The following is a 55,650-nucleotide window of genomic DNA, read 5'->3' as shown; positions in this document are numbered from 1 at the left end:
ACCATAAATATTGTGAATAACTTCATTAGGAAGTTTTGCGCGTAACCTTTTCATAAGAGAGGTAACTGCGTGAACTGAAAATTCTTTGTCATTTTTTGTTTCATGTAGATAATCAAAAATCTCTTTTGTGGAAAAAATCTCATTTGGTCTTGAAAATAGGAGTTTTAAAAGCATACTCTCCATTTTTCTTAGTTTTATCTCTTTTGAATTTCCCCAAAGTGTGTTTGTCTCATGTTCCCAATAGATGTTTTCTGTAACATAAGTGCGGCGAGATTTCTCTCTAAGGTGTTTTACAATATCGAGTAAAATAGTCTTCAAAGCTTCTGTTTTTATGGGCTTAATAAGATATGACTCAAGATTTAGCTTAATAGCAAGAAGAAGCCTCTCTTGCTCAGAGTGCGCACTCATGACTATAATTTTTGTCTCTTTGTCGCTCTCTCTTATCTTGCTTATCATCTCTAAACCATCAAGGTTAGGCATACTTATGTCTGTGATTATAATATCTGGCTTTTTTTGTTTGTAGATATCATACGCCTGATCTCCTGAGGTAGCGGCATAAACTCTGCCAAAAAACAGTTGCAAATACTCATGTAAAAGTTCACGAAGTTCACTCTCATCTTCGGCTAGCAAAATGGATATATCTCTAATTTTTTCAATCTTCATTTTTTACCTTTATAGTAAATTCTGCACCAATTTTTTCATTTTTTTCATTATATAGATTTTTTGCACTTAAATAACCTTGCATATTATCTTCAACAATCATTTTTGCTATATGCAGTCCAAGACCAGTCCCTATTGATTTGTGTTTTGTAGTAAAGTAAGGGTCAAATATTTTCTTTAGGTTAATATCTTCTATGCCACCGCAATTATCAGCGATTGAGATGACTATATAATTATCATCTTTATATATAGAAATAGTAATTTTCACATCTGTTAAATTTTTTATTTTAATTATGTCATTTATGTTAGAGATTATGGAGACTAATACCTGTACAAGCTCATTTATTAATCCAAAAATTTTATATTCATTTGTAATAAGCAGATTTACTTTAACATGAGTGTTTGATTTTTGTAAATTTGTTATATCAAGACTTCTCTCTATTGCATCACAAATTTTAAACCAAGATTTCTCTTTGTCTGGACTATAGTAACTCATAAAATCTTCTATTGTTTCTGACATGTATATAATGCGTTTTTCAATTTTTTCTAGTTTTTCAAAGAGCTCTTCTTTGCTAAGAGAGGAGGCTCTGTTTTTTTCTTGGAGTATTGCTATTGAAGTATTTACTATTGCTAATGGTTGGCGCCACTGATGTGCAATGTTACCAATCATCTCGCCTATTTCTGCTCTTTTTGATTGCTCAAAAATTAGTAAATCGCGCTCTTTTAGCGCTATCTCTTTTTGTTGAAGCTCTTTTATTGTATCTATTAATTCACGATTATATTTCTCTTCAATATACAATCCACAATCAAGCTCCCTCATATCTTGAATCAGCTTATTTATGTACTTTTTCTCTATTATAGAGCCGTGTTGCGGGGCGATAAGCTCAATGTCGAGTTTTTCTATCTTAGCGAGTGCATAGTTGAAAATATCTTTGCTGGGCATATACTCTTGATGAAAAAGTTTAGCTTTTAAAAAGTATGTTTCATCTGCATAAAAATCCCAAGACTCTTCAATTCCTCCAAAAATATCTCCTGAGAATAGAGTTTTTGAGGTTGGCTCATAACTTACAAATGCTCCAGGAGAGTGGCAGTATGGAGTGGTAAGAAAATCAAGTCTAAAACCACTCGATGTTACTAGTTTATGATCCATCTTATCTATCTCATAATAGTTGGATTTTATAAGGTAGTGTTTGACTAAAAGAGACATTCTTGAGTGGGTTACTATTAGCAGGTCATCTCTGTTTATAAGTTTTTCTATCTCAGGAACAGCAGCTGCTAAATCGGGGTCTTGATGATGAAGGATAATATATTTTATATCTTTCATATCCATTAGAGTTTTTACTTTTCTAACAGTTTCATCAAATTCAATCATGGAGCCTGGATCTATTAAGATAGATTCATCTCCATTTTTGATTAGATAAGGGTGGCATTGAAAAGGGTCATTTTTTAAGTGCATTCCAACCCAATAGATATTTGGTGCAATTAGTATAGCCTCGGATGTGTCTAAAAGCTTACTCATTTCCCTCAAACCATTGTAGCTGTTCTCTAAGTTCAACAACTCTACCAACAACTATAAGCGCAGGAGTTGGAACATCTTTCGTTTTTGCAACTATATCCTCTAAAGTACCTACAACAACACTTTGCTCTTTTGTAGTCCCTTTTGAAATAACAGCACATGGATAATTTTTTGGTTTGCCAATCTCCATAAGTTTTTTACTAATTTTTGGAAGATTGTGCAAGCCCATTAAAAAGACTATCGTATCATCTGTTTTAAATGTCTCCCAAGGAATCTGAGACTCTTTTTTGTTTGGAGATTCATGCCCAGTTACAACCCTAAAGCTTACAGAAACGCCACGATGAGTTACAGGAATACCAGCATAAGCAGGTGCGCTTATTGCTGAAGTTATCCCTGGAATTACATCAAAAGAGATGCCTCTGTCTCTTAGGTATAGTGCCTCTTCTCCGCCACGCCCAAACACAAAAGGGTCACCGCCTTTTAAACGTACAACATTTTCATGTTTTAGTGCATTTTGATAGATAACTTCATTAATATCATCTTGAGGAACGATGTGTCTGCCATCCTCTTTGCCAACATAAACGAATTCGCATCCGTTTTTTGCCTCTTGCAAAATATCTGGATTTGCAAGACGATCGTAAATAATAACATCAGCCTCTTTAATCACTCTTAGTGCTTTAATTGTAAGCAGCTCTATATCTCCAGGACCAGCTCCTGTTAGATGAACTTTACCCATTACTTTGCCTCTTTATATAAAAATATGCCTGATGGCTTGTTAATACCAAACATCTCACGAGCCAAATACCACTCTTTAGTGTTTATCACTGCCACTTTATTTGTGTCATTTACAGATACGTAGAGATTAGGACGTACATCAGACCATCTTACATGTAGAACCTTGCCATCAAATTCAAATCTCTTAATAACTTCAAGAGTTTTTGTATCTATAATTTGAAGAACTGGAAATTTGTCTCCGCTAAAAGTAACTGCCATATACTTTTGATCAGGACTTAAAGCCGTGAAAACTGGTAAACCTTCTACTTCAATATTTTTAACAAATTTAAAGTCAGATGTATATACTAAAACCTTATTGTTTCCAACCGCTGGAATAAAAACATTTCCTTCACTTATACTCCAAAAACCAAAGTGGGGAACTTTCAGTACAGGCTTTCTATCTTCTAGCAAAATGTCTATTTTTGAGTACTCCATAGTGTCAAGATTTACAACACCAAAGAAGTTACTTTTAAAGAATCCAGTTATGAAGTTATTGTTCTTTATCATTGCATCAAATGGCATAACACCGACGTTTTCAAACTCTTTGAATATTTCAAAGTCTGGAAGACCTTTGCCCTCATTTTTATCTTTTAATACAGTTATTTTGTCATTATTCATTTGAGAAAAAACAAGATAATTCTTATATTTTTTGATTCCAACATTTTTAGAATCCGTTTCAAAAGATTTTATTGGATTTAAATCTCTATCAAGTATATCAACGCTTTTTTTAGCGTAGTTTGCTACTGCAATGTAGTTCTCTTCAACCGTAAAGCCAATTGCACTGTCACTTGTTTTGTACGCTTTTAAAATTTTCTCACTCTGTGGGTCGAATTTTATTATATATCCATCACGAGATATTACATAACCATCATTGTCATAAAATTTTACAACTCCATGATTCATGTCGTGCATGCCTTCTATATGACCTTTTGTCATGCCTTGTTCGATTACTCCAAGAGAGTTGTTCTCTCTCTCAACTACAAAAATTTTCTCTTCATCTTTAATTGATGCAAGCACAGGATTCACACCTTTTGCTTGGACAATCCCAGCAACAGAAGCCACTAAAAAAATACTTACTAAAAATTTGCTAATATACATTAACTTCTCCTTCTTTCTTGCTCAGTTAAATAACATGATGGATCTTCACTCCATAAATCACCCGTTATAGCATATGCTCTTGATCTTGAACCACCATTACAGATATCTATCTGCTCACAAGAAGCACAAATACCGCTTATCTGCGCTCTTGGGTGGATACGAAGCTGATTAAGTAGCTCACCGCTTTGCCAAATATCGCCAAAATTTTCCTCTATGATATTTCCAACAGTAAGTGGAAAAAACGGATCTGGGCGTACGTCACCTTCACTGTTTATGTTCAATAGTTTGCGTCCAGCACTGTTCCCGCCCCACGAAACAAGGCGCTCTCTCATCTTCTCTTTTAGATGTGGATATTTTAAAGTAAATCTATTTAAAAAGAGTATTGCATCTTGCTCCATATTTCCAGTTACTATCTCTATCTCTCTGCCTGTTTCATAATACTCAAAGGCTTTATCTAGAATAAACTCTACACTTTTTCTTCTCTGCTCTTTTGATAAATCCATCTTCAAGTTATCAAGTCCACGTCCAGAATAGACTAGATGAGAGATATAGATTTTAGATATATTCTCTTTTTCTGCTAAATCAAAAATATACTCCAAAGAGCCAAGCGTATCTTTTGTTATTGTAAAACGAATACCGACTTTGCCTCCATGCTCATTAGCAATACGAACAGCCTTAAGCGTTTCAGTAAATGCGCCTTTTAAGCCACGAAAATAATCATGTGTCGGCGCATCACCATCTATGCTTATACCTACATAGTTAAAAGTATCAACTATACGTTTTACGTTACCCTTTGTAAAATATAAGCCATTGCTTGAAAGATAAGTTATGATTGAGTTATCTTTGCAAAAATCTGCTATTTCAAAGAGATCTTTTCTAGTAAGAGGTTCTCCTCCAGAAAAAATAATGAATTTTACACCATTTTCTTTCATCTCTAAAATCGTTTTTTTTATCTGAGCAGTTGTGAGCGTATCTACTTCATCAAGTGTTGATTTTGAGTAGCAGTGCAGACAAGACAAGTTGCAACGGTTTGTAAAATTCCATATAGCAATAGAACCATTAAGAACTCTCTCTGGTTTGTTTTCTATGACTGAATGGAGAAGATTTGATAATCTAAACATCTATTTGCCTTTATATGAGAGAATGTACGCAGCTATATCTTCTCTCTCTTTATCAGTTAATTTTAGCTTTGTCATAACAGTTCTTTTATATCCAAATGCTTTATACATAGATTCTGGATCAATTATGTAAGCTTTTATCTCCTCTAGAGATCTGTTTTGTGCGATTTCTTTGAATGGAGGACCAAATGCTTCTGAAATTTGATGATGACAACCCCAGCAATATGTTTCAAAAACTCTCTTACCTTCTGAGTTCTGTGCAGATAAAAATGAAGCAAGTAATAGCATGACTAGTAATTTTATATTCATATTTTCTCTTTCTATTTTCTTTTTATTTTAACCAAATTAAGCTTGAATTATGGCTTATAAATGTCAAAAAAGAGTGATTTTATCGTTTATTATAAAGTTATGAGTATATAAAGAAAATTTATTTATTTAAAATAATAAGAAGTAGATAGAAGAGGGTTCTCTCCCTAAAATAGGGAGAGAAAGTGCTAATTATGCACCTGGAATAGTTTGTCTGTGCTCGATAGAGTAAGTAAACGTAGGAGTTGTTAAACCAGTGATGTATTTAACAAATTTACCTGTTTTAGCTTCATAAATACCGATACGTCCAGCATTCCACTCAGAAATCATAGTCCAGTGACCGTGATTTGCTGGCTCAGCGTGAAGAATACGAGGAGTTATAGCAGCACCTTTATCATCTTTAACAGTTGGAACTTCCCATTTGTAAAGTACTTTGTGAGTTACAGGATCTGTAACAGTGCCCTCAGATGTTCCAACAGTAATGATTCTGTCTAGTTCAAGAGTTTGCTTGTTAATCAAGTGAACTTGATTCCAAACATCTGAACCACCAAGAACGTTATCTGCCCAAATAAATGGAGTATGCTCAGATGTTCCAACGAACAATCCACCACCACCTGTTGGAATTTGACGGATAACATCGAAGTGATCATCCCAAATTGTAACTTGACCTAAGTTCATGTTAACTGTTGCTCCAAGTTGTTGTCCAAGAGTTTCGTTATACCAAGAAGAACCTTGACCTGGGTGTGGCTTAGATGCTGGACCTGTATAGATTTTAGTTACTAAAGATTTAGTTTTAAAGTCTACAACACCAACAACGTCACTTCCTTGAGAAGCGATAAATAGGTAACGACCAATCTCTTTACCTTCATTTAAGAAACCATCATGAAGAATATCTCCAATATTTGGAATATCTCCAACGATTGGGAAAGTTGGCTTAGAGTAATCTACGATATAAACGTGACCACCATCTTTAAGTGCAAATGCAAAATAAGGACCATATGGAGTATCAAAAATACCAGCTACACGAGATGAATCAATATCACCATTTGGTTTGATAACGCTTGATGTTGGATAAACTTTTAAAGGCTCAAGAGTCATAGCATCTAGAAGAATAGCACCGCCTGGAACATAGTTTCCAGCCATTAGGTATTTTCCATCTGGAGAAACTGCAAGACCACGAGAGTCTGATCCAACTTGAACTTCAGCAATTTTTTGTTGACCTGGAGTATTTAAGTCAAACATTGTTACTAAACCTGAACGAGAGATTGAGTAAGCATAACGAGGTTGACGTTTGTTTGTAACAGTTACGTGAACCGCAAAACCTGCAGGGTGCTTAGATAGTATTTTACCACTTGTTCCATCAACGAATGCAACACGCTCAGCATCACGCTCAGTTACGAAACAGATATCTGTATTTTTCTTAACATCAACAGCATTTGGATACTTTGTAAAGAATGCCATTCTGTCATTTAAAGGTTTCCATGCAGCTTTAACTGTATCAAGAGTTAATTGCTTAATTACTCTACCTTTAAAGTGTTGAATATAATCAACCATTTTATCAGCATCATCTTTAGAAATCTTATCTTTAAATGAAGGCATTGCTGTACCAGCTTTACCATTCAAAATTGTTTCAGCTAACTCATAAGAGTTTTTCTTAGCAGTAACAGCAGGACGTAAATCAGAACCAACACCACCCTCTAGGTTAGGACCATGACACCCTTGGCACTCTTTCTCAAAAACACTCTCAGCATCAAAACCAGCTGCTTGTACAAGCATGCCTGAACCAACAACTGCAGTAGCAGCTACCGATAATACTAATTTATTTAATCTCATTTTATTTCTCCTTCTAAAATAGACAAATTACAGGTCCTATTGGACCCGAAACATAATTGAAACTCAAGGCCCTATTGGGCCCTGATGACGCTTCAAATACTTAGTTACCCTCTTGCTCTAAACGAGCTTTTTCTTGCTTATAAATCCAAAACATTGGAAGAATAATTACAGTGTGCAAGAAAATAGTTAGAGTCAATGGACCTTGAGACAATGTACCAAAAAAACTTGGTACTACATCTACGAATGGTTCAAACATTGCATTCATCTTATCTCTCCTTATCTTACGTGGTGAGTAGCTTTACCGATACTCAATAAATCTTTAGCTAGGAATAGGAAACCTACAAATGTAACAACACCCATTAGTAGTCTCCATACCATTCCTTGTACCAACCAAGTTGTTCCCTGCGCATCAAAGTAACCAGCCCAAGTAGCACCCATTTGTGCACGAGATATAATAACATCTGAGTAACCAGCAATTGTAAGTGCAACAGTCATACCAACAACACCACCAACAATCATGCTAGTAGCCCAGACAGTTGATTTTGTATTGTTAAGTACTTTAATACCGTTTTTACCTTGAACAGCTAAATACATCATACCAACAAGAATAGTTGCATAAGCTCCAAAGAACGCTAAGTGTCCGTGAGCAGATGTAAACTGTGTTCCGTGCGTATAAAGGTTTACTTGTGGTAATGTGTGGAAGAATCCCCAGATACCAGCACCTAAGAAGTTACCAAATGCATTAAGAACGAACCATGTAAATGCTGGTTTGTTTGTAATAACAGAAATTTCCTGTCCTTTTGCATCTTCTTCGCCCTGCATTTTTCCCCAGTCATAAAGAACGTGGATAAACATAGCAACAAGTGGAAGTGGCTCTAACGCAGAGAAAAGAGCACCAATTTCCCACCAGTACTCAGGTGTACCGATCCAGAAGTAGTGGTGACCAAGACCAAGGATACCAGAACCAAATAACATTGATACTTCGATCCATAACCACATTTCAACAACTTTACGGTGTGCACCAATCATAGTAATTAAACCATAAGCAGCAATTGCACCAACAAAAACTTCCCATGTAGCTTCAACCCAAAGGTGAATAACCCACCACCACCAGAATTGATCAACTGAAATGTTGTCAGTATAGAACATACCTGTTAAGTAAAGACCAGCAAAAGCAATCATGTCTGCCATAAGAACAGTTACGATACCAGAGCGGTTTCCTTTCATACCTGTCATGAAAAGGTTTGCAACGAAACCAAGTGCAACAACAGTAATACCTAAGTCAGCCCAACGTGGTGCTTCAATATACTCACGACCTTCATGAATAAACCAGATTGATGTTTCATCAGCAGGTCCAACTTGAATGAATAGATATACAAGAACAACAACAGTTACGGCTGCAGTAAATACCCAGAAAAGGAGTTTACCCATACCGATACCAACCGTTTCAATACCAGTTTCATCAGGTAATAACCAATAAACAGAACCAAACATTGCAAAAACCATCCATACAACAAGTGCATTGATGTGTAACATTCTAGCTACAGAGAAATCTAGTATTTCAAATAAGAAACCTGGCATAACATACTGGATAGCTGCTACAAGACCAAAAAGTAACTGTGCTCCAAAAAGAGTTGCAGCAACTGTAAAGTACCATGTTGCTAACTTTTTAGATTCAGATTTTAAATAACTATTTGCCATTTACTGCTCCTTGAATTTTTCCAAAGTTTCTTGGGAAACCATTTGTATCTATTGTTGCCATATGTTTTAAGAAAGCAACTAGACCCTTAGCCTCTTCAGCAGTAATACCAAGGTTTGGCATCATACGAGCATGTGTCGGGTATTGAGACGGGTTTTGTAAGAATTCAGCCATTGCTTCTTCTTTTGTCTCTTTACTCGTCATTCCCATCATTGAACCCTCAGGTCCCCATGCTGGATCTAACCAAGCTTTTGTTAAATCTGGAGCATAATATGCACCATTTCCAAGTAAAGTATGGCAATTCATACAGTTTTTAGTTTGAGAAGCTAATTTACCAAGGTGAAGTAATTCGCCAGCCTCTTGTTCAGACCAGTCATCTCTACCAAAGAATTTCTCTTTTTCTTGGAAAGCTGAAGTTCCTTCTGCGTTCATTCCACCAATTACTGGAATTTCATGCTGACGTTTCTTATTCATCTCATAAGTGATTTTATAATTAATAACAGTAGGTCCTGGAACCCTTTTTGTTACACCATTTTGTATGTCTGCATCAGTACCCATCGATATTTGCGCACTTGTATCAAATGTCAACCAAATAAGTAAAACTGAAGCAAAACCTGTAATCCAAGCTGCTGTGCGTTGCCAGAAGCGATTATCACTCCATACGGATCTTTTAGCCACTATACCCTCCTATAAATTATGGGTTAATATATATAAAAATTAATGTTCATTTTCTTGATGAACATGATCTTGCATGTAATAGACTGCATGTGGCAGTAGTAACAAACCAATAGCAGCAACAACTAAAGCTTTAGCTGTAAGTTCATTTACATGCATCAAACTTCCCATCAAATACAAACAATAAGCAGTCAAAATCCAAAAAAAGTAGCCAAGAGGCATCATCCATTTTTTTAGAAGGTTAACTTTTATAGCCGTATATATACCAACATAGAATCCTCCAAATATCAATACAAGAGTAGAAGAGACAAAGATTGTCAAAAAATCATCTACAAGAATATCTTGCGACATTAAAACTCCATCAACCATTTTATTTCTCCTAAGTTTGTATAATTTTTCAGAATCAAGAGAAGTTTAGTCTGAATTACTTTAAAAGTAGTTGATTTATATCAATTTTTTTATGTAATTAAAAAATTAAGGTTTGTTTTATAATTTATGTAACTTAATGAAACATTAATGAAAAAAACATATAAATTTAGTTTGTTAGTTATATATATTTTTATTATATTTCAGATGAAGTGTAGAAGAGTTGATATAGTAAAGGCAAAGAGCATAGTTGTGGCAATTAGTGCTGCGCGTTTTTGTCTCTCTTGGAACTCATATTTTTCTTCAAGATAGTCACTAACCCAAATACCTGGAAAAATTGAGAACATTAACATAGGAACACTCATTACACCAATTATTACTAAATCCTGAATCGTCATTTTCGTAAACTCTTAATATTAAATTTAAATTTCATTTTATCTCTATTATTATATCATTGATTAATTAATTTTTTAATGATAGAATTAATTTTATAAAAAATCATCTGAAAGAATAAGGGGAGTGGTATGAAAAAAATTGTATCAATTGCTGTTGTAACTATTGCAGCACTAACATTAATGAGTGGTTGTAGCGCAACAAGAGGATCTTCGAGTCATAATGGTATGGAAGCTAATATGGAGAGTGGTGATGCAACGGTTTGTAAAACAGCTATATATATAGGAAATCTTAATCATAAAAGCGTTTTAGACTCAATAGAGCGTGCTGGAAAGAAAGAGGGATGGAGAATGACTGAGTTTAAAGCAAATGCTATTATTGCTGAGAAAATGATTGGTTCAGAAACATACGCTACTACAATAACAGTTGCAAAAGAGCACATTATGTGTAATAAAAACAAGTTGCCACAAAGTGATTTAGATGCATTGAGATCTGCAATTGTAGATGAGTTACAAAAAGATTCTAAAAAGCATTAATCCTTAATCTTCTATAATTTTTGTCTAGCACTCAGCTAGGCAGAAAATCTTCTTAAAATTAAAAATTTACAATTAAATCTTCTTTTGAAAAAATAGAGCAGTTTTGTTATCTCATTTTAATAAAATCATTATATTATACGAACTAAAATATTATAAAAGTAAAGAGAAAAGATGGATTTTTTTAAGTATATACATGCGGTTGGAACAGGCGAAAAAGGCAATAGAAATTTGACTCAAGCAGAGGCAAAGGATATGATGGAGCAAATATTAAAGCAAGAGGTTCATCCAGAACAAGCAGCTGCTTTTTTGCTAGGGTGGCGACTTAAGCCAGAGACAACTGATGAGTTTAGAGGGGTTGTTGATGCTTGTGATGGTTTTATAAAAAGAGCTCCTGTTGCAAACTCTATAGAACTTGGATATCCATTCGATGGAAAAGCAAACAATCCTTTTATTTTCCCTCTTGTAGCAAAAGTGCTTAAAGAGTCTGCGCTGGAGCTTGTTGTAGTTGGCGATGATTTGGCACCTGCTAAAGCTGGAATTACGCTTAAAGAGGTAGCAACAAGTATTGAGTTAAATAAAAATATTCACTATTTTGATAGAGCCAATTTTTTTAAAGAGATGCATGATTTAACGCAGATGCGCATGCGTTTAGGGCTTCGTACAGGTATTAACACTATTGAAAAATTAACAAGAGTTGCTTCTAGCGAATTTGCAATTACTGGGGTTTTTCATAAGCCTTATGTAAAAAAATATGTAGAAGTTTTTTCAGACAAATATAAAAGATTTGCGCTTATTCAAGGCAATGAAGGAACGCCAGAACTCTTTAGTAAGGGTAGATTATGGCTTGTAAATGGAGAAGATGTCCAAGAGATGATAATAGATCCTGAATATTTTGGTATAAATTATACAAAATCTTGGGAGAAGATAACTCTTGAGGAGTCAATAGAGCAAGTTAACAATCCATCTGATGAGTTTTTAAAATTAGCACGTCTAAATGCTGCTGTTTTCATGTTTGTTGCACAAAAAGCAAATACAATTGAAGAAGCTTACGAAAAATTAAATGGATAAATTCTCAAGCCATGTAAAAAACATTCTACATGGTTTCTTTTTAGCAATTGGAACAACAATCGCCGAACCATCCACAATCCTGCCTCTTATTGTAAACTATTTTGGGGGAAGCTCCATGCTCGTTGGATTTTTCGCCTCTCTTCTTAGAGGTGGAGCAGTTATGGTTCAGCTCTTTGCCGCTTTTCACGCTCAGAGCTACAAGCTGATGATGCCATACCTTCGCAGAATCTTTTTTGTAAGATTTTTTTCATGGTTTTTCATAGGGGTATCAATTATCATTTTTGGTGAGAATTACCCTAATATAACTCTTTTTTCAATAGGACTGGGGCTTTTCATCTTCTCTTTTAGCGCAGGCTTTGCTGCTATATATTTTAGAGAAATTATGGCAAAAATATTTACTCATAAGTTTCGTGGCAAGACTATGGCGTATCGCCAGTTCTTTAGTGCGCTAGGTGGGCTATTAAGTGGAGCGTTAGCTGCTTGGATATTAGAGTCATTTGAAGCTCCACAAAGCTATGGATATCTTTTTGTAATTAGCTCTTTTATCATGGCACTCGGATATATATCTTTCTCTTTAGTCGAGGAGCCTATCAAAGAGGAAGTCTCAAAAAAAGAGAGTAGTTTTGGCAAATTTTTGAAAAACTCTTATGTTATTTTAAAGGCAGATAAAAACTTTCAAATTCAAGTCACTACTTTTCTTTTAGCTTACGGATACTTAATAGCTCTGCCTTTTATTATCCTTGATGCACAGCAAAAGATAGATTTAGATGGTGTGGCAATTGGTTGGCTTATAACAACACAGATGGTTGGAGCGATGCTTAGTAATTTTTTATGGGGCAATCTCAGCGGACGTGGAAAGAATGTGCTTACCGCAAAAGTTGCAATTCTTGCTCAAATTCTTGCAATAACTTTAGCTTTTAGTGCATCTTCGCTTTATGAGTACATGTTAATTTTCTTTTTAGTTGGGGCATCAATGGATGGAAACCGCATAGCTTCTAGCAATCTAATACTTAAAATTGCACCAGCAGACAAAAGACCTGTCTATATAGCTCTTCAGATGAATATTGTATCTTTAGGGATGTTTTTCTCAATTTTAGGAGGGGTAATTTTACACTTTTTTAACTATACGCTACTCTACTCATTATCACTTGGAGTCTTATTTATGGCGTTACTTTTCTCGCTTAAGCTCAAAGAGACTGCTTTGGAAGTTTAAATTCCAAAAAACTTCTTAAGAAAAGCTCTCTCTTTTTCATTTTCGATCATAATTCTAGCTTTGCTTTGGTTGTTCTCACCCATTATTATAAGCTCATTGTTCTCTACAATTAAGTGTGTTTTACCCCACGCTTTTTCCAGTTCATCAAGTCTATGATAAAAGTCACTTGAGTCAGGTTTCTCTTTTATTTTATCGTCTCTTTTATCTAAAATAGTGAGTCCGCCAATTCTTTTTTCAACAATATAGGGACTATACTCTTTTATAGCAAGGTATATGCGATCTTCTTTAGAATCTGGCATGGCACGCTGCATTGAGACAACTCCTAGTATTAAAAAGGCTGTGAAAAACCCAAATATTAAAGCTTTTTTTATGTTCATCTAATTACTCCATTTTTTCATATAATCTTCTGCTCTTCTTTGGAGCATTTGCATTCTCTCCTTGCCTTTTGGCAAAGTCTCTCTTAATATTTTCATCTCTTGCAAAAAAATACCTATATCAGAGGGAATCAACTTCAAAAAATATTTTTTTAACTGCTTTGCGAGCGCAGGAGATGATCCAGATGTTGATATTGCGATGGTTAAATCATCTTTTTTTATATAAGAACCAAATATAAAATGAGTATATTTTGTAGAATCAACACAACTGCATAAACAATTATAACGTTTTGACTCCTCAAAAATCTCTGCTTGTAGAGAAATGTTATCAACCGCAACAATCACAATATCAAAATTTGCTATATCGCCCTTGCTATAAGCTCTTTGCATCACATGTAGATTTTTCTTTTTTGATAGCGCTCTAATTTCACTAGATAAATCCAGCGAAATTATAGAGATATTTGAGGTAAAGTCCAAAAGATGAGAGAGTTTTGTGTAGGCAACCACTCCGCCGCCAACAAGTAGGACTCTTTTATCTTCAAGGTTTAAAAAGGCGGGAAAATAGCTCAAATCATCTCTTTTTTTGTCTCTTTAGTTGAGCGATATAATATCATAGTTTTTTAAAATCTCTTGTTGATAGAAATCAACTAAGATTAATTGAAATTAGATTACAATCGAATAAATTTATTAAAGAAATGGATAGTACTATATATGAAAGATGAAATATTATCGCGTATTCAAAAGAAATTTCCTTTGGTTGATAGACCATTTAAGGTTATAGCAGATGAATTAGGCATGAGTGAAGATGAAGTCCTTGCTATATTACAAGAGCAAAAAAAAGCTAATATCATACGTCAAACATCAGCTATCTTTGATACTAAAAGACTTGGCTATGTATCTTCTTTGGTGGCATTTAAAATTCCAGCAGATAAAATAAGTGATGCTGTAAAAATCATCAATTCTCATCCTGGAATTTCACACAACTATGAGAGAAATCACGATTTCAATATCTGGTTTACGCTGGCAGTTGCTCCAAATTCTAAGCTTGGGTTAGAAAGAACAGTTGAAGTATTGGCTGAAGCAACAGGAGCTGAGGATTATATTATGCTTCCAACGCTTAAACTATTTAAGATAAATGTTAAACTAAATACGACAGGAAAAGATGAGAAGAAAGAGGAAGTTAAAAAGGTAAAACATACAGAAATTGAACTTACTCCGCTTCATCATGCAATAATTAGAGCGGCTCAATATGATATAGAGATGATACAAGAGCCATTTAAGGCGATAATAGAAGAGTTAAATATTGATTATGATACTTTTTTCAAAATTTTAGACGAGCTTCAAGAAGCTGGAGTTATGAGAAGATTTGCTTCAATCCTAAACCATAGAAAAGCAGGATTTAGTGCAAATGCTATGGTTGTCTGGGATGTAGATGAAGAAAAAGGTGAAGCAATTGGAGAGAGAGCTGCAGCATTTAGCGCAGTGTCTCACTGCTATCTTCGCCCAAAATATTCAAATTGGCCATATAACCTTTTCACTATGGTTCATGGCAAAAGTGAGCAAGAGACAAACTCGATTATAGAAGAGATGGCTTCTGAGATTGACTCAAAATCTCACATGCCACTCTACAGCTCAAGAGAGTTTAAAAAAGTAAGAATAGAGTATTTTACTCCTGAGTTTGAAGCTTGGGAAAGTAAATATAGCAATTAATAATATTAAGGAATAGATATGGGACTTTTTTTAGAGTTAGAAGCGGTTTATTTAGTTATAGGAGTTTTTTTCTTGGTTATTACTGTAGTTGTAACGACAAGAGATTTTATGCCAAAGGGTGCTTTTAAGAAGGGTATGCTAGGTGTTTTGATTGCTATTTCTATATTAATTGGGCTTCACTATACAATTACAATTAAGAGAATAAATGGAGTTGAAGAGATTTTTAACAATGGAGAGACTGTTATTTGTGAGAACAAAATGCACAGAACAATCTCAAAATCAGTACTCCTATCTCAAAGCTTAGGCTGGAGACTTGAAGATCACCTATTTAAACATGATGAGTATGAGAGAGATTTTCATAGCTCAAGATGTGTAGATTGGATAGGTAGTGAAGATGTTTATGTTGATGAGAACAAAAGCAAATGAAAGCGACCTTTAAAAGATACGCATTAGCGCTATTTTTTCTTCTGGCTATATCTTTGTTGATGCTTCTTGGAACGTTGGGTGTAGAAAAATTAAGTAGCAAAATGTTTGAGGGAACTGGAGTTGACATTAAACCAAGAGGAGAGAGTTTAGTAAAATGAGTTTGAGTATTATTTTAATTATAGCTGTGCTTTTAAGTGTGGCATTTCATTTTGTTGGTGTTTATACAGGGTCTAAAAAAACGATTTGGCTAATGCTGCTTATTTTTTGGGCAGGAAGTTTTGGTTTGGCGACAAGCGAAGTAAAGCCTGCTGGATATAAGGAGATAGAGAAGATGAAAGGTGCTTTTAGTGATACTGATAAGCTAATTGAAGAATCGATGCCTGAAGTTTCTATATATGAGATGGTTGTAATTAAAAAGAGCTACAACGTAAATAAATCTAAAAATGAGCAAAAGTAAAAGTGTAGGTATCCTTGGCTGTGGCTGGCTTGGAAAACCTCTCTCTATAGAGCTACAAAAGAGTTTTAGTGTAGAGTGTTTTTCACGAGAAAACACTCTTGATAACTCCTCTTTTTGGCAAAGCGATATTGTAATTATCGCTATTCACACAAAAGAGAACTATTTAGATACAGTTCAAAAAATAGCAACATTAACAAATTCAGCTTCTGATATTATCTTAATGAGTTCAATCTCGGTTTATAGAGAGTTTGATGAAGATGTGGATGAGAGCGCTCTTATCACAAAAGGCTCATTGATGAAAGAGGCAGAGGATTTGCTCTTGGCTCAAAGGAAGAGAGTTCTTATTTTGAGACTCGGTGGTTTGATGGGAAGCGATAGAGTTGCCGGAGTATGGAAGAGCGCTACTGCTTTTAGTGATGGATTTGTAAACTATATCCACAGAGATGATGTCATAGCAATCATAAATAAAATATTACATGTAGAAGTAAATAGCGGGATTTACAATCTTGTTGCACCAAATCACCCTACACGCTTAGAAATTCATCAAAAAAATAGTAAGAAACACAACAAAGAAATAGGAGCTTTTGAAGGATTTTCAAAACGCAGAGTCTTGGCTAAAAAAATTATAGACGAGTTGGGATATGATTTTTCATATCCTAACCCACTTGAGTTTTGGGATTAGTTACTCCTAGCTAATGCACAGAAGTCTATCTCCTCTTTAGGCTCTTTTGCCTCTTGTGCTTTTTTGTCCTCTTCATAAGAGCCTGTGCTAAAGATGTACTCGCTACTCTTTAGAATGCAACCCTTCATGCCAGGAACGCATGGTTTTTTGATAAGTTTACAGTAACCATTATAATCATGTTGACATGTCCATCCCATAAATAGCCCCTTAACTGATAAATGTCGTCTCTAATTATGCTACAATTTTTCTAAAATGTAAAATATTTTATATGAAAATTTTTGATTACAAGAGGGATTATGAACTATAAAAAATTAGATAAGTTAACTGTTTTAGAGTATATCTTAGATGTAAATAGTGTTATGAGTTACTTTGGTGAAGATGAGCTGCAAGCCGATGAAATAGGTGATGGGAACTTAAATTTTGTATATAAAATAAGTTCGCTCAAAGATACACAAAAAGCTCTTATTTTAAAACAGGCTGTTCCATATCTGCGTTGCGTTGGTGAAGAGTTTGCTCTTAGTAGAGAGAGAATGAACTATGAGATACGGGCGTTGCAAAAATTTTATTCCATATTTCCTAGTTTTATTCCAAAAGTGTATCACTCAAGTGAAAGTATGAGTTTGGTAGTCATGGAGTATTTGGACTCACATGTAATTATGAGAAAAGGTCTTTTGGATAAAGTAGAGTATAAAAAATTTAGTGAGCAGATATCTACTTTTATGGCTGCAACACTTTTTTATACTTCATCTTTGCACTTAAGCAGCTCTGAGAAGAGAGCGCTTATTGATAGATTTAACTCTAATGTTGAGTTATGCAAACTAAGTGAAGATTTGGTTTTTAGCTTTGCTTTTATGGAGCATGAGACTAATATCAACATGGAAGATGACGAAAATGCAAAAAGACTTTTTTTGGATATGGAGCTTAAAGAGAGGATTTTAGAGTTAAAATATAAGTTTATGACTCAAAATGATGCACTTCTACATGGAGATTTACATACTGGTTCAATTATGATTAATGAGAAAGAAGCGTGTGTCATTGACCCTGAATTTGCTTTTGTTGGACCTTTTGGTTTCGATTTAGGTGTACTGTTGGCAAACTTTGTTAGCAGTTATGTTTATCACTCAGTTGTAAGCAGAGATGATGAGTATAGAGAGTGGATTCTTTTAAGCATAAAAGAGTTTTTGGCAAAGTTTCAAGCTAAGTTTTTAGATTTTTGGAGTGAGTCCAAAAATTCTGCACTCTTAGTAGATGGATATATGGATAAGGCTGCACTTGAAGCGTATAAAAAGAAATTTATAAGAGATGTATTTCGTGATAGTGTCGGTTTTGCTGGATGTGAAGCAGCACGAAGAGTGTATGGCGTTGCTGGGGTAGAAGAGATAAGAGGGATAAGCGATAAACTCTTAAGAGCTGAGGCTGAGGCTTTGGTGCTGAAGATAGCAAGGGAGTTTTTGATGAATTATAAAACTATACAAAATTGTGATGAGATATTGGAGATATTAAGAGATGCAAGGTAACTACAAAGCGCTGTGGCTAAATGATGATCTTTTTGATGAGTGTTTAGAGGTAATTGACCAAAGATTGCTTCCTTTTATCTATGATACAAGGCATCTAACTACAACTGAGGAAGTTGTAACTGCTATAAAAAATATGACAGTTCGCGGGGCTGGAGTTATAGGAAGTGTTGCGGCTTTTGGAATCTATATAGCAGCGATGGAGGTTGAGGGAGACTATGAGCTACTTAAAGAAAAAGCCTTGCTTATTAGAGAGTCTCGTCCAACTGCTATAAACCTTATGTGGGCTGTGGATAAGATGATGGAGCTTTTAAGCGCCTCTGCAAACTTAATTGAAGATGCAAGATCTTTTGCGATAGAACTAAATGATGCTGAAGCGCTTGAGAGCCAAAAAATAGCTGAGTTTGGCTGTGAGATTATAGAAGAGATACTAAAGCAAAAAAATAAAACTCGCATAAACATCTTAACCCACTGTAATGCAGGTTGGTTGGCAGTAATAGATGAGGGAACAGCACTAGCCCCAATCTATGAAGCAAAAAGAAGAGGAATTGATGTTCATGTTTGGGTTGATGAGACACGCCCTAGGAATCAAGGCGCTTCACTTACTGCATGGGAACTATCCAAAGAGGGGATAGAGCATACTATCATAGCTGATAATATGGGCGGACTTTTGATGCAAAGAGGCGAGGTGGATATGGTAATCGTTGGGGCTGATAGAGTAAGTGCAAATGGAGATGTGGCGAACAAGATAGGAACTTATCTAAAAGCACTCGCAGCTCATGATAACGGAGTTCCTTTTTATGTGGCAATCCCCGCTTCTACTTTTGATTTTGAGATAAAAGATGGCGTAAAAGAGATACCAATTGAAGAGAGAAGTGGCGATGAGGTTAAGTTTATAAGAGGAGTGGATGAAGATGGAGTTTTGCGCAGAGTGCGAATTACACCAGAGGACTCCCCTACCAAAAACTATGGTTTTGATGTAACTCCAGCAAGGCTAATAAGCGCTCTTATAACAAACAAAGGTGTTTGCAGAGCAAATTTTGATGAAATAAAAGAAAAGTTTAGAGGATAAGATATTGAAAAGTTTATGGGATAACAAAGAAGCGCAAAATTATAAAACAGACTTGGATTTGAGGGTTTATACCTCAAGACTGCTTGGGCGAGATAGCTCTTTGGTTCTGCATGGTGGCGGAAATACTTCTGTAAAATCAACTGCAACAAACCTTTTTGGTGAGGTAGAGGAGATTTTGTATGTAAAAGGAAGCGGATGGGATTTGGCAACCATTGAAGCTGAGGGTTTTGCTCCTGTAAAAATGGAGATGCTTCTTAAAATGGCAGAGTTAAAAGAGTTAAGCGATACAGATATGGTAAAGTACCAACGACTCTCCATGACAAATCCATCCGCACCAAACCCATCAGTTGAAGCGATACTGCATGCGATTATCCCTTTTAAGTTTGTTGACCACACTCACACTGATGCAGTTGTAACCATTACAAATACAGAGGGTGGTGAAGATAAAATCAGGGAGATTTATGGAGATAGTGTTTTGGTTATCCCATACATTATGCCTGGATTTGTTCTTGCAAAACTGGTTTATGAGATGACAAAAGAAGTTGACTGGAGCAAATTAGAGGGAATGGTTCTTATGAATCATGGGCTATTTACATTTAGTAATGAGGCAAAAGAGTCGTATGAGAAAACCATAGAGCTTGTGGATATGGCAGAGAAGTATCTAAAAGACAATGGAGCACAGCTACATGTAGAAAAAAGCAGTGCTAACATTGAGACTCTTACTCTTGCAAAAATTCGCAAGGAAGTCTCTAGTTTAAAGGGAAAAGCAACTATCTCAATCTTTAACGATAGTGATTTAGCACTTCACTTCTCAAAACAAAATATCGATAAAATTGCCACTCAAGGACCTCTAACGCCAGACCATGTTATACGAACAAAGAGAATTCCATCTATTTTGGGAGATGATTTTAAGAGTGATTTGGCAAACTATGTAAAAGCGTATAGAGACTATTTTGAAGCAAATAAAACAGATGAGACGATGTTAAATCCTGCGCCAAATTATGCGATTTTAAGAGGCAGAGGAGCACTTAGTTTTGGGGAAAATGCAAAAGATGCAAATATTATCAAAGATATAAATGAGCACACTTATGAAGCAATACTAAGGGCTGAGAAACTTGGCGGATATAGAGCACTAAGCCCTGCTAAAATCTTTGAAGTAGGGTACTGGTCTCTTGAACAAGCAAAACTAAAAAGCGGAGCAAAAGCATCTGAGTTTAGTGGAAAAATAGCTCTTGTAACTGGAGGGGCAAGTGGTATAGGTCTAGCAATTGCTAAGATGTTAAATGCGAGAGGTGCGGCAGTTGTTGCTCTTGATATAAATCCAGATGTTGAGAGAATCTTTAACAGAGCCGATGCGATAGGTATTAGATGTGACCTTACATGCAGTGATGACATCCAAAGCGCAATCTCAAAAACTGTTAAAAGTTTTGGCGGAATAGACATAGTTGTAAGTAACGCTGGAATTTTCACACCGAGCCAAAATCTTGATGAGTTAAGTGATGAAAATTGGCAAAGAAGTATGGATATAAATCTTACCTCACACCAAAAGCTTCTAAAATATAGCGCACCATTTTTAAAGTTAGGAGTTGAGCCTTGTATAGTTATGGTGGCTTCTAAGAATTTTCCAGCTCCTGGTAAAGGTGCGGCTGCTTACTCAGTTGCAAAAGCAGGACAGACTCAACTCGCACGTATTGCTGCGTTAGAGCTTGGAGAGTTTGGAGTAAGAGTAAATACACTCCATCCACATGCAGTTTTTGATACAGCTATCTGGAGTGATGAGGTTTTGGCAAATCGTGCAAAAGCTTACAAAATGAGTGTTGAAGAGTATAAAACAAACAATGTTTTAAAGACTGAAATTTGCTCAAACGATGTAGCAGAACTTGTCTGCGCAATGGCAGGAAAACCTTTTGCAAAAACAACAGGTGCTCAAGTTGCAATAGATGGCGGAAGTGATAGGATAATATAATCCTATCTACTTCATGTAGAGCATTCTTTTGATATTATCAGGCATATTCTCAAGAGCAAAATATTTTTGACTTTTTATATAGGTTGGGTATTTAAAATCTTTTGATGTTACAAGAGAGTAGAGTTTTTTTAGATGTTCGTTTTCTATGACTTTATATTTTATCTCCATCTCTTTGGCAATGCGTAGAAAAAATGTAAGTAAAACGGCTTGGGCTTTCTCATTTATTGCATCATTTTTGATAACTTCATCAAACTCTCCTCTCATTGTCAAAACATTGTACTCACAAAGTTCATCAAGTTTATCACCATCTTCTGTACCTAAATAGTCCAAAATATCCAAAATAAGATTTAAAAAAAGAAGATTTGTTTTATCTATAACCATATTGTTTTTTTGAAGTTTTTCTCTGTATGCCAAAATATCACTCTGCGCATCTTTAAAATAAGCCACCATTTTAAAACCTTTTTATAATAAATTTTTATAAAAATATTTTAGCGCTAAAAGGCTAAGATACGCCTTTGTAAGTCGCTTTAAAGTAGAAATTTTATAGAATAAGAAATATTATAAAAGGGCACAAAAGATGAAAATAGCGATAGCAGGAACAGGATATGTGGGCTTAAGTAATGGGATTCTTTTATCTCAACACAATGAAGTCGTTGCTCTTGATATCATCCCTCAAAAAGTTGAAATGCTAAATAAAAAAATCTCTCCCATTGAAGATAAAGAGATAGAAGAGTATCTAGTGCGTGATGATTTAAATTTTAGAGCGACACTAGATAAACAAGAAGCATACATTGGCGCTACTTATGTCATCATCGCAACGCCTACCGATTATGATACGCAGACAAATTACTTTAACACAAAATCTATTGAGTATGTAATTGCTGATGTTTTGAGTATAAATCCAGATGCTGTTATGGTCATAAAATCAACCGTTCCAGTTGGATATGTAAATAGCCTAAAGGAGAAATTTAAAACCCAAAATATCATCTTTTCTCCTGAGTTTTTAAGAGAAGGATTAGCCCTCCATGATAATCTTTATCCTAGCCGCATCATAGTTGGCGAACAGAGCCAGAGAGCTAAAATTTTTGCAGAACTCTTAGCGCAAGGTGCAATCAAAAAAGATATACCTATTCTCTTTACGGACTCAACAGAAGCTGAGGCGATAAAACTATTTGCAAACACCTATCTCGCCATGAGAGTAGCCTATTTTAATGAGCTTGACTCTTATGCACAATCACATGGTCTTGATACCAAACAGATTATAGAGGGCGTTGGACTAGACCCTAGAATCGGTACGCACTACAACAATCCCTCTTTTGGATATGGCGGGTATTGTCTTCCAAAAGATACAAAACAGCTCTTGGCAAACTACTCAAACGTACCCTCAAATATGATAGAGGCAATTGTAAAATCAAACAGCACAAGAAAAGATTTTATAGCAGATAGCATTTTGGCGAAAAAACCTAAGATAGTGGGTGTATATAGACTTGTGATGAAGAGCGGAAGCGATAATTTTAGAAGCAGTGCTATTCAAGGGATTATGAAGCGTATAAAGGCCAAAGGTATAGAGGTTGTTATATATGAACCAGTGCTTGAAGAGAGTGAGTTTTTCAACTCAAGAGTTATCAAAGATTTAGATGAGTTTAAGGCAATAAGTGATGTTGTGGTGGCAAACAGATTAAACGAAAACATCATGGATATAAAAGAGAAAGTTTATACAAGAGATATTTTCAATAGTGACTCATAGAGATATTATCCTGACATGGAGCCGCTTTAATGGCAAAGAAAAATAAGAAAAACTCTAAAATAAACCAAAAAATCAAGAAATATTTTGATGATGACCCTTTTGATGTTGGTGTTGCAAGAGTAAGTACGCAAACACTAAGCGAACTTTTTAACTATCTTGGAATTTATGATATAGAAAAAAGTCAAGATATGCTTCTAAAGATGGCAAGAGTGCTCTGGAGTGAAGCAGATAGTGATATTAGAGTAGATATTTTTAACTTCTTTGCGCACAATGGCACAGTCTATAAAGCAACAAGCAGAGTCGAGCCGAGTTTAGAGAGAAATGAGAAGATAGAGTCTCTTATATCTGAGTTAAATGTTATTGAGCAAGAGGCCAAAGCCCTCCATGAAGCCTTTAGTGATGTTAGAAGCAAAAAAATAACAATCGAGAAGATGGAGTCAAAGCTCTCTCATATTCGCTTTAGTTTTAAAAAAGAGCGCCTCCAAAAGAGAGTTGATGGCGTTTTTGATATAGATGACTCCATAGAGTTTAACGCCTCTTTAAAGTACGCACTCTTTGGGCAAAATTTTCATAAAATATTAACTCTCAACACAAAAACATTTGAGTATGAGCATCTAAGAGATGGCGATGAAGATGAGTTATCAAACGAGATAGAAAAAGCAAAAGAGCTCTCAACGCTTAAAAAACAGCAAGAGATAGATAGTTTCATAAAAAACCTCAAAGACCCGCATCCACATCTAAGCCAAAAAGAGATTTTACATGCGCTAAGAGTTGTACCGCCAAAGAGCAAACTCTCTTATCCTATGCTAAAAGAGAGCGTTATTCATAGTGTTGTTAATGGAGCGCTTGGGGAAGTAGAGATAGATATAAGTGATGAAGAGTTGCTTGTTTTGCTACCTCAAAGCGTAAAACTGCCACACTCAAATAGGGAACAACTATACACTCTTGAAGTACATATAGAGTTAAACTCTCTGCTAGAAGATATTTGGAAGGGCGAAAATGTAGATTTTAGCGCCACAATAGAGGAGTTTAAAAAAGAGCATGAAGAGCATTTTTTAAATGACTTAACCTCTTTGGTTGATGAGTGCAGATCTTACGCCACGCTTTTACACCTTAGTAATGAAGTGCTTTATGACAAGGTTTATGATGTACTCTTAGAGCTTCTAAGTGCTTCACTCAATCTATCGCCAAAGATAGCTAGAAAAAGTGTAAAGAGATTTATCTACTCAATTTCAGAAGAGATAGCCAAAAAGCAGAGATATGAGCTCTTAGCGAGAACTATAAGAGAGTTTAAAAATCTTTTTCCACTTGCAAGAGATATGCGAAGAAAATTGACTCTTCACATAGGACCTACAAACAGCGGTAAAACATATCAAGCTATGCAGAAACTAAAGAGCGCAGATACTGGCTACTACCTTGCTCCGCTTAGACTCTTAGCACTAGAGGGTTATGAGGATTTGAGAGATGATGGTATAAGCGCATCTTTGATAACTGGAGAAGAGCAGATAGTTGATGAAGATGCAACGCACATAAGCTCAACTATTGAGATGGTAAATTTTGATGTTGATGTGGACGTTTGTGTAATCGATGAGGTGCAGATGCTAGATGATAGAGACCGTGGCTGGGCATGGGCAAATGCTATCATTGGCGCACCAGCAAAAGAGATTATCATGACAGGTTCCATAAACGCAAAAGAGGCAATTATAGCACTAGCAGAGTATCTAGGGGAAGAGCTTGAAATCATAGAGTTTGAGAGAAAAAATCCTCTTATTCTCTTAGACTCTCCAACGCATGAGAAAGATGTAGAAGCAAATACAGCGATAATAGCTTTTAGCAGAAAAGATGTCTTAAAACTCAAGCAAGTTTTTTCAAAACACTTTAGCGTAAGCGTTGTTTATGGCAACCTCTCCCCAGAGGTTAGACGTGAGGAAGCAAGAAGATTTCGCTCAGGCGAGACACAGGTTCTTGTCGCAACGGACGCTATTGCAATGGGTATGAATCTACCTATAAAAACCATACTTTTTTCAAAAGCAGAGAAGTTTGATGGAGTAAATGACAGAACGCTTATACCAAGTGAAATACATCAGATTTCTGGTCGTGCGGGAAGATATGGGCTCCATGAAAAGGGCTATGTTGGGGCGCTTAGCGGCGACGTCTTAAACATCATAAAGAAAAACTTTAACAAAGAGGCAAAGAGTATAACCATACCTTTTAGAGTGATGGCAAACTTAGACCACATCAAACTTGTCGGAACTATTCTAGAAGAGAAATCACTGCATGAGATTTTAAAGTTTTTTGTAAAAAATATGGAGTTTGACGGTCCATTCGTGGCAACAAATTTGGATGACATGTTAGAAATCTCAACTCTTGTAGATACCTATAATTTGGATTTAGTTACAAAATACCACCTTGCTTGTGCGCCTATGACCTTAAAATCGCCATATATAGTAAGCGCTTTTGAGAGTTATCTAAACACACTAGAAAAAAATATGCCTGTTGCTTATGTCGCACCAGTGCTAAGCGGTGCGTATGCGCAAACAACAGATGAGTTACTCCGCGCTGAGGATATGGTAAAAGAAATTTCACTCTATCTCTGGCTGAGTTACAGATTTAGCGACTTTTTTATCGATGCCAACAGAGCAAGAGCTTCAAGAGGAGTGCTAAATAAGTTTATAGAAAATACTCTCCAACAGAGCCAACTCGCCACCAAGTGCAGAATGTGTAGCGCACCTCTTCCGCCAAACTCCCCTTATGGAATCTGTCAGGCATGTTTTAAGAAAAACTATGCAGGACAAGGAGTGAGTAACAGAGGGTATAGAAAAAAATGATTTCAGTAAAATATCTTCATCAGGTTCAATCCCTTTTGCTCTCGGGGTTTATGAGTTTTATCATGTCGGGAGCGGTAAAAGAAATAATGACTTTAGAGAAACATGACGATTATCAACTTGCAGGAAAAACGGGAAGCTTCTTTTTCGGCTAACCTAAACTTAATGCATCTTTTCTTAAAATTCTATTTATAAATATCTTTACGATGCCCAATTTTAATGACAATTACAACTACTTCATCATCATTTATTTCATAAATAACCCTGTAATCAAAAACTCGTAAACGATAATAAGGGGAGAGATTACCTACGAGAGGTTTCCCAAGATGTGGATTTTCTACAAGCTTTGTTTTAATGACTTCTATAATTTTCTTTTGCCACAACTTATCAATTTGTTTTAAATCTTTAATGACTTTGTCATCAATCAAGAGTTTATAACTCAAGCGCTCTCTCTAGCTCCTCAAGTGTTATAAGGTTTCTATCCTCTGCGTTTGAGCGTTTTTGCACTTCATAATACTCCTGCATATCATCAAGATAGTTTCTCAAAGCCTCTTTAACAAAAAAACTCTTTGGTCGTTTTGTTGCTTCTGCAAGTGCATTTAACTGCGCTTCCATGCTATTTTCAAGTCGTATTGAAAGCATTTTGTCTCCTTTGTATTACATGTCATGCAATTATATCATAGTATCTAAATCGGATTTAATTTGTTGAACTATAACTTTAGCAACTCTTCTAGCGGTGTAGCTCTCTTTTGCGAATTTAGATGAGTCTCTAAGAGAGTATTTCCGTTAAGTCTGTATTTGGCAGTTTTTATCTCATCTTCCATCTTCTCTTTCATCTCTTCTACAAGTTTCGCCTTAAAAGCCTCTACTAGTTTTGCTATATCTTGCAAAGCCTCAGGAGAGTCACCCATATTGTCTATGAGCTTTTGTTTATACTCTTGAACAAGTGCTTCTATTTTTTCTTTATTTAAATCTGCTAAAAATTTTGCAGCACCTTTTTCACGAAGTTTTTTTAGAAAATCTGCAAGAGCGCCATCCATTTGCGACTCTTTAGTCTCTTTTTCCTCTTCTCGTGTATATGGAATTTCAAATTTTTGCTCAGAATCAACTTTAGAGCCCCTGTTTTCTTTTGTTTGAAAGCTCTGTGTCATATTTGTATTGTTTAGATAAGTAGTTCCTACATCCATGATAGCTCCTCTATATTTTTAAGTAAAAATAAGAAGCAAATATAGTTCCGATACAAAAAAAGAGTCTATCTTAGTTTTAGTGCGTAATATCAAATGCAAGTATCCACAAATGGAACTTTAGGACTAAAGAAGCTACAGAACATCAAATTAAATATTAACTTATAATAAAGCCTACTACTATATAATCGAGTAAAATATAGGAGGTGCTTAATTATGACTCATACTTTATACTATGTTTATGACCCTATGTGCTCTTGGTGCTACGCTTTTAGAGATACTTTTAAAAAAGTTAAAAAAGGTTTGCCTTCAAATGTTGAAGTTGTGTATGTTGCTGGTGGTTTGGCACCTCATAGTGATGAGCCTATGGAGCAAGGATTTAGAGATAAAATTCAAGCGATTTGGTATCAGATTGAGAAGGTTGTAGGAACTAAATTCAATCATGATTTTTGGATAAAATGCACGCCTAAACTCTCCACTTATCTGGCTTGTCAAGCAACTTTAGCTGCAAAAAATCAAGGCAAAGAAGAGGAGATGATTGAGGCTATACAAACTGCCTATTATCTAAGAGCTATGAATCCCAGTGATGAAGATATGCTCCTTAATGTGGCTAAAGAGTTAGAACTAAATATAGAAAAATTTAAAAATGACCTTTACTCAGATGTAACAGTTAAAAATTTTAGTGAAAAAATGAATTTAAAAATAGCACTTAACGTGAGAGGATTTCCATCTTTAGTGCTTCAACATGGAAAAAACATCTCTCCAATAGCTATTAAATTCAACGAACCAGAAGCAATACTAGATCAGATAAAGAACTTAACAACAGATGTCAATTTTTAAAAAAAGTGGTGACTGACACCACTTTGCTTTGCTCCGCTTCAGCGGTTGGTTAATTTTGTTATCACGATAAAAGCAGAGATTTTAGCTAACATGATTCTACTCTGTTTCTTCCGTTTCGCTTTGCAAGATATAGTTTCTGGTCAACTTGCATAATGTACTCATCAAGAAAACTCTTTTTGTAGTGATACTCTGGTTTTATTTCCATTGTGCCTACGCTAAGAGTTGCTTGAATCTCTTTACCTTCAAAATGCAACTTGCTTTCTTGAAAATCTTTACGAATTTTTTCTAAAACTTGGCACCCTTTTTCTTTGTCAACAGCTGGGAGAATTATTATGAACTCTTCACCGCCATATCTTATGATAATGTCGGAATTTCTGATGTTTTTCTTTACTATTTTTACAAAATTTATTAGAATTTTATCTCCTGCAACATGTCCGTATGTGTCGTTGATATTTTTGAAAAAATCTAAGTCACACATAGCCAAAATAAAATGGTTGCCCGTTGCAAATGAGAGTTCATACTGACTCTCAAAGATATTTTTCAAGCTGTTTCTATTTAGTGCGCTTGTGAGTGAATCTTTTGTGATTTGTTGATTCATAAGGACGTTGTCTATCATGGCAAGTTCAGTGCCGATGCTCAGCGATATGAGTTCACACTTCTCAAGGTATGTAATTAGAATGTCATGCTCTTGGGTATGCATACGCATAAAAATTTTTTGTGCAAAGCGATGAAGGTTGTTATGCAGGGTATTGATGGCACTATATTTTGAGTTGTTATGAATTGTGTTTTTTCCATCATTATGAAGCCATTTTCCAAAACTACAATCTGTTGCTTCAAGCTCTGGAAAGATATCTAGATTTTTCTCTTTTATGGATTGCGCCAACTTTGTAAGCCAAGCAAGATGGTCCTCATAAAATCTAATCGTTTTTTTCTCTACCAAATCAGATATGGAAATCCTTCTTAGGTTATTTAGTGAGAGAACTAAATCTATATATTCGTCTAAATATACTTTCGCCACTCTGTTGCTTATATTTTTAAATAACATTAACATTTGGGAGATATAGAGATGCTCTCCACCCTGCGCAATTTTAGCCAACAAGATATGTTTGAGGGAAAAGAGCTCGTTCATGATGACAATATAGGGTGTTTTAAAAGAGCTCTCATATTTGGCAACTTTTTCAAAAAGATCCAAAATATACTCCTCTTCAAAATTGCTCTCAAAGGTATTTAAAATAGCTCTATAGTGGTTTGAAAATACAGACATAGAGACGCTATGCTCACTATCTACCTCTATACATGTAGTACATTTATCTAAAAATTCATCCAAAATTGCTTCTGTATCATCTTTGAATAGTGCAGAAAAATCATATATCATTAAAAAACCTTATCTTTCTTATATATTTTATTATAAGGTTAAGTTTATAAACAACCTTGTTTAATTTAATCACAATCTATCTCAATTAGACCTTAAGTAAAAGGTATCATTTTATATATTTTATACATGTGATAAAAATCTAAGTTTGTTATTACAAAAAGTAAAAAAGCAATTTTCGGGTTGTTTTTAGCTTACGGGTTACATTATACTGTCAACAAAAAAAAGGGGGGGGGTAGAAATGAGACATAGAACAAAAACTCATCTTTTGACTCAAGAGCAAATTTTAGAGTTATTGCATCGTGCTGAAGTTGGAAGAATGGGGACTTTTTCGAAGGATGGTTTTCCATATATTGTGCCTATGCACTTTGTATATTTTGACAATAAAATCTATATGCACGGATTGCCAATGGGTGAGAAAGTAGATAATATAAAATATAATCAAAATGTATGTTTTGAGGTAGATGAGATGCTTTCGTTATTATATGAAGGAGTTGAAAATCCATGTGATGTTAATACTGAATTCAACAGTATTATTATCCAAGGATATGCTTCTATTGTGGATGATTTTTATGAAAAACAAAAAGCACTTTCTCAAATAGTAAAAAAATTCACCCCACATCTGCTGGATAAAGAAATGCCCCCAAAGATGATAGAGGGAACTGCAGTCATTAGGATTAATATTATCAAATGTGTAGGAAGATATTACAAATAAAAAAGTGTGCCAATAGCAGGTTTGAAATTAAACCTTAGTTTATCTCTTTAACTCGTCCGACTTCACCACTCATCAAACGAACTTTTATGCCGTGATGGTGGTTTGGTGATTTTGTCAAAATATCCCTGACTATGCCATGTGTTAAAATTCCGCTGCGCTGATCTTGCTTTAAAACGATAGCTACACTTTGACCACTTTTTATATCTTTTCTTTGAGTTGCGTCTAACATGTATAAATTCCCTTTTGATTAGTAGATGTATTATAGTTAAAATTTGTAATTTAGAAGTAGTTTAAAATGAAGCAATTTCCTCACTCCCAAGTTGCACTTGGGGACTAGAAAAAAGTGGAGATTCATTCACAGGGGTGTAGTTAGTGTAGTTCTTGTTTATGAATTTTAGGTACAATTAAGAAAATTTAAACTCCATAAACAAGGGGAAACCTAAAATGCAAACACTTCATTTAAGAGCAGAAGATAAGACCATTGAGGTTGTTATGAGTATGCTTAATCAAATTTCACAAAAAGGTGAAGAGATTGAAATAATTGACAATCTTACCTATAATAAAGAACAGATGATGATTTTAAAAGCTCTTAATCAAGAGCAAAACGGTGAAACAATGGAGCATGATGAGTTATGGGGTGAATTACTAAAATAATGAAAATTGTTTATTCAAAAGAATCTTATGAGCAGTTGCAAAACATTAAAAAGTTTATCTCATTAGACAATAAAAAAACCGCTATTCAATATCTATCCAAAATCAAAAATAAAATAGAAATATTAGTAACTTACCCATACATCGGTAAAATCAATGCAACTATGAATATGCATCATATAAGGGACTATGTGGTGTTGGGATATAAAGTTATTTATAAAATAAACAAAGAGAATATAACCATATTAGCAATTTATAAATACATTGATTTTAATGAGAGAGATATATTCCATGATGATGAAAGCTGACACTGCAAACTAAAAAAATTAACATATAGTCTTTCCCTCAATAAACAAAATTTAAGAAAAAAGTGAGTTTTCTTCCTGTAATGGTACTTGACACCCTATGTTACATAATAGGGTCTGACCCCATTATTATATAAATGTTCAATACAAAATGGTGCCTGACATCCCCCTTGTTTTGGCTCAATGTTCAAGAAGCTTTTAGTTCGTGATTGATTTTATATGTGATAATACCGTTAAGTGAAATATCTTCATCTATTTCTTCAAAATGCACTCCAATCCCACCACCAATTATACGGTAGTTTAAAAGCTGCTCTTTTTTTGCATATTGAATTTTTTTAGTATAACTATAAGGAATAGTTAAAATATCATTACTTTTTAAATATATATAAATTTTATCACCGAAATCAACTCTTGTAATTGAAGTATTCATTCCATGCTCCTATAAGTTTTTGTTTATGCCCTTGTACATAAAATGGTGCCTGTCACCCCTTTTCAAACGACCAAAGAGTTTTTTGTTAAAGAAGCTTTGAGAAATTATCTTGATGATACGCAAGAGTATTATGAAGTGCAAAAACGCTCAAATGCAGAAGATAGAAATCTTATAACTCTTGAGGAGTTGGAGAGAGCGCTTGAGTTATAAACTCTTGATTGATGATAAAGTTATTAAAGATTTAAAACAAATTGATAAGTTGTGGCAAAAGAAAATTATAGAAGTCATTAAAACAAAGCTTGTAGAAAATCTCTCCCATTATTATCGCTTACTAGTTGCTGATTATAGGGTAATTTATGAGATAAAGGATGATGAAGTAGTTATAATCGTCATCAAAATTGGGCATCGTAAAGATATTTATAAATAGAATTAAAAAAACAGTTTAATGAAAAACTAAGACAAAAAGGTGGCGACTGACTCCTATGTTTTTGTGTTTTTGGAAGGATATTAAAAAGTTAGTTTTTTATGATATGATTTTTTATTGTTTGAACGACAAAAGATATCCTGTCTGACTAACTATCAGACTACTTTGAATAAGGGTTAGAGCTTCGGCTTTAGCCCTTTTTTTTTGCTTTTTTTTTCGGCAAAGGATGAGGTGGGCAAGAATTCAGAGGAAAGGAATCTTTTGAAGTTCAACATAGTAGTAGTCTTTTTGGTGCTAATGGTGTTCGCACCTATTTCCTTATTTCCATTTTTAATATATATCGCCTCTGTTATCACCGTTTTCCATATATATTATCAATTCATCTTCGACAACATCATATAAAAATCTATAATCGCTGATTCTTAATCTAAATCCATTGGCATTTCGCATCTTTTTGACATCTATATTATAGTTTGACGGATAAGGGTTATTTTGTAAAAGCTCAAATTTTTCTTTAATTTTTTGCTTGTCTTTTGGATTTCTACTGTTGATAAATTTAATAACTTTTTTATGAAGAATTATTTTGTACACTAAACTAATCCCATTTTATATCATTTAAACTACCATAATTTTTTGGGTTATTTTTTCTATCATCTCTAGCGTTTAAAATAATTTGATAGTCCGAATCATCTTTTGAAACAGTTTCGATATCTAAAGAATTTGTATCAACTTTTTTTATGATTTTTACATCTGCTTTGAGATTATCTAAGATATACATGATTTTATCAATAGCGGAATCCCTAATATCAATAGTTAATTGCATTTTGATATCCTTTAAAGTTTGTTAAAAATTATAGCACTTTTTAGGTTTATGGTTGTTGATAGCAAAAAGGTGCCAGACACCTTTTTCTTTATTTTTGCATATTGAATTTTTTTAGTATAACTATAAGGAATAGTTAAAATATCATTACTTTTTAAATATATATAAATTTTATCACCGAAATCAACTCTTGTAATTGAAGTATTCATTCCATGCTCCTATAAGTTTTTGTTTATGCCCTTGTACATAAAATGGTGCCTGTCACCCCTTTTCTCTTAGAAGTAGTCTGCTATCTTCCAGTGGTTTTTATATGCAGCATAGGCTATAACCGTTGCTATAATAATTGTAACACCTAATAATATTCCACTACTCATTTTCTAACTCCTCAATCTGTCTTTTTGCTTTATTAATGGAAAAATAGTTGAACATTAAACCTACTACTAATATTCCAAATAAAAACATTAGAAAGTACTTTTCAAATCCTATCTGATTTAAGCCATAACTACCAATAGCTCCAGCAGAAGCTAACAGTACAACCATTTTTTTATAGATGATGTCACTCTTCTTAGCAATTATATCGGCTTTATCTTTTCGTTCTTGTAATGTCATATAGAGATTATGTCAAAATATAAAAAAGAATAGAAATAAAATAAAAAAGAAGAAATTTACCTCAAGAGAATGATGATTATGTAAAGTAGAAGCAAAAAAGTCCCACCAACTCCTAAGAGAAAGTGAGGCTTTGAGGTGTTTAAGCATTTAAGAAAAAACTAAGAAAAGTATCAAAATGGAACAAAATGGTGCCTGACACCCCCTTTCCTTTTTTATAAAATCTTTAAAGTTCATGTTCTTAAGCTATTAAAACTGTACCTGCAGCTGCAGTTATAGCAACTGCAGTAGCTTCAACACCTACAAGTACAACTGCAGTATTATCAGCATCATCAGTTCCAGCACCTTCACCGAAAAGATAGGTATTGCCGCCATCTACGAATGCAACTACCTCACCAGCAGCTCCTGTAGCTGTAACAAATGCTGTGTAGAAGTCTGAAACGGTTGCACCAGTTTTTGTAGCCACACCGTTGTCGATTGTCCAAGTCTCAACTGCTGTAGTCCAAACAGCTGCCGTACTGCCAAAGGCAATGCTTTCTCCTGTTGTATTCACTGCATAATCAGCGATTTGAGTCAATGCTGTACCATCGTTGCCAGCTTTGAGTGTAAAAGCATCTGCCCCTGCAAAACCAAAGATGAATTGTCCAAACGATGCTTCTGAAATCGCATCGATTTCTGTTGTACCTAAAATCATGCTGACATTTTCAACTGAACCATTACCAGCGGCATCCATAGGTTGAAAACTTGCATTAGTAATGTTACTTTGAGCAGCTACAGTAACAGTGCCTGGAGTGCCTGCTGCTAAGCCAACAACACTACTAATATTGTCGATTTTACTGCCTGAAGTATCAAAAACAACAAGTTCGCCAATTTCATTTAAAGTTGCACCCACTGTCGTTGAAGTAACTGTAAAATTAGAAGCCGTCGGTACAGTGCCGTCAAGTTTATAAGCACTGTTATCGGCAACAGCAACATGTGTTATTGTTGCATCATTTCCTGCTGCATCTTTAATTGTACCGCTATTCAATGACAAAGCATTCTGTGCAATAGCAACACCATCTGCATCATTTTTATTAAATAAATAATCTGTAGTTTTAAACACTATCTCAGTTGTACCCGTTCCTGAAAGATACGATGCTTGAACCGTATCACCACCAACAGCTAAACCAAGTTGAGGAGTACCTGTTATTGTTACTGCTTCATCAAAAGTTACAGTAACTGTAATCAAACTGCCGCCATTAATTGTACCATTAGTAGCATGATGTCCTGTCGCACTTGTGATGGCAACGCTACTAACGACTGGAGCCGTATAATCAACCGTAAGTGTCGGATTACTCTCTGTGCTTGCCGTAGCATTTCCTGCCGCGTCTATCGCCTCTACCGTAACCGTACCGCCTGCTGCAACTGCTGCTTGGAGTTCTTCTGCCGTAGTTTTTTCAAGGTCAAAACTCACTGTCGTATCTTCAGCTGCAATCGTGCTGTCGGTCGCAATGGTTGTGCCATCTACTTTTAGCACGGCAGAGCCTCCCGTAGCCTCTCCTGCGGTAATAGTCGCAGATGCCGTTAAGTTAGTATTTGTACCGTTCAAGGTATTTTCAACTAATGTTCCACCTACTGTGGTTAGTGTTACGGCTGTTGGTGCTGTCGGAGCGGTAGCATCGATGCTCTCTCCCGATAGCGTTACGCTTGTAGTTGCTGTACTTATATTGCTCGCTGCGTCGGTCAATGTAATACTTGTTGTCACACTTCCTTCATCCGCAATGCCTGTATCGCCAGAAACCACGGTATATGTACCCGTATAAGTTCCATCTTCATTATCCGTGATTGCACTCAATGTTTGTCCGTTGAATGTTCCTGCCAGAGTGAGTCCCGTTTCGCTACTTCCTGCCGTTACAGTTACTGCCACCGTGTCACCAATCTTATAAGTACCGTCTGCTACAGTTACGCTTGCTATAGTCGGAGCTGTATTATCCGCCGTAATCGCGATAGCATCAGTTGCTGCGGCATCTGTGGTTGCCGCGTTGTGTGACATGTCTCTGATAAATCCTGTTGATACATCGAGTGTATCAGCATTGCCCGTAGCTCCATATCCTGCTGTAGCTATGAGTGCCGCTGTTTTTGTATTTGTCAGCGTGATAGTGAGTGTAGTAGCATCTGTAACTTTTACTGAACTGATATCGCCCACTTCAAAACTTACATTTGCCGTAGAGCCGTCGTCGCCGTTGATATCCCAGCTCAGTTTGCTCCAGTCTAGTCTCGCTTTAACATCCGTAGCAGCGTCTTCCGTAGTTTCTAAAATAGTATCGAAATTTGTACCCGTGATAGTCAGTGTGCCTGTGTTTTCATCAAATGCAGCCGAAGTAATAGTCGAAGTCGGGATTGTTGTATCTGTAGAAACCAGTGTATCATTCGCACCCAGTATGACTTTTCCGACTAATGCTGCGTATTGCGCAGGGGTTATTGTAACTGTAATCGCAGTGCCTGCTTCATCAGAAATTGTTAAAGCATCGAGTCCGCTAAGATTAGCCTCTGTTAGATCGAGCGTTTCTGTAACTGTTGCCGATAAAGTACCGCTAGCAGTAATAGTTGAAAGGTCTGTATCTACGGCTAGGTCTTTTACTGTTACATTTCCTGAACCTAAAATAGATTTGCTCGCTGCTTGAGCGGCTGTAATTGTTAGTGTCTGTTCTGAATGAACATTGAATCCATCAATAGTTGATAGGTTTGTAAATGCAGATACATCTGCAGAAGCAGTAACAATATCAGTCACTGTTAAAGAAGAAGCAAAACCTGCAGTATTTGTATCACTTGCAAGTGCAAATACTGAAAGAGAGCCACTACCTGTAATCGTTTTAGCACTTGCATTTGCCGCACTAAGCATGATATAAGAGCTTGCATTAACTACAAAGGAAGCATCAACACCAATCGTTGGAGAGCTATTTAAAAAATCTGCAAAACCAGTTAAAGTCAGTGCCGCATTTCCTAAATTTCCTGTGAATTGCGGTACTGAACCTTCACCTACCAAGCCTGTCATTGCTGCCGTAACAGTAGTAGCCGCAATCCCGCTTAAATCTGCATCTAAAGTATCTTCAAGTGCCGTTACATTTACCGTACCTGTACCGTCGATGGTTAGTCCTGCCAAATCAGCTGCAGTATCTGCTAGTGTCTGTCCGCTAACTAATGTAATCTTATCAGTAGTGGTGATATCTGCTGTTGCAGTTTTGCCACCTCTTGTAAAAGTCGCTAATGAATCACCAACAGTACCTGCCCAAGCAACAGAAATATCACCTGTTGCAGTTCCACCAAAAGTTACTACATGTGTGCTATCATCTTCTGTTGCTGTAAATGTAGTTGCAGGCGTAGAACTACCACCACCACTCGCAGGCGGAGTAACAACTGGAGTAATAACAGCCGCAGCCGCCGCACTATTTATAGCAGCAGTACTAGAACCCGCTACCAATGCAGTTGTACTTCCAGAAGATGCTGCTGTAGTAGTTAATGCTGCAATATCATTTGCTGCTACTTGAGTTTTAGCTAGAGAGGCAAATATGTCTGTTGCACTTGTTCCAACTGCTGCGCCTGTTACTGCTGTTTGCATAGCTGTGTTTATGTTTGCTGTTGAAGTAGCAACGCTTGAAGCAACTGCTGATACTTTTGCAACTTGCTCTACAGTAGCTCCTGCTTTTGTAGCTGAGGCATTTAAGAAAGACTCAATAGTTGCGGCTGAAGAGAGGTCGAGAGTTTTTGTAGCAGTTGCTGCGCTTGAGACTATCATATCTGCTAAAGCTTTTGAAGCTGCGGTTGAACCACTAGCTATACTTCCTGCACCTGCACCATTTAACATAGCAGCTGATTGAGCAATCATGTTGTTTACTTGAACGGCAGCTGATTGGATGTTGATTGCCGCTGCTTTTTCTGCTGCACTAAGAGTAGAGCTTGACGCTGCTGTGATTGGGTCAAATGTCATTAGGTTTGTAGTTGAGCTTAATCCTAATGCATTTGCAACTGTTGCTGCAGCAGCTGAGGCTGTTGTACCTGAAGATTTCATAACTTCATTTATGAGTGTTGTAAGAGGTGAGATAGTTGTAGAACCTGATGGAGCGCTAAATGTACCCGTAAAAGCTAAACCTGTAGAGATATCAGTACCACCTGAACCTACTATAGTTCCTTTTGCACCTATGAGAGTAAAGTTACCATTTGCATCTGTTGTTGCTTTTGCTTCGCCTGCGTTCCAGATGCCATCACCATTTGCATCTGCAAATACTGTACCGCCAGAGATGTAGCCATCAAGTAAAATACCTGTTGTAGCAGCTGTTGGGTTTATAGATACCTTTGCAGTATCAACTGTTATGTGATCATCTGTAATAGTAACAAGACTTAACTCTTGTCCTACACTTGAAGCATCGTTTTTAAATGCTATAGCAACTTCTGCTTTGTTTGAAATAGCTGAATGCATCTTTTCAAAAACATTATCTACTGTCATAGATGGGATAAGTGTTGCAACGATAAACTTATCTACTGCTTGAATAGTGCGAAGAGAGTTTGAATCAGCTGCATGCGCAAAGCTGTAGTCAACAAAAGCTGTCATTTTCATATCAGCATCTGATGAGCCACCATAAGTCATGTTGTATTTTGCCATCAAAATAGTACCGAAGTCTGCTTTTGTAGTAGCATTTGCATACTGAGCTTCATATACTGATGAACCAATAAATGCATCTGAGAGTTTCCCCAAATCGTTTTCATTATTGTCATAAAATGTAACGAAGTTCGCTGACGTTTCTTGACTAAATGCCTTGTTGAAAAGTGCCGAAGCAGTTTTCATGATTATTGTCTCTTTTTGCGCTGTAGTTAGTGCCATTTTCTAATCCTTTTTGATTTTATTTTAAAAACACCATATTTTATAAATCTAGCGTTATAAATAGTGTTACATTGATTGATTATGCTAGAAAATTTAGAAGATGTAACTTTGTGTAATATAATTATTTGTCATTTGTGAAAGTGAAAATATATCTATTTTTGTAATATGTGGTTTGGATGGCTACTGCTTGTGAAGTTTGTAGCCAACTCCTTTGATGACTTCAATTGTAACTCCTTGCATTTTTGACTTAAGTCTAAAAAGCAACTGTCTGCGAGAGCCATCAGTTACTGCTTTGTCGTGCCAAAGTATAAATTCAATAGTCTCAAGAGTAACAATTTGTCCGATATTTTGAACCAGAATTTCAACTAAAGAGAGTTCTTGTTTTGTGAGTTTTACATGTATGTTTGAGTGGTATAGTTTTTTTTCATATCTGCTGTAGTGATAATTGTTTCCTATGTCAATGATGTCATTTGAGGGGGGGTAATTAATCCTAAACGAATTGAGATTAGTTTAACTTCTTTTAAGAGTTGTGAATCGAGGTAAGGTTTAACAATGTAACCAATAAAGTGTATTTTTGAAGCCTCTTTTAAAATTTGATAATTATGGTGTTTTGTTACAACAATAGTTGGTATGTTCTCTGTTTTATGAATAAAAGAGACAATCTCAATGCCATTTAACTTAAATTTAGTTTCCATGTCAATAATTATGCCATCCACTCTGCACAATTTAATAATTTCCATGGCATCACTGGCGTTAGATACGATACCACATACTTCAAAACCGCTAGATTTGAGTAATTTTTTTATTTTTAAAGCTGATAATCTGTTATCTTCAATGATTAATACTTTAGTTTGATTCATAAACTCAATAGTAATTTTTAAATGTTATATTTAGCGTTACATTTTAAGAATTTTATTATTTAATGGTATAAATATATAAAACTGTTACTATATGTGCTATTAGATTATTGTTTCTGCTCTTGTTTTGTTTACATGCAGATATTAGAGAGATAAGGATGTTGTATTTTATGAATCAAACTAAAAAGCAAACTTATAAAAGATAGAAGCGGTTTTAAATAAGGCGACAGTATCAAGAAATAAGCTTGTATAATTCGATAAAAACTAAGAGCAAAAAAGATGAGCAGCACGAAAAATCAGACACGCTACTTTATACTTATGATAGTTGCTATGCTTTTTTGGGGTGTTGCTTGGACGGCTGGGAAGGTTGCAGCAGAGCATTCTCATGCGGAAGTTGCAGCATTTTGGCGTTACGCTATCTCGTTTATAACTCTTTTGCCTGTTATCTGGTATCTTAAGAGTCCACTCAAATCAGATAGAGTTGGATTTATCTACATGTTAATGGCTGGGCTTTTGACCTCTCTTTTTAACTACCTTTTTTTTGCAGGACTATCTCATGGAGCAGCTGGATATGGCGGAACTATGGTGACATCTCTTGCACCAATTTTTACATATCTTATGTCCATAACTATTTTAGGTACAAAGGTCTCAACTAGACAAGTAGTGGCACTCTCCATCGGGATTTTCGGAGCACTTATTTTACTTCGTATTCCGTTTGAGGGTTTTGGGTTTTTGCATGTAGAGAGTTCATACTTTTTGGGGTGTGCCGTTGTCTGGGCATTAGTTACCATACTTTCGCAAAAGGCGGCTTCAAGAGCAAATCCTATGTTTTATACGCTTGTCGTTTTTGGCGTGGCGGGCTTTACAAATATGATGTTTGCACTCCCTTATCATCCGTTTGACTACGGGGCGTATGACACTGTTTTTTGGGCTACTATTATCTTTATAGGAATCGTTCCTGGGACTTTTAGCACCGCTCTTTATTTTATCTCGGCAGGTAAAATTGGCGCTCATCAAACAGGCGTTTTTATGTTTATAGTCCCAATAGGCGCTATCGCTTCTAGCTGGGTTGTATATGGTGAAAATCTAGAATTATCAACGCTTATAGGGTGTCTGCTCGCTTTTGTTGCAGTTGCTCTTTTTAATATGAATAGGAAAATAAATAAGTAGAGCAATTAGCAGTAATACTATTTTTGCTCTATAAGGTCTTGTTCTTTTTTTTCTCTGTTTTTTAGTACATGTATATAAACAATAAGAATAAAAAATAGTGCAGATGTTAAACCAAGGACAAGCAGAAGCAGAGTTTCAGATGGATCAGTCTCTAGTAAAATCATTTTTCTAACTAAAACAACAAAAGTAATCTCTAAAAATGTTATGGCATAGTCAAAACCATTTTTTATGAAAAGTGTTTTTACAATTGCAAGTACTATCAGCGTAAAGAGTCCATCTGTTAAAATATTTTTTATAGAAGCAAAGTCAAGAGCACCTTGAGCAAAGGTAAATGAGACAACTTTATGAAACAGACTCATAAGACAAATAGCTAAGTATGCAATCATAATCATGATAAAAATATAACGCAAAATATTTACAAACTTAAGAAGTATAGCATCTGCTCTTTGATCTAAAAAGATATCAAAATTTAAGATTTTTGTAAAAAAAGTCTCCAACATATTCCTTTTTTTACCTTTTGTGTTTTTTCTCTCTGTAGGCATAATTTTTACCTTATTTTTTTGCAAAGTATATTCCAAAGTGTTTCATCTGTCAATAAAGAGTGGAGCAATTTTTGGATTGCTTTTAGCGGATAGATTGCATTATACTAACAAGAAAAAAGGAGATGGATATGAGACATAGAACAAAAACACATCTTTTAACGCAGGAACAGATTTTAGAGTTTTTGCATCGTGCTGAAGTTGGAAGAATAGGAACATTTTCCAAAGATGATTATCCATATATTGTGCCAATGCATTTTGTATATTTTGAAGATAAAATATATCTGCATGGTTTGCCTATGGGAGAGAAGATAGACAATATAAAAGATAATCCAAACGTATGTTTTGAGGTAGATGAGATGCTCTCGCTGTTACACGAGGGAGTAGAAGACCCATGTGACGTAAATAGTGAATTTAACAGCATTATCATGCAAGGACATGCTTCGATTGTTGAAGATTTTGATGAAAAGTATAAAGCACTTTATAAAATAATAGAAAAATTTACTCCGCATCTGATAGATAAAGAGATGCCGCCAAAGATGATAAGTGGAACTGCAGTCATAAGAATAGATATTATTAAATGTGTGGGACGATACTATAAATAGAGTGCAAGCAAAATATAGCAATTTTTGGATTGTTAAATATTTTGGCTTGAGATATTATTTTAAAAATAAAATAATAGCGGAGATACTAAGATGAGTTTTATATCAAGCAAAAGTTTAGAACATGCGGACAGGGAAGTATTTTCAATCATAGAAGGCGAGTTAAAGAGGCAAACTGCTCACTTAGAGATGATTGCCAGTGAAAACTTTACAAGTCCGGCGGTTATGGAAGCTATGGGAAGCGTATTTACAAACAAGTACGCTGAGGGTTATCCATACAAGAGATATTATGGCGGTTGCGAATATGCTGATGCTGTTGAGCAGTTAGCTATTGATAGAGCTTGTGAGATATTTGGCTGTAAATTTGCAAATGTTCAACCACACTCAGGAAGTCAAGCAAATGCAGCTGTTTATGCGGCACTTCTAAAGGCTGGTGACAAACTCTTAGGTATGGATTTAAGTCATGGCGGACACTTGACACATGGTAGCAAACCGAGCTTTTCAGGGCAAAACTACTCAAGTTTTACTTATGGTGTTGAGGCAGACGGAAGAATGGACTATGATAAAATCTTAGAAATCGCAAAAGCAGTTCAACCAAAGATTATCGTTTGTGGAGCATCGGCTTATGCTAGAGAGATAGACTTTAAAAAATTCCGTGAAATTGCTGATGCTGTTGGAGCTTTTCTTTTTGCAGATATCGCTCATGTGGCTGGTTTAGTCGCGGCAGATGAGCATATGAGTCCATTTCCTCACGCTCATGTAGTAACAACAACTACTCATAAGACTCTAAGAGGTCCAAGAGGCGGTATGATTATGACAGATGATGAAGAGATAGCAAAGAAGATAAACTCTGCTATTTTCCCAGGTATTCAAGGTGGTCCGCTTGTACATGTTATCGCTGCAAAAGCTGTTGCATTTAAAGAGATACTAGACCCGTCATGGAGAGAGTATGCAAAACAAGTAAAGGCAAATGCAAAAGTGCTTGAAGTTGTTTTAACAAAAAGAGGTTATGATTTGGTCTCTGGCGGAACGGACAACCACTTAGTGTTGGTGTCGTTTTTAAACAGAGATTTCTCAGGTAAAGATGCAGATGCAGCGCTGGAGAGAGCGGGAATCACAGTAAACAAAAACGGTGTTCCAAACGACACAAGAAGCCCTTTTATAACAAGCGGTATCCGTATAGGAAGCCCAGCACTAACGGCTAGAGGTATGAAAGAAGCAGAGTTTGAACTTATCGCAAACAAAATCTGCGATGTTTTGGATAATATAAACGATACAGAGCTACATGTAAAGATAAACAAAGAGTTAGAAGAGTTAGCAAAGGGCTTTGTGATTTATAATAAATCAACTTTTTAAAAGAGCTAAAAATGGATGAAATTTCACTCCTGCACGATAACTATAAACAGATAGAAAAAGCCATCAAGTATATTGATGAAAACTTTAAAGAGCACCCATCTATTGACGAGGTTGCTAAAAATATCGGTATGAGTAAATTTCATTTTATAAGAGTTTTTAAAGAGTATGTAGGCGTTACCCCAAAACAGTTTTTGCACTCTGTTACTCTAAACTATGCAAAAGAGCATATAAAAGAGTCCAAATCTATCCTTGATAGCAGTTTGGATATAGGGCTATCAAGCAGTAGCCGTCTCCATGAACTTTTCGTAAATCTAATAGGTGTAACTCCTAAAGAGTGGAGAGAAAAAGGAAAGGATGTTCTTATAACTTACGGTTATGGGCAGACTCCTTTTGGTGAGGCACTTATCGGTTTTACTGATAAGGGAGTTTGTTATCTGGGCTTTATAGATGAGAATAAAAATGAGATTTTTAAAAGATTTAACGAACTCTGGGAAAATGCAAATCTACATTTTGATGAAAAAGCGGCACGTGAATACTTAGAAAATATCTTTATAAAAAACAAAAAATACTCTCTTTTTGTAAAGGGAACAAATCTTCAAGTAAATGTTTGGAAAGCGCTCTTAAACCTTCCAAACGGCGTAGTCGCCACTTACCAAGATATAGCAAACTATCTTGAGAAACCAAAAGCTACCAGAGCAGTCGCCTCCGCCATTGGCAAAAATCACATCGGCTATCTTATCCCATGCCATAGAGTCATAGCAAAAAGTGGAGCTATGAGCGGTTACAGATGGGGAATAGAGAGAAAAAAGATACTAATAGCCTGTGAATCAATCCAAAACAATCAACTGAGTAATAAATAGGAGCAGTAAAATATCCTCTAAAGGCAAAATTACCTAAAATGCGCTCAAATATAGAGAAGGATAGTAAATGCCGTTTTCAAAACTTGGACTTTCGCAAAATATACTACAAGCACTAAAGCAAAACGGCTTTACTAAACCAACACCTATTCAAGAGAGAGTTATTCCGCTTGTGCTGGAGCGTCATGATATTATGGCAAAGGCTCAAACTGGAAGCGGGAAGAGTGCCAGTTTTATTTTGCCTATTTTAGAGCTTTTATCTCGTGATAGCTATGAGGGAAAAGCAAAGATAAAAGTCCTTGTTCTAACACCTACAAGAGAGCTGACACAACAGATAGTTGAAGCTTTTAACACTTTTGGTGCGTTTATGAGCAAGAAGCCAAAAGTTGTTGGTGTAATCGGCGGAGAGGGGATTGGAGAGCAACTCTTTAACATTCAAAAAGGGTGCGATATCTTAGTTGCTACATCGGGGCGCTTCCTTGATATTTTAAGTAAAAAACAGATGATTCTCTCACATGTAGATTTTTTTGTTCTTGATGAAGCGGATAAAATGCTTGATTTTGGGTTTGCAGAAGAGCTTGAACTTATCCTTGAAGCACTTGGGCAAAAGCGCCAAAACTTACTCTTCTCAGCTACATATCCTCCAAAGATGCTCTTTATCGCTTCAAAGATTATGCAAAATCCCATTGAGGTTAGTGTAGAAGATGAAGAGCCAACAGTTGAGAGTGTTGTTCAACGCGCTATTTTGGTAAGCAGAGAAAACCGCGCTCCTCTTCTTAGACATCTCTTAAAGAGTGAAAAATATGAACTTGTAATTGTGTTTATGTCAAGCAAAAGAGCTGCTGATAATATAGCTGCAAAGTTTAGAAAACATGGATTTAGCGCCGATTCGTTTCATGGCGATTTGCATCAAGAAGATAGAAACTACACGCTAGAAGAGTTCAAAACAAAAAAACTCCAGATTTTATTTGCCACTGATTTAGTCTCAAGAGGATTGGATATAAATGACATTACATGCGTAATCAATTTTGACCTTCCGCGCTCAAGTGCTGACTACATACACCGCATAGGACGAACGGCAAGAGCAGGTAAAGCTGGGATGGCTATCTCCTTTATAGACCATGAAGATGAGGCACATTTTCGCTTGATAGAAAAACGCTCAAACATCAGACTCAAAAGAGAGCAGATAGAGGGCTTTGAGCTTACTACAGAAGCGCCAAAGAGAGAAAAAGGCAAAGAGCCTATAAAAGGCAAAGGCAAAAGTAAAAAGGACAGAGCAAGAGAAGCAGCCGCAGGAATAAAGTAGATATAAAAAGATGGTTTTGTTGGGAGTAGAGTTTTATTTTAATGAGTTGGTAAGCTAAAAGGATAGGTAGTTGCATGCAAAGTGTAGCGTTGTTATCGGGAATAGTTATTTTAATTTTAGTCGCTCCCCTCTTTGCAAGAACACTCAAAGTGTCAGTTGCAGTTGTAGAGATAATTTTAGGTGCACTGGTTGTTTGGTTGGGTTTTATAGATGGGAACAATGAGCAGTTTAAAGATATTGCAAAGATAGGGTTTTTTTATCTGATGTTCTTGGCTGGTGTTGAGGTAAACATTAGAAAGTTTATAACTTTTAAAGATAAATATATAAAAAACATCATTTTATATTTTAGCTCTCTTTATGGAATATCGTTTTTGCTATATTTTATTTTTGATCTAAATCCAGTCTATATAGTCGTTATTCCAATAGTCTCTTTGGGGATGATAATGGTGTTAATAAATGAGCATGGCAAAGAGCATAAGTGGCTTGAACTCTCACTTATAATAGGCGTAATTGGTGAGCTTATAAGTATCTCTGCACTTGTCATTTTTGACGCAATAGCAGTTCATGGTTTTGGTGAAGAGTTTTATAAAAATATTTCAATTCTTATAGTTGTTCTTATTGTTACAGTTTATGTTTTTAAAGCTCTAAGCATACTTTTTTGGTGGTTTCCTGCACTTAGAAAAACTATTATGCCAGACAATGACAGTATGAGTCAGGATATTAGAGTATCTATGGCACTCTTTTTTATACTTATTGCAATTATGCAGTATCTTCATATAGATATGGTTTTGGGAGCCTTTATAGCGGGTGTTTTTATAGCAAACTTTTTTGAGCATAAAGTTGAACTTCCACAGACTCTGCATCGTGTTGGGTTTGGGTTTTTAGTGCCTCTGTTTTTTATCTATGTTGGAACAACACTCGATATTAACGTCTTGTTGACTATAAACATACTCTTTGAAGCAAGCTTGATAGTTATGGCTATGGTTTTAGCTAGAATAGTTAGTTCATTTGTGGCATATTACAGGTATTTGGGAGTTAGAGGAACTATTTTGTTTAGCCTTGGCGATTCCATGCCTTTGACGTTTTTAATAGCAATCGCTACTATAGCTATAAGCAACAACGCTATTAGTTTAGATGAGTACTACGCATTTGTTTTAGCGGCTATTATAGAGGCTATTGTTATTATGATTGTGATTAAATTTATTTTGAAAAAAATTAAGTAAAGCAGAGGTTTATAATGCTCAAAAAATATTACTACTATCTCTTTCTATTTTTACTAGCTCTTGTTCTTTTTTATAATCATGACTACAAGATTATCATAGCTGGAGTAGCTATCTTCTTGATTGGTATGACTTTTATGGAAGATGGGTTTAAACTCTTTAGCGGTGGAGTGCTTGAGAGAGTCTTGCAAGTTAGTACCGACACACTTCCAAAGGCTATTGGAACGGGCTTTATAGCCACTGCTCTAATGCAAAGCTCATCACTTGTATCTATCATAATTATCTCATTTTTAAGTGCAGAACTTATAACTCTAAGTGGAGCTATTGGAGTTATATTTGGCTCAAATATCGGCTCAACTACTACCGCTTGGATAGTCTCTAGTTTTGGTTTAAAGATAGATATAGCCTCTTTTGCGATGCCTATGATAATTTTTGGAGTTGTTTTAAAATTTTCACAGAGTAAAAGTTATCAGGGTATAGCAAATATACTTTTAGGGCTTGGGTTTATATTTCTTGGTATTGATTATATGAAAGATGGTTTTGAAGTTTTGCAAAGCAAACTTGACCTTTCAAAATACGCATTAGAGGGATATTTAGGGGCTTTGGTTTATATTTTGCTAGGCGTTATTGCAACTGTTATTATGCAGTCAAGCGCAGCAACAATGGCTATTGTTATCACTGCTCTTGCAACAAATCAGATTATCTATATAAATGCTCTTGAACTTGCAATAGGCGCAAATGTAGGAACTACAATTACTGCAATTTTAGGTGCACTCTCCTCAAATGCAAATGGCAAAAGAGTAGCAACAGCACATCTTATCTTTAACCTTATAACCGCTTTTGTAGCTATTGTTTTTCTCTATCAGCTAAGCGATTTTACAACGTTTTTAGCCTCAAAAATAGGCATTGGCGATGATGATTATGCTATGAAACTTGCACTCTTTCATACCATGTTTAATGTTATTGGAGTTCTGCTTGTCGCTCCATTTACGCAAAGGCTTGTAAAATATTTAGAGACGCTTTTTATAGAGGTAAATATTTATGCACTAAAACCTCTATACTTGGATAAAGTTGTTATAAATGTACCAGATGCTGCGATTGAAGCTATAAAAAAAGAGACAATTCGCCTATATGATAGTGCGATTGAAGCGATATCTCATGCCATTTCGCTGCATAGACATGAGTTTATAAAAAGCCCAGACATACCGAGTGTTGTAAAAAATTCACAGATAAATATCAACACAGATGTGGATGAGTTTTATGCCAAAAAAATAAAATCTCTCTACAGTGACATAATCTACTATGCGACTTTATCTCAAGAAAATATGAACCAAGAGAGCCAAAATCATGTCTATGATTTGAAACTTGCTTCACGTGAGATAATAGAAGCCATAAAAAATATGCGAGATTTGCAAAAAAATATATATTTTTACTCAAAATCAAAAAACAGTTATGTAAAAGATGAGTACAATAACATAAGAATCTATATCGCAAAGACGATAGACACTATAAATATGGTTAAAGAGCATGAAGATGAGATAGATGTTCTCTCCTCTATGGAACTATTAAAAGAGAGTGTAAAGGCTCTTGACAATATAAAAAATAGCCGTATAGATACGCTTATAAGAGAGAATAAGATAGACTCAAAAATGGCAACATCACTTATTAACGATAGCTCATTTGCCTATGATGTAACGCAAAAGCTTCTGCAAGTGGCTACAATATTGTGGATAAAAGATAAAGATTTAAGAACATTGGGAGTTTCAACATGAAAATAGATAAACTAGTCAAAGAGATACAAAAACTTTTCTTTAGTGAAAGTGACGAAAAAAAGAGGGAAAAACTAAAAGATAAGCTTGTAAAAAAGATAACAAAAACAAAAAAAGAGTTAAAAGAGGTTTCAAAAAAAGAGGATAAAGATAAACTCAAAGATAAGCTATATATCCTCAAAAAACTCCTTGAGAGAGTCTGAGGTTTTTACAAACTCTCTTTTGGTTCTGAGAAGTAGTATCCTTGTGAATAGTCAATTCCTAGAGTTTTGACTATCTCAAATATCTCCTTATTTTCAACAAACTCTGCAACAATCTTCATTCCAAGTTTATGTGAAAATTCAACAATAGTTGAGACTATAAGACGCGCATTTTTATCTTTGTCTATATTTCTAATAAGTGAGCCATCAATCTTTAAGAGGTCAGGTTTTAGTTTTATAAGGTATCCAAAGTTGCTATAGCCAGTTCCAAAATCATCAATAGCAATTTTACACTTATACTTTTTTATTTTTGTGATAAATATTAAGAGTTCTTCAAAATTTTCTATATATTCAGATTCGAGAATTTCAAAAATAACTCTATTTCCAACCTCATATCTATCGAGCATCATAAGAATATATTTAGACATCTCTTCATCTAAAATATCGTTAATGGATAGATTTATAGAAAACTGTGCTTCTTTATCTTTAAACATCTCAAAAGCCTGAAAAACTACAGCTTTAGTAATACCAAAATACTGCTTTGTCTGTTTTGCAATGTCTAAGAAGAAATAGGGAGATAAAATTTTATCTCCATCTCTCATTCTAACTAAACACTCATATTTTTTAGGCTCTTTGTTTTCGTCTTTGTTATTTATTATTGGCTGATAGTAGGTGATGATGTTATCGTTTTTTAGAGCGTCAGAGATTTTTTTTGTAACTATCATATTGTTTTCATACTGCTGATTTAGCGATAAAGAGTCATCATAAACTAAAAGGTCAATGCTGCTTTTTTTAGCAGTTTTAAGAGCCATGTTCGCACCAGAGAGGATGTGTTCGTTATCTTCAAAAGAGATTCCGCAACTACATGAAAGAAGAATTTCTTCATTTTTCATGCTAAATCTCTCTTTTATTAGGAGCAGTATCTCTTTTGTTTTTGAGATGAATTTCTCTTTGTCATACTCAACTCCAACTACTACAAACTCATCACCTTGGAGTCTATAAAACTTTAGTTTTTTATCTTTTGAGATGAAATTATAGATTTTATTTGCTATTGAGATGATGACTAAGTTTCCAAACTGATGCCCATAAAAGTCATTAAGCTGCCTGAAATTATCAAGGTTTAATATTGCCAAAGAGAGGTCTTTAAGCTCTTTAATATCCTCAGAGAGTTTTGTTCGGTTGTCATAACCAGTTAGTGCATCAGTTGTGAGAGCATTTTTTATCTCTGTGATGTCGCTACGAATTGCAATATACTCAACAATCTCTCCATTCTTATCGAGGATAGGGTTTATAATCGCCTTTACCCAGTAGTATGAGCCATCTTTTTTAAGGTTTATTACCTCACCACGCCACGGTTTTTTTAGCTCTTTTATGGTATGCCACATCTCTTTGAATGTATTATCTTTCATTTGTGGGTGTCTTATAAAATTGTGCGATTTACCAATTAGTTCATCCTTTGAAAAACCGCTGATTTTACAAAATTCACTATTTACATAGGTAATAATACCTTTTGGATCTGTTTTTGAAACTATAAAGCTTCTATCTACCGCTGCTCTGTACTGCTCTAAAAGTGAGATAGATTCATCATAATTTTGTTCTAAAGAGTTTGTTGAGGAGATAATTTTTCTAACAATTAACACCATTATAGAAGCAAGAGTAATGATAGTAGTGAGCAGAAATGATGTTATAAGAAGAATTTTGTAAAAAGTAAGTTTTAGTTTCTCATTTATAAGCTCAGTTACACTCTCAAAGAGTTCACGCTCTACATCTCTTAGTGCGTTTATTGAGATTGTTGATTGTTTAAACCAGTATGATGGCTCTACTAGAGAAAAATTTATATCATTTCTATCTCTAATGATTGAGTGTATCATATCAAGAGTCTTCTCAACAGCCTCTCCCCTGAAGTGTCGTGCATGAATAGCAAGAATATCTTTACTAGCGATTGTTTTGAAATTTTCACAATCAAGATTATAAATCTCTAAAAATTTTATTAGAGATAGCAAAGAGCCCTCAGAGAGCTGTTTGTTTGAGTAAACCTCCATCAAAGTTGCTCTTATCTGCCCCAGAGCCTCTTTTGCAGACGCGAGATAGCTATGAGCTTGGAGATAGTTTCTGTGCTCTTTATCATTCATTAAAGATGGAATTTTTTTTACAAATAGAAGAAGAGATTCTATCTGTTGTGTATAGTAGGCTTTTGCATCAGGAATAGAGAGGCTAAGGAGTTTAATATTGTTTCTGTTTTTAATATCTTCTAAAGTACCTAGCGCTTGAGAGTTATGACAAAAATCACAAACATCAAGAGTGCTCTTAGCATCCAAAACGGCTCTGTCGCAGAGTGCTTTTACATGTTGAAGATTTGTATCTTTATCGTCTATTTTTTTATTTGCAATCATTCCAGTTGTAGTGCCACGCTCTATTTGCATGAAGTGAATAACTTTTGAAATAACTTCTGCTTCTAGTATGTACTGTTTTGTAAGTTCTAGATTTTGTCTGTTTTTAATAATATCTGAGAGAAGCATAAATGAGAGAAAAGTTATAAAAAGTATCGGCACTACTGATAAAAATAGTAATTTAGACTTTAGTTTTAACTTCATTTCTTCTCTTTCGTTCTTTCATGTTATATAATTTTTTTTAATATAGATTAGGATATTAAAAGTATTATTATAGCGACTTAAAACAGATCTGCGTGCCCAAAAAATATCTCTTGATTTTTATTTTTTCTAAGATTTTGTAAAATCTCTTTTGCTTTTATTTTTGTCTCTTTGTCAAAATATATAAGCATGTTTCTACAAAAAATAAAATCGAAATTTCCTATGTTTTTAAAAGAGTGGTCAAAAATATTTATCACTCTAAAGGTGACTCTTGACTTAACGCTATCATTTAAACGATATAAGCCACCCTCTTGCTTAAAATATTTACGGAGCTGCTCGCTAGAGAGATTTCGTATGTTTCTCTCTTTGTAAACTCCATTTTTTGCTCTTTGTATTGCCTCTTGATTGATATCTATACCAAGTATGTTAAAGCTCTCAGAAGCAACGCCAGCCTCTAAGAGAGCGATAGCTATACTGTATGGCTCCTCTCCAGTAGCCGAGGGTGCGCACAAAATTTCTACTTTATGAGAGCATTTTTTAACAAGCTCTACTAACTCTTGAACCTGTTTAAACTCTCTGTAAAAAAATGTCTCATTGGTTGTAAGCGTGTCAATAAGCTCTTGTTTTAGAGTGCTGTTGCGATTTAAAGAGTCTAGTAGCTCATGAAATGAGAATATCTCTTTGTGTTTACAAAATGTTGTTACTTTATTTTTTAAGATGGACTCTTGTTTGTCAAAAGTAACTCCTGTCTCATTTTTAAAGAAGTTTGCAATTTGTGAAATATCATCATAATCTTGTATCTGCTCTCTTTTATGCTCTGGCTCAAAAGAGGTATCTTTTTTGAAAAAATTAAAAAACATTAGTTACAAAACTCCATAATTTTATTTTTTATACCATTAGTGTCATCTATCTCAATTGACTCTATTGATTGTCTTGCCCGAAGCGGCATTCCATCTACAATGGCGCTCTCTTGGGTTTGGGTAATTGTTCTAGCCCCCATTAAAGACAACTCTTTGCATCCGCTAACACCATCATCGCCAATTCCTGTTAGTATAATGCCTAGTGTTTTATAACTCTTTACAAAAGGGGCAAAAGAGCTAAAGAGAGCGTTTATATCGGGATTGTATTTGTACTCTTTTGAACATGTAAGATGAAATTCCAGCCCCACATTTGTGCTATGAATTGTGGTGATTCCTTGGCAAATATATATCTCTCCCGCTCTTAATCTAAGAGCATTTTCTATAATATGTATGCTGTTACTACTATGCTCGCCTAACCTTTTTACAAAACTTGCAATAAAATCAAGCGCCATGTGCTGAGCGATTATGATGGTTGTATGTTTGAGTTTTGGCAGAGCTTTAATTATCTTCTCTATCTGACCTGGTCCTCCAGTTGAAGCACCTATGAGGATAACTCTCTCGAGTTGTGAATTTTCTAACACATAAATTCCTAAGAGACATATTTTACAAACTTTAATTTGCGTGATTTTATCACATGTACTCTGTTTGTTAGCCTTTTTATGAGAGGTTGTTTTTATAAAAACGCTACAATAAGTCAAAAATACAAGGAGATTTATATGCCACTATTAGATAGTTTTAAAGTTGATCATACAATTATGCCAGCCCCAGCAGTTCGCCGTGCAAAAGGGATGAAGACACCAAGCGGTGATGATATTACAGTTTTTGATTTACGTTTTGTTGCTCCAAACAAAGAGATTTTATCCTCCGAGGGTATTCATACGTTAGAGCATCTTTTTGCTGGATTTATGCGAGACCACCTAAACTCTAAGGATGTTGAGATTATAGACATCTCTCCTATGGGATGCCGTACAGGGTTTTATATGAGCTTAATTGGCTCACCAGACGAGCAGAGAGTAGCAGATGCATGGAGCGCTTCAATGCAGGATATTTTAGGGGTTAAAGAGCAAAAAGATATTCCAGAATTAAATGTTTATCAGTGCGGAACTTATAAGATGCACTCGCTTGAGGATGCAAAAGAGATTGCTTCAAAAGTGTTAGAGAGACGCATTGGTGTTATGGATAATGACGCTCTAGCTCTTGATGAATCAAAGATAGGATAAGAGATGTATATTTTAATCCCAATGGATAGCGATGATATAGAAGAGGCTTCAATAGTTGCTATAAATGATGTTGTAGTATGGACTCAGTTACATGTAGAAGAGGGCAGAATTAGAGCGGTCTCTCATAATGCAAACAGAGATGCTTTTCTTAACCTAAGTGAAGTTGCAGTTGTAAAAAATGACAACGAGTATGTATGGCCATTTATGGAGCAAAATATGATGGTTTTAGTAGCACACACTCAGCGTAGTGTAGATGATATAGTTGAAGCTTATCTTTTTAAAGAGCTAAATGAGTTAGCGTACTAAAATGGTTGATTTAGAACATTTCAGAGCTATTTTTAAACCTCTCCCTGGAAATCACTATCTTGAAGTTAGCACAACAACAGATGAGATAACCAAACTCTTTAGCGATATGATGCAAGGTGTTGGCGGAGAGTTTAATCTAGCTCTCTATGGCAAAAATAAACAAAATCTCCATGCGATAAATGCAAGAGTTCAGTATATAGATGACTTTAAAGCCCCATTTAGAGCGCTTCCAAGAGACCATGATGCTGTACTTCTTAAAGATATATTTCATCTTCATCAAAATCAAGAGATGATGTTAAAGCTCTCTTATCTTACTCTTGCAAACACTGCAAACATAATCATTATGGAAAAAAAAGGCATCTTAGATATAGATAAGGTAGTAAAGCAACTTGAAGATTTTGAGTTTAGAGCCCCAAACACGATAGAAGCGGTTGAAAGATACGATTTGCTAATCGCCAAGAAGATGCATATGTGGGGTAATGGGTTGTAGAGGATTTTTCTCACTTCTATAAGTCTATCAATCCGACTCATAGAGTTTATTATGCTGCTTTCTTGAGTGGAGATGTGATTATACAAATGAGAGAAATATGATAAAATGTACCAAAGAGTTTATGTCATAGGAGTATTTAAATGTCAGTGTCATTAAATTATGATCAAATGCCTATAAGTGAAAAGTTTTTAATGTTGGAAGAGCTATGGGAAAATATGAGTAATGATGCAACTCAAAAGGGCTTTACCCCTCAGTGGCATCTGAATATATTAGAGCAAAGAGAACAAAATATTCAAAATGGCAAATCAACCTTTAGCGAGTTAGAAGAGGCTAAAAGCAGGTTACAAAAGTTAGTTTAATGAAAATAAAAATCCTTGATGAAGCTGAAAAAGATATTGCTATAGGGGTGTATTTTTATGAATCACAAAGCGAAGGCTTAGGTAAGTATTTTTTAGATTCTATATTTTCAGATATTGAATCACTCCATATATACGCTGGAGTTCACATAATTATTTCTGATTATTATAGACTTTTGTCAAAGCGTTTTCCATTTTCAATATATTACAAAATAAAGAATAAGATAATTTATATTTATGCGGTTCTTGATTGTAGAAAAAAACCATCATGGATACAAGAGCGACTTTTTAACTAAAATCAGCATAAATAACATTTTGAAGTAAAACTATAGAAAAAGAGTGAGCTATTTGACTGTGATGAAAAAATTTGATGATAAACTCCACTCAATAGTTTTAAGTGAAGATGGGAGCTATACGGCGTACTCAAAAGAGTACGAGGAGCATTATCACTCTACAAAAGATGGTGCGCTATATGAATCACTTGTAAAACATGTTATCCCAGCATTTGAACTAAAAAAAAATCATTCAGAGATAACCATCTTAGATATCTGCTTTGGTTTGGGTTTTAATACACTCGCTACTATTTGGTACCATAGACAAAACAGACTAACTTCAAAACTGCGTATATTTTCTCCTGAACTTGATGGCTCTTTGGTTAAATCACTTAAATATTTTAGTTATCCAAAAGAGTTTGAACCACTAAAAAATATAGTAAAAGAGTTGTCACAAAATGGGATTTATCAAGATGAAACTCTACATGTAGAGATATTTGTAGGCGATGCAAGAGAGTATATAAAAAGATTTAGCGCTCAAACCTTTGATGTTGTTTTCCAAGATGCTTTTTCTCCAGCAGCAAATCCATTGCTATGGACAAAAGAGTATTTTATGGATATAAAAAATATTATAAAAGATGATGGAGTTCTTACAACCTACTCAATAGCGCTACCCATAAGAGTTGCTCTTTGGGAGAGTGGTTTTTATGTTTTTTTAAATAGTGGAGAGGGCTTTAGAGATGCAACTGTGGCATCTCAATCAAAGCTAGATATTTATAGCGTGGTAGATGTGGAGCATAAGATGAGGTGCAATCCACATGTAACTTCACTTAGGGATTGCACTCTCTAATATATTTAAGTTCTAAACTCTTCAAGTTTACCATGTAACTCATCGGTCATAGAGTTTAGATGTTCAGCTGCTGCTGCAATCTCTTCTACGTTTCTTGCATTTTTTGAAGAGATTTCATTTATTTGAGTAACTTGTGAGACAATATACTCAACATTTTTACCAGTTTTCTCAAAATCGCTTACAGTCTTATCACTAGCTCTTACAGCATTCTCAACTATAGCAACACTGTTATTTATCTTATCTTCTACATCAGAAGCACTTTGCGCTAAGGCTTGAACTTCCTCTGAATTTGAGCTCATCTGCCCACTTACATCAACGATAGATTGTACTATTACATTTATAGTTGCATTTATCTCTGTTAAGCTTCTTTGCGTTCTCTCTGCAAGTTTGCGCACTTCATCAGCAACAACGGCAAAACCACGTCCATGCTCACCAGCACGAGCTGCTTCAATCGCAGCATTTAGAGCTAGAAGGTTTGTTTGGTCTGCAATGTCTGAGATGATTTCAAGAACATTTTTAACTTCATTTGCTTCATGTGAGAGAGTTTGCATTCTATCAGAGAGTTCAACTTCAAGTTGAGCACTCTCTCCAACTTT

General features: G+C 35.2%; 66 protein-coding genes (2 of these 66 cut by a window edge). 32 read left to right on the top strand and 34 right to left on the bottom strand.

All coding sequences use genetic code 11. The features are described 5' to 3' along the window. The 12 genes from SUDEN_RS10340 to SUDEN_RS10290 form a co-directional block, all read right to left on the bottom strand. A protein-coding gene (locus tag SUDEN_RS10340; RefSeq protein WP_011373605.1) for a response regulator transcription factor crosses the window boundary here: on the bottom strand, positions 1–663 show its 5' portion. The gene continues 27 nt to the left of window position 1, outside the view; 663 of the gene's 690 nt are visible here — the first part of the coding sequence; its start codon is at positions 661–663; its stop codon lies off the left edge, out of view. Further along, positions 653–2,179 (bottom strand): ATP-binding protein, encoded by a 1,527-nt coding sequence (locus tag SUDEN_RS10335; protein ID WP_011373604.1) that lies wholly within the window; start codon positions 2,177–2,179, stop codon positions 653–655. The genes SUDEN_RS10340 and SUDEN_RS10335 overlap by 11 nt, the downstream gene beginning before the upstream one ends. After that, positions 2,172–2,912 (bottom strand): uroporphyrinogen-III C-methyltransferase, encoded by a 741-nt coding sequence (gene cobA, locus SUDEN_RS10330; protein ID WP_011373603.1) that lies wholly within the window; start codon positions 2,910–2,912, stop codon positions 2,172–2,174. The genes SUDEN_RS10335 and cobA overlap by 8 nt, the downstream gene beginning before the upstream one ends. Next, the gene (locus tag SUDEN_RS10325) at positions 2,912–4,048 is read right to left on the bottom strand and encodes a cytochrome D1 domain-containing protein (RefSeq protein WP_011373602.1); all 1,137 of its coding nucleotides are present in this window, start codon (positions 4,046–4,048) and stop codon (positions 2,912–2,914) included. The genes cobA and SUDEN_RS10325 overlap by 1 nt, the downstream gene beginning before the upstream one ends. After that, positions 4,048–5,169, bottom strand: a complete 1,122-nt coding sequence (locus tag SUDEN_RS10320; protein WP_011373601.1) for a radical SAM/SPASM domain-containing protein — start codon at positions 5,167–5,169, stop codon at positions 4,048–4,050. The genes SUDEN_RS10325 and SUDEN_RS10320 overlap by 1 nt, the downstream gene beginning before the upstream one ends. Next, on the bottom strand, positions 5,170–5,475 hold the full coding sequence (locus SUDEN_RS10315) for a c-type cytochrome (protein ID WP_011373600.1): 306 nt from the start codon (positions 5,473–5,475) through the stop codon (positions 5,170–5,172). 189 nt (positions 5,476–5,664) lie between these two features. Next, the gene (locus SUDEN_RS10310; RefSeq protein WP_011373599.1) at positions 5,665–7,305 is read right to left on the bottom strand and encodes a nitrite reductase; all 1,641 of its coding nucleotides are present in this window, start codon (positions 7,303–7,305) and stop codon (positions 5,665–5,667) included. A 100-nt stretch (positions 7,306–7,405) separates the two neighbouring features. Further along, positions 7,406–7,570 (bottom strand): hypothetical protein, encoded by a 165-nt coding sequence (locus SUDEN_RS11350; RefSeq protein WP_158301048.1) that lies wholly within the window; start codon positions 7,568–7,570, stop codon positions 7,406–7,408. Positions 7,571–7,581: 11 nt separating this feature from the next. Next, positions 7,582–9,006, bottom strand: a complete 1,425-nt coding sequence (locus SUDEN_RS10305) for a cbb3-type cytochrome c oxidase subunit I (protein WP_011373598.1) — start codon at positions 9,004–9,006, stop codon at positions 7,582–7,584. Beyond that, complete coding sequence (locus SUDEN_RS10300; RefSeq protein WP_011373597.1) at positions 8,996–9,682, bottom strand: c-type cytochrome; 687 nt, start codon at positions 9,680–9,682, stop codon at positions 8,996–8,998. Before SUDEN_RS10300 ends, SUDEN_RS10305 begins: the two co-directional genes overlap by 11 nt. Positions 9,683–9,721: 39 nt before the next feature. Continuing rightward, positions 9,722–10,048 carry a hypothetical protein gene (locus tag SUDEN_RS10295; protein WP_011373596.1) on the bottom strand — a complete coding sequence of 109 codons (327 nt, stop codon included), beginning with the start codon at positions 10,046–10,048 and terminating at the stop codon, positions 9,722–9,724. Positions 10,049–10,248: 200 nt separating this feature from the next. Then, the gene (locus SUDEN_RS10290; protein WP_041672344.1) at positions 10,249–10,443 is read right to left on the bottom strand and encodes a hypothetical protein; all 195 of its coding nucleotides are present in this window, start codon (positions 10,441–10,443) and stop codon (positions 10,249–10,251) included. A 126-nt stretch (positions 10,444–10,569) separates the two neighbouring features. Here SUDEN_RS10290 and SUDEN_RS10285 point away from each other — a divergent pair, with 126 nt between their 5' ends. From SUDEN_RS10285 to SUDEN_RS10275, 3 genes are all read left to right on the top strand, one after another. Further along, positions 10,570–10,974, top strand: a complete 405-nt coding sequence (locus SUDEN_RS10285) for a hypothetical protein (RefSeq protein WP_011373595.1) — start codon at positions 10,570–10,572, stop codon at positions 10,972–10,974. A 171-nt stretch (positions 10,975–11,145) separates the two neighbouring features. Beyond that, entirely contained in the window at positions 11,146–12,042 is an 897-nt protein-coding gene (locus SUDEN_RS10280; RefSeq protein ID WP_011373594.1) for a glycosyl transferase, read from the top strand. After that, positions 12,035–13,255: an MFS transporter gene (locus SUDEN_RS10275; RefSeq protein ID WP_011373593.1), complete on the top strand. Its 1,221-nt coding sequence runs from the start codon at positions 12,035–12,037 to the stop codon at positions 13,253–13,255. The genes SUDEN_RS10280 and SUDEN_RS10275 overlap by 8 nt, the downstream gene beginning before the upstream one ends. Here SUDEN_RS10275 and SUDEN_RS10270 read toward each other — a convergent pair. Together SUDEN_RS10270 and SUDEN_RS10265 are read right to left on the bottom strand one after the other, a co-directional pair. Further along, on the bottom strand, positions 13,252–13,632 hold the full coding sequence (locus tag SUDEN_RS10270; RefSeq protein WP_011373592.1) for a hypothetical protein: 381 nt from the start codon (positions 13,630–13,632) through the stop codon (positions 13,252–13,254). The two genes, SUDEN_RS10275 and SUDEN_RS10270, sit on opposite strands and share 4 nt — an antisense overlap. After that, positions 13,633–14,199, bottom strand: coding sequence for a precorrin-2 dehydrogenase/sirohydrochlorin ferrochelatase family protein (locus SUDEN_RS10265; protein WP_011373591.1), 567 nt, complete (start codon positions 14,197–14,199; stop codon positions 13,633–13,635). A 141-nt stretch (positions 14,200–14,340) separates the two neighbouring features. Between SUDEN_RS10265 and SUDEN_RS10260 the strand changes: the two genes are divergently transcribed. From SUDEN_RS10260 to SUDEN_RS10245, 5 genes are read left to right on the top strand one after another with little or no spacing between them, the layout of a single operon-like run. Further along, complete coding sequence (locus SUDEN_RS10260) at positions 14,341–15,339, top strand: siroheme decarboxylase subunit alpha (protein ID WP_011373590.1); 999 nt, start codon at positions 14,341–14,343, stop codon at positions 15,337–15,339. A gap of 18 nt (positions 15,340–15,357) precedes the next feature. After that, positions 15,358–15,765: a hypothetical protein gene (locus tag SUDEN_RS10255; RefSeq protein WP_011373589.1), complete on the top strand. Its 408-nt coding sequence runs from the start codon at positions 15,358–15,360 to the stop codon at positions 15,763–15,765. After that, positions 15,762–15,923 carry a hypothetical protein gene (locus tag SUDEN_RS11375; RefSeq protein ID WP_169302054.1) on the top strand — a complete coding sequence of 54 codons (162 nt, stop codon included), beginning with the start codon at positions 15,762–15,764 and terminating at the stop codon, positions 15,921–15,923. Before SUDEN_RS10255 ends, SUDEN_RS11375 begins: the two co-directional genes overlap by 4 nt. Further along, positions 15,920–16,222: a hypothetical protein gene (locus SUDEN_RS10250; protein ID WP_011373588.1), complete on the top strand. Its 303-nt coding sequence runs from the start codon at positions 15,920–15,922 to the stop codon at positions 16,220–16,222. The genes SUDEN_RS11375 and SUDEN_RS10250 overlap by 4 nt, the downstream gene beginning before the upstream one ends. Continuing rightward, positions 16,209–16,904 (top strand): hypothetical protein, encoded by a 696-nt coding sequence (locus SUDEN_RS10245; RefSeq protein ID WP_011373587.1) that lies wholly within the window; start codon positions 16,209–16,211, stop codon positions 16,902–16,904. Before SUDEN_RS10250 ends, SUDEN_RS10245 begins: the two co-directional genes overlap by 14 nt. On the opposite strand, the gene SUDEN_RS10240 is transcribed toward SUDEN_RS10245, so the two are convergent. Next, entirely contained in the window at positions 16,901–17,101 is a 201-nt protein-coding gene (locus SUDEN_RS10240) for a hypothetical protein (protein ID WP_041672342.1), read from the bottom strand. The two genes, SUDEN_RS10245 and SUDEN_RS10240, sit on opposite strands and share 4 nt — an antisense overlap. A 99-nt stretch (positions 17,102–17,200) precedes the next feature. Here SUDEN_RS10240 and mtnK point away from each other — a divergent pair, with 99 nt between their 5' ends. Genes mtnK through SUDEN_RS10225 form a run of 3 tightly spaced genes read left to right on the top strand, consistent with a single transcriptional unit; the run spans position 17,201 to position 21,456 of the window. Continuing rightward, positions 17,201–18,421 (top strand): S-methyl-5-thioribose kinase, encoded by a 1,221-nt coding sequence (gene mtnK, locus SUDEN_RS10235; protein WP_011373586.1) that lies wholly within the window; start codon positions 17,201–17,203, stop codon positions 18,419–18,421. After that, positions 18,411–19,490, top strand: a complete 1,080-nt coding sequence (mtnA, locus tag SUDEN_RS10230) for an S-methyl-5-thioribose-1-phosphate isomerase (RefSeq protein ID WP_011373585.1) — start codon at positions 18,411–18,413, stop codon at positions 19,488–19,490. The genes mtnK and mtnA overlap by 11 nt, the downstream gene beginning before the upstream one ends. 4 nt (positions 19,491–19,494) lie before the next feature. Continuing rightward, a complete protein-coding gene (locus tag SUDEN_RS10225) occupies positions 19,495–21,456 on the top strand; it encodes a bifunctional aldolase/short-chain dehydrogenase (protein ID WP_011373584.1) in 1,962 nt (653 codons plus the stop codon). A gap of 6 nt (positions 21,457–21,462) precedes the next feature. Here the strand turns inward: SUDEN_RS10225 and SUDEN_RS10220 are convergent, their stop codons facing one another. Next, positions 21,463–21,906, bottom strand: a complete 444-nt coding sequence (locus tag SUDEN_RS10220) for a hypothetical protein (RefSeq protein WP_011373583.1) — start codon at positions 21,904–21,906, stop codon at positions 21,463–21,465. Between the two features lie 127 nt (positions 21,907–22,033). On the opposite strand from SUDEN_RS10220, the gene SUDEN_RS10215 reads away from it, so the two are divergent. After that, on the top strand, positions 22,034–23,203 hold the full coding sequence (locus SUDEN_RS10215; RefSeq protein ID WP_011373582.1) for a nucleotide sugar dehydrogenase: 1,170 nt from the start codon (positions 22,034–22,036) through the stop codon (positions 23,201–23,203). Between the two features lie 29 nt (positions 23,204–23,232). Continuing rightward, positions 23,233–26,031 carry a helicase-related protein gene (locus SUDEN_RS10210; protein WP_011373581.1) on the top strand — a complete coding sequence of 933 codons (2,799 nt, stop codon included), beginning with the start codon at positions 23,233–23,235 and terminating at the stop codon, positions 26,029–26,031. A gap of 182 nt (positions 26,032–26,213) precedes the next feature. Here SUDEN_RS10210 and SUDEN_RS10205 read toward each other — a convergent pair whose 3' ends face one another. From SUDEN_RS10205 to SUDEN_RS10195, 3 genes are all read right to left on the bottom strand, one after another. Continuing rightward, complete coding sequence (locus tag SUDEN_RS10205; protein WP_011373580.1) at positions 26,214–26,471, bottom strand: type II toxin-antitoxin system RelE family toxin; 258 nt, start codon at positions 26,469–26,471, stop codon at positions 26,214–26,216. Next, complete coding sequence (gene relB / locus SUDEN_RS10200; protein WP_011373579.1) at positions 26,461–26,670, bottom strand: type II toxin-antitoxin system RelB family antitoxin; 210 nt, start codon at positions 26,668–26,670, stop codon at positions 26,461–26,463. The genes SUDEN_RS10205 and relB overlap by 11 nt, the downstream gene beginning before the upstream one ends. A 68-nt stretch (positions 26,671–26,738) precedes the next feature. Continuing rightward, entirely contained in the window at positions 26,739–27,215 is a 477-nt protein-coding gene (locus SUDEN_RS10195; RefSeq protein ID WP_011373578.1) for a hypothetical protein, read from the bottom strand. A gap of 213 nt (positions 27,216–27,428) precedes the next feature. Between SUDEN_RS10195 and SUDEN_RS10190 the strand changes: the two genes are divergently transcribed. Further along, positions 27,429–28,052 (top strand): DsbA family protein, encoded by a 624-nt coding sequence (locus tag SUDEN_RS10190; protein ID WP_011373577.1) that lies wholly within the window; start codon positions 27,429–27,431, stop codon positions 28,050–28,052. Between the two features lie 85 nt (positions 28,053–28,137). Here the strand turns inward: SUDEN_RS10190 and SUDEN_RS10185 are convergent, their stop codons facing one another. Continuing rightward, on the bottom strand, positions 28,138–29,427 hold the full coding sequence (locus SUDEN_RS10185) for a sensor domain-containing diguanylate cyclase (RefSeq protein ID WP_011373576.1): 1,290 nt from the start codon (positions 29,425–29,427) through the stop codon (positions 28,138–28,140). A gap of 238 nt (positions 29,428–29,665) precedes the next feature. Between SUDEN_RS10185 and SUDEN_RS10180 the strand changes: the two genes are divergently transcribed. Beyond that, positions 29,666–30,139, top strand: a complete 474-nt coding sequence (locus SUDEN_RS10180; RefSeq protein WP_011373575.1) for a pyridoxamine 5'-phosphate oxidase family protein — start codon at positions 29,666–29,668, stop codon at positions 30,137–30,139. A gap of 34 nt (positions 30,140–30,173) precedes the next feature. Here SUDEN_RS10180 and SUDEN_RS10175 read toward each other — a convergent pair whose 3' ends face one another. Continuing rightward, positions 30,174–30,368 carry a YwbE family protein gene (locus SUDEN_RS10175; protein ID WP_011373574.1) on the bottom strand — a complete coding sequence of 65 codons (195 nt, stop codon included), beginning with the start codon at positions 30,366–30,368 and terminating at the stop codon, positions 30,174–30,176. A 215-nt stretch (positions 30,369–30,583) separates the two neighbouring features. Here SUDEN_RS10175 and SUDEN_RS10170 point away from each other — a divergent pair, with 215 nt between their 5' ends. Both SUDEN_RS10170 and SUDEN_RS10165 read left to right on the top strand, forming a co-directional pair. Then, on the top strand, positions 30,584–30,793 hold the full coding sequence (locus SUDEN_RS10170; protein ID WP_011373573.1) for a hypothetical protein: 210 nt from the start codon (positions 30,584–30,586) through the stop codon (positions 30,791–30,793). Then, a complete protein-coding gene (locus tag SUDEN_RS10165; protein WP_041672340.1) occupies positions 30,793–31,098 on the top strand; it encodes a type II toxin-antitoxin system RelE/ParE family toxin in 306 nt (101 codons plus the stop codon). The genes SUDEN_RS10170 and SUDEN_RS10165 overlap by 1 nt, the downstream gene beginning before the upstream one ends. A 184-nt stretch (positions 31,099–31,282) precedes the next feature. On the opposite strand, the gene SUDEN_RS10160 is transcribed toward SUDEN_RS10165, so the two are convergent. Next, on the bottom strand, positions 31,283–31,525 hold the full coding sequence (locus SUDEN_RS10160) for a DUF2442 domain-containing protein (RefSeq protein ID WP_011373572.1): 243 nt from the start codon (positions 31,523–31,525) through the stop codon (positions 31,283–31,285). Positions 31,526–31,724: 199 nt separating this feature from the next. Between SUDEN_RS10160 and SUDEN_RS10155 the strand changes: the two genes are divergently transcribed. Then, positions 31,725–31,952 carry a type II toxin-antitoxin system RelE family toxin gene (locus tag SUDEN_RS10155; protein ID WP_041672338.1) on the top strand — a complete coding sequence of 76 codons (228 nt, stop codon included), beginning with the start codon at positions 31,725–31,727 and terminating at the stop codon, positions 31,950–31,952. 327 nt (positions 31,953–32,279) lie between these two features. Here the strand turns inward: SUDEN_RS10155 and SUDEN_RS10150 are convergent, their stop codons facing one another. The 7 genes from SUDEN_RS10150 to SUDEN_RS10125 form a co-directional block, all read right to left on the bottom strand. After that, positions 32,280–32,540 carry a type II toxin-antitoxin system RelE family toxin gene (locus tag SUDEN_RS10150; RefSeq protein ID WP_011373569.1) on the bottom strand — a complete coding sequence of 87 codons (261 nt, stop codon included), beginning with the start codon at positions 32,538–32,540 and terminating at the stop codon, positions 32,280–32,282. Positions 32,541–32,544: 4 nt separating this feature from the next. Beyond that, the gene (locus SUDEN_RS10145) at positions 32,545–32,772 is read right to left on the bottom strand and encodes a hypothetical protein (protein ID WP_011373568.1); all 228 of its coding nucleotides are present in this window, start codon (positions 32,770–32,772) and stop codon (positions 32,545–32,547) included. An 11-nt stretch (positions 32,773–32,783) separates the two neighbouring features. Continuing rightward, positions 32,784–32,978, bottom strand: a complete 195-nt coding sequence (locus SUDEN_RS10140; RefSeq protein ID WP_041672336.1) for a hypothetical protein — start codon at positions 32,976–32,978, stop codon at positions 32,784–32,786. A 157-nt stretch (positions 32,979–33,135) separates the two neighbouring features. Then, positions 33,136–33,378 (bottom strand): hypothetical protein, encoded by a 243-nt coding sequence (locus SUDEN_RS10135; RefSeq protein WP_011373567.1) that lies wholly within the window; start codon positions 33,376–33,378, stop codon positions 33,136–33,138. Between the two features lie 238 nt (positions 33,379–33,616). After that, positions 33,617–38,233 (bottom strand): beta strand repeat-containing protein, encoded by a 4,617-nt coding sequence (locus tag SUDEN_RS11140; RefSeq protein ID WP_011373566.1) that lies wholly within the window; start codon positions 38,231–38,233, stop codon positions 33,617–33,619. A gap of 180 nt (positions 38,234–38,413) precedes the next feature. Then, complete coding sequence (locus SUDEN_RS11640) at positions 38,414–38,635, bottom strand: helix-turn-helix domain-containing protein (RefSeq protein WP_430742004.1); 222 nt, start codon at positions 38,633–38,635, stop codon at positions 38,414–38,416. A gap of 50 nt (positions 38,636–38,685) precedes the next feature. Then, complete coding sequence (locus tag SUDEN_RS10125) at positions 38,686–39,093, bottom strand: response regulator (protein ID WP_011373565.1); 408 nt, start codon at positions 39,091–39,093, stop codon at positions 38,686–38,688. Between the two features lie 276 nt (positions 39,094–39,369). Between SUDEN_RS10125 and SUDEN_RS10120 the strand changes: the two genes are divergently transcribed. Further along, a complete protein-coding gene (locus SUDEN_RS10120) occupies positions 39,370–40,260 on the top strand; it encodes a DMT family transporter (protein ID WP_011373564.1) in 891 nt (296 codons plus the stop codon). Positions 40,261–40,277: 17 nt separating this feature from the next. Here the strand turns inward: SUDEN_RS10120 and SUDEN_RS10115 are convergent, their stop codons facing one another. Further along, the gene (locus SUDEN_RS10115) at positions 40,278–40,760 is read right to left on the bottom strand and encodes a hypothetical protein (protein WP_238374810.1); all 483 of its coding nucleotides are present in this window, start codon (positions 40,758–40,760) and stop codon (positions 40,278–40,280) included. Positions 40,761–40,930: 170 nt separating this feature from the next. Here SUDEN_RS10115 and SUDEN_RS10110 point away from each other — a divergent pair, with 170 nt between their 5' ends. The 7 genes from SUDEN_RS10110 (at position 40,931) to SUDEN_RS10080 (ending at position 48,112) form a co-directional block, all read left to right on the top strand. Further along, positions 40,931–41,404 carry a pyridoxamine 5'-phosphate oxidase family protein gene (locus SUDEN_RS10110; RefSeq protein WP_011373562.1) on the top strand — a complete coding sequence of 158 codons (474 nt, stop codon included), beginning with the start codon at positions 40,931–40,933 and terminating at the stop codon, positions 41,402–41,404. A gap of 90 nt (positions 41,405–41,494) precedes the next feature. Beyond that, positions 41,495–42,757, top strand: a complete 1,263-nt coding sequence (locus SUDEN_RS10105) for a serine hydroxymethyltransferase (RefSeq protein WP_011373561.1) — start codon at positions 41,495–41,497, stop codon at positions 42,755–42,757. A gap of 11 nt (positions 42,758–42,768) precedes the next feature. Then, the gene (locus SUDEN_RS10100; protein ID WP_011373560.1) at positions 42,769–43,617 is read left to right on the top strand and encodes a bifunctional helix-turn-helix domain-containing protein/methylated-DNA--[protein]-cysteine S-methyltransferase; all 849 of its coding nucleotides are present in this window, start codon (positions 42,769–42,771) and stop codon (positions 43,615–43,617) included. Between the two features lie 67 nt (positions 43,618–43,684). Beyond that, positions 43,685–44,920, top strand: a complete 1,236-nt coding sequence (locus SUDEN_RS10095; protein ID WP_011373559.1) for a DEAD/DEAH box helicase — start codon at positions 43,685–43,687, stop codon at positions 44,918–44,920. A 74-nt stretch (positions 44,921–44,994) separates the two neighbouring features. Further along, positions 44,995–46,143 carry a cation:proton antiporter gene (locus SUDEN_RS10090; RefSeq protein ID WP_011373558.1) on the top strand — a complete coding sequence of 383 codons (1,149 nt, stop codon included), beginning with the start codon at positions 44,995–44,997 and terminating at the stop codon, positions 46,141–46,143. A gap of 14 nt (positions 46,144–46,157) precedes the next feature. Next, positions 46,158–47,912: a Na/Pi cotransporter family protein gene (locus SUDEN_RS10085; protein WP_011373557.1), complete on the top strand. Its 1,755-nt coding sequence runs from the start codon at positions 46,158–46,160 to the stop codon at positions 47,910–47,912. Beyond that, the gene (locus SUDEN_RS10080; protein WP_011373556.1) at positions 47,909–48,112 is read left to right on the top strand and encodes a hypothetical protein; all 204 of its coding nucleotides are present in this window, start codon (positions 47,909–47,911) and stop codon (positions 48,110–48,112) included. The genes SUDEN_RS10085 and SUDEN_RS10080 overlap by 4 nt, the downstream gene beginning before the upstream one ends. A gap of 5 nt (positions 48,113–48,117) precedes the next feature. Here the strand turns inward: SUDEN_RS10080 and SUDEN_RS10075 are convergent, their stop codons facing one another. The 3 genes from SUDEN_RS10075 to SUDEN_RS10065 all read right to left on the bottom strand — a co-directional run bounded on the left by SUDEN_RS10075 (position 48,118) and on the right by SUDEN_RS10065 (position 52,141). After that, on the bottom strand, positions 48,118–50,703 hold the full coding sequence (locus SUDEN_RS10075; protein WP_011373555.1) for an EAL domain-containing protein: 2,586 nt from the start codon (positions 50,701–50,703) through the stop codon (positions 48,118–48,120). Positions 50,704–50,780: 77 nt separating this feature from the next. Next, positions 50,781–51,560: a CheR family methyltransferase gene (locus SUDEN_RS10070; RefSeq protein WP_011373554.1), complete on the bottom strand. Its 780-nt coding sequence runs from the start codon at positions 51,558–51,560 to the stop codon at positions 50,781–50,783. Next, on the bottom strand, positions 51,560–52,141 hold the full coding sequence (locus SUDEN_RS10065) for a chemotaxis protein CheB (protein WP_011373553.1): 582 nt from the start codon (positions 52,139–52,141) through the stop codon (positions 51,560–51,562). Before SUDEN_RS10065 ends, SUDEN_RS10070 begins: the two co-directional genes overlap by 1 nt. 135 nt (positions 52,142–52,276) lie before the next feature. Between SUDEN_RS10065 and luxS the strand changes: the two genes are divergently transcribed. The 6 genes from luxS (at position 52,277) to SUDEN_RS10035 (ending at position 55,054) form a co-directional block, all read left to right on the top strand. Continuing rightward, complete coding sequence (gene luxS, locus SUDEN_RS10060) at positions 52,277–52,780, top strand: S-ribosylhomocysteine lyase (RefSeq protein WP_011373552.1); 504 nt, start codon at positions 52,277–52,279, stop codon at positions 52,778–52,780. Between the two features lie 3 nt (positions 52,781–52,783). Continuing rightward, positions 52,784–53,086 carry a hypothetical protein gene (locus SUDEN_RS10055; RefSeq protein WP_011373551.1) on the top strand — a complete coding sequence of 101 codons (303 nt, stop codon included), beginning with the start codon at positions 52,784–52,786 and terminating at the stop codon, positions 53,084–53,086. Between the two features lies 1 nt (position 53,087). Beyond that, positions 53,088–53,576, top strand: coding sequence for a hypothetical protein (locus tag SUDEN_RS10050; RefSeq protein WP_011373550.1), 489 nt, complete (start codon positions 53,088–53,090; stop codon positions 53,574–53,576). A 140-nt stretch (positions 53,577–53,716) separates the two neighbouring features. Next, positions 53,717–53,935 carry an addiction module protein gene (locus SUDEN_RS10045; protein ID WP_011373549.1) on the top strand — a complete coding sequence of 73 codons (219 nt, stop codon included), beginning with the start codon at positions 53,717–53,719 and terminating at the stop codon, positions 53,933–53,935. Then, positions 53,935–54,228, top strand: coding sequence for a hypothetical protein (locus SUDEN_RS10040; RefSeq protein WP_011373548.1), 294 nt, complete (start codon positions 53,935–53,937; stop codon positions 54,226–54,228). The genes SUDEN_RS10045 and SUDEN_RS10040 overlap by 1 nt, the downstream gene beginning before the upstream one ends. A gap of 43 nt (positions 54,229–54,271) precedes the next feature. Continuing rightward, on the top strand, positions 54,272–55,054 hold the full coding sequence (locus tag SUDEN_RS10035; RefSeq protein ID WP_238374809.1) for a tRNA (5-methylaminomethyl-2-thiouridine)(34)-methyltransferase MnmD: 783 nt from the start codon (positions 54,272–54,274) through the stop codon (positions 55,052–55,054). 5 nt (positions 55,055–55,059) lie between these two features. Here the strand turns inward: SUDEN_RS10035 and SUDEN_RS10030 are convergent, their stop codons facing one another. Next, on the bottom strand, positions 55,060–55,650 hold the 3' end of the coding sequence (locus SUDEN_RS10030; RefSeq protein WP_011373546.1) for a methyl-accepting chemotaxis protein. The gene runs 1,458 nt beyond the window's last position; only the last 591 of its 2,049 coding nucleotides appear in the window; the start codon falls outside the window, past its right edge; it ends in the stop codon at positions 55,060–55,062.

The sequence above is a fragment of the Sulfurimonas denitrificans DSM 1251 genome (assembly GCF_000012965.1).
Taxonomy (GTDB): Bacteria; Campylobacterota; Campylobacteria; order Campylobacterales; family Sulfurimonadaceae; genus Sulfurimonas; species Sulfurimonas denitrificans.
This window is presented reverse-complemented; position numbering and strand designations above follow the sequence as displayed.

Bases quoted from the DNA above. Each gene is read 5' to 3' on its own strand.
- SUDEN_RS10280 (WP_011373594.1), top strand. From the start codon at position 11,146: ATGGATTTTTTTAAGTATATACATGCGGTTGGAACAGGCGAAAAAGGC.
- SUDEN_RS10310 (WP_011373599.1), bottom strand. From the start codon at position 7,305: ATGAGATTAAATAAATTAGTATTATCGGTAGCTGCTACTGCAGTTGTT.
- SUDEN_RS11140 (WP_011373566.1), bottom strand. From the start codon at position 38,233: ATGGCACTAACTACAGCGCAAAAAGAGACAATAATCATGAAAACTGCT.
- SUDEN_RS10275 (WP_011373593.1), top strand. From the start codon at position 12,035: ATGGATAAATTCTCAAGCCATGTAAAAAACATTCTACATGGTTTCTTT.
- cobA (WP_011373603.1), bottom strand. From the start codon at position 2,912: ATGGGTAAAGTTCATCTAACAGGAGCTGGTCCTGGAGATATAGAGCTG.
- SUDEN_RS10145 (WP_011373568.1), bottom strand. From the start codon at position 32,772: ATGCAATTAACTATTGATATTAGGGATTCCGCTATTGATAAAATCATG.
- SUDEN_RS11375 (WP_169302054.1), top strand. From the start codon at position 15,762: ATGAAAGCGACCTTTAAAAGATACGCATTAGCGCTATTTTTTCTTCTG.
- SUDEN_RS10055 (WP_011373551.1), top strand. From the start codon at position 52,784: ATGTATATTTTAATCCCAATGGATAGCGATGATATAGAAGAGGCTTCA.
- SUDEN_RS10050 (WP_011373550.1), top strand. From the start codon at position 53,088: ATGGTTGATTTAGAACATTTCAGAGCTATTTTTAAACCTCTCCCTGGA.
- SUDEN_RS10125 (WP_011373565.1), bottom strand. From the start codon at position 39,093: ATGAATCAAACTAAAGTATTAATCATTGAAGATAACAGATTATCAGCT.
- SUDEN_RS10290 (WP_041672344.1), bottom strand. From the start codon at position 10,443: ATGACGATTCAGGATTTAGTAATAATTGGTGTAATGAGTGTTCCTATG.
- SUDEN_RS10120 (WP_011373564.1), top strand. From the start codon at position 39,370: ATGAGCAGCACGAAAAATCAGACACGCTACTTTATACTTATGATAGTT.
- SUDEN_RS10115 (WP_238374810.1), bottom strand. From the start codon at position 40,760: ATGTTGGAGACTTTTTTTACAAAAATCTTAAATTTTGATATCTTTTTA.
- SUDEN_RS10075 (WP_011373555.1), bottom strand. From the start codon at position 50,703: ATGAAGTTAAAACTAAAGTCTAAATTACTATTTTTATCAGTAGTGCCG.
- SUDEN_RS10080 (WP_011373556.1), top strand. From the start codon at position 47,909: ATGAAAATAGATAAACTAGTCAAAGAGATACAAAAACTTTTCTTTAGT.
- SUDEN_RS10260 (WP_011373590.1), top strand. From the start codon at position 14,341: ATGAAAGATGAAATATTATCGCGTATTCAAAAGAAATTTCCTTTGGTT.
- SUDEN_RS10285 (WP_011373595.1), top strand. From the start codon at position 10,570: ATGAAAAAAATTGTATCAATTGCTGTTGTAACTATTGCAGCACTAACA.
- SUDEN_RS10085 (WP_011373557.1), top strand. From the start codon at position 46,158: ATGCTCAAAAAATATTACTACTATCTCTTTCTATTTTTACTAGCTCTT.
- SUDEN_RS10040 (WP_011373548.1), top strand. From the start codon at position 53,935: ATGAAAATAAAAATCCTTGATGAAGCTGAAAAAGATATTGCTATAGGG.
- SUDEN_RS10220 (WP_011373583.1), bottom strand. From the start codon at position 21,906: ATGGTGGCTTATTTTAAAGATGCGCAGAGTGATATTTTGGCATACAGA.
- SUDEN_RS10320 (WP_011373601.1), bottom strand. From the start codon at position 5,169: ATGTTTAGATTATCAAATCTTCTCCATTCAGTCATAGAAAACAAACCA.
- SUDEN_RS10215 (WP_011373582.1), top strand. From the start codon at position 22,034: ATGAAAATAGCGATAGCAGGAACAGGATATGTGGGCTTAAGTAATGGG.
- SUDEN_RS10295 (WP_011373596.1), bottom strand. From the start codon at position 10,048: ATGGTTGATGGAGTTTTAATGTCGCAAGATATTCTTGTAGATGATTTT.
- luxS (WP_011373552.1), top strand. From the start codon at position 52,277: ATGCCACTATTAGATAGTTTTAAAGTTGATCATACAATTATGCCAGCC.
- relB (WP_011373579.1), bottom strand. From the start codon at position 26,670: ATGCTTTCAATACGACTTGAAAATAGCATGGAAGCGCAGTTAAATGCA.
- SUDEN_RS10250 (WP_011373588.1), top strand. From the start codon at position 15,920: ATGAGTTTGAGTATTATTTTAATTATAGCTGTGCTTTTAAGTGTGGCA.
- SUDEN_RS10315 (WP_011373600.1), bottom strand. From the start codon at position 5,475: ATGAATATAAAATTACTAGTCATGCTATTACTTGCTTCATTTTTATCT.
- SUDEN_RS10245 (WP_011373587.1), top strand. From the start codon at position 16,209: ATGAGCAAAAGTAAAAGTGTAGGTATCCTTGGCTGTGGCTGGCTTGGA.
- SUDEN_RS10305 (WP_011373598.1), bottom strand. From the start codon at position 9,006: ATGGCAAATAGTTATTTAAAATCTGAATCTAAAAAGTTAGCAACATGG.
- SUDEN_RS10110 (WP_011373562.1), top strand. From the start codon at position 40,931: ATGAGACATAGAACAAAAACACATCTTTTAACGCAGGAACAGATTTTA.
- SUDEN_RS10210 (WP_011373581.1), top strand. From the start codon at position 23,233: ATGGCAAAGAAAAATAAGAAAAACTCTAAAATAAACCAAAAAATCAAG.
- SUDEN_RS10070 (WP_011373554.1), bottom strand. From the start codon at position 51,560: ATGTTTTTTAATTTTTTCAAAAAAGATACCTCTTTTGAGCCAGAGCAT.
- SUDEN_RS10175 (WP_011373574.1), bottom strand. From the start codon at position 30,368: ATGTTAGACGCAACTCAAAGAAAAGATATAAAAAGTGGTCAAAGTGTA.
- SUDEN_RS10185 (WP_011373576.1), bottom strand. From the start codon at position 29,427: ATGATATATGATTTTTCTGCACTATTCAAAGATGATACAGAAGCAATT.
- mtnA (WP_011373585.1), top strand. From the start codon at position 18,411: ATGCAAGGTAACTACAAAGCGCTGTGGCTAAATGATGATCTTTTTGAT.
- SUDEN_RS10180 (WP_011373575.1), top strand. From the start codon at position 29,666: ATGAGACATAGAACAAAAACTCATCTTTTGACTCAAGAGCAAATTTTA.
- SUDEN_RS10170 (WP_011373573.1), top strand. From the start codon at position 30,584: ATGCAAACACTTCATTTAAGAGCAGAAGATAAGACCATTGAGGTTGTT.
- SUDEN_RS10255 (WP_011373589.1), top strand. From the start codon at position 15,358: ATGGGACTTTTTTTAGAGTTAGAAGCGGTTTATTTAGTTATAGGAGTT.
- SUDEN_RS10090 (WP_011373558.1), top strand. From the start codon at position 44,995: ATGCAAAGTGTAGCGTTGTTATCGGGAATAGTTATTTTAATTTTAGTC.
- SUDEN_RS10140 (WP_041672336.1), bottom strand. From the start codon at position 32,978: ATGAATACTTCAATTACAAGAGTTGATTTCGGTGATAAAATTTATATA.
- SUDEN_RS10190 (WP_011373577.1), top strand. From the start codon at position 27,429: ATGACTCATACTTTATACTATGTTTATGACCCTATGTGCTCTTGGTGC.
- mtnK (WP_011373586.1), top strand. From the start codon at position 17,201: ATGAACTATAAAAAATTAGATAAGTTAACTGTTTTAGAGTATATCTTA.
- SUDEN_RS10270 (WP_011373592.1), bottom strand. From the start codon at position 13,632: ATGAACATAAAAAAAGCTTTAATATTTGGGTTTTTCACAGCCTTTTTA.
- SUDEN_RS10165 (WP_041672340.1), top strand. From the start codon at position 30,793: ATGAAAATTGTTTATTCAAAAGAATCTTATGAGCAGTTGCAAAACATT.
- SUDEN_RS10135 (WP_011373567.1), bottom strand. From the start codon at position 33,378: ATGACATTACAAGAACGAAAAGATAAAGCCGATATAATTGCTAAGAAG.
- SUDEN_RS10335 (WP_011373604.1), bottom strand. From the start codon at position 2,179: ATGAGTAAGCTTTTAGACACATCCGAGGCTATACTAATTGCACCAAAT.
- SUDEN_RS10105 (WP_011373561.1), top strand. From the start codon at position 41,495: ATGAGTTTTATATCAAGCAAAAGTTTAGAACATGCGGACAGGGAAGTA.
- SUDEN_RS11350 (WP_158301048.1), bottom strand. From the start codon at position 7,570: ATGAATGCAATGTTTGAACCATTCGTAGATGTAGTACCAAGTTTTTTT.
- SUDEN_RS10160 (WP_011373572.1), bottom strand. From the start codon at position 31,525: ATGAATACTTCAATTACAAGAGTTGATTTCGGTGATAAAATTTATATA.
- SUDEN_RS10100 (WP_011373560.1), top strand. From the start codon at position 42,769: ATGGATGAAATTTCACTCCTGCACGATAACTATAAACAGATAGAAAAA.
- SUDEN_RS10095 (WP_011373559.1), top strand. From the start codon at position 43,685: ATGCCGTTTTCAAAACTTGGACTTTCGCAAAATATACTACAAGCACTA.
- SUDEN_RS10325 (WP_011373602.1), bottom strand. From the start codon at position 4,048: ATGTATATTAGCAAATTTTTAGTAAGTATTTTTTTAGTGGCTTCTGTT.
- SUDEN_RS10195 (WP_011373578.1), bottom strand. From the start codon at position 27,215: ATGGATGTAGGAACTACTTATCTAAACAATACAAATATGACACAGAGC.
- SUDEN_RS10240 (WP_041672342.1), bottom strand. From the start codon at position 17,101: ATGGGATGGACATGTCAACATGATTATAATGGTTACTGTAAACTTATC.
- SUDEN_RS10045 (WP_011373549.1), top strand. From the start codon at position 53,717: ATGTCAGTGTCATTAAATTATGATCAAATGCCTATAAGTGAAAAGTTT.